The 57671-nt window shown below is 38.2% G+C and carries 46 protein-coding genes, 1 tRNA gene and 1 pseudogene (1 of these 48 running past the window's edge); 5 read left to right on the top strand and 43 right to left on the bottom strand.

Annotation, left to right across the window (positions count from 1 at the left end):
* On the bottom strand, positions 1-289 hold the beginning of the coding sequence (gene dnaJ, locus Q0X59_RS00240) for a molecular chaperone DnaJ (RefSeq protein WP_103043058.1). Its footprint begins 848 nt before the window's first position; the window shows 289 of its 1137 coding nt (coding positions 1-289); the start codon lies at positions 287-289; its stop codon lies off the left edge, out of view.
* Between the two features lie 345 nt (positions 290-634).
* Complete coding sequence (gene hrcA / locus Q0X59_RS00235; protein WP_366517004.1) at positions 635-1960, bottom strand: heat-inducible transcriptional repressor HrcA; 1326 nt, start codon at positions 1958-1960, stop codon at positions 635-637.
* 294 nt (positions 1961-2254) lie between these two features.
* Here hrcA and tkt point away from each other — a divergent pair, with 294 nt between their 5' ends.
* Complete coding sequence (gene tkt / locus Q0X59_RS00230) at positions 2255-4354, top strand: transketolase (protein WP_297642355.1); 2100 nt, start codon at positions 2255-2257, stop codon at positions 4352-4354.
* A 222-nt stretch (positions 4355-4576) separates the two neighbouring features.
* Entirely contained in the window at positions 4577-5680 is a 1104-nt protein-coding gene (gene tal / locus Q0X59_RS00225; RefSeq protein ID WP_075523330.1) for a transaldolase, read from the top strand.
* A 489-nt stretch (positions 5681-6169) separates the two neighbouring features.
* On the opposite strand, the gene Q0X59_RS00220 is transcribed toward tal, so the two are convergent.
* From Q0X59_RS00220 to Q0X59_RS00085, 28 genes and pseudogenes are all read right to left on the bottom strand, one after another.
* Positions 6170-7000, bottom strand: coding sequence for an HAD hydrolase family protein (locus tag Q0X59_RS00220; RefSeq protein WP_297642352.1), 831 nt, complete (start codon positions 6998-7000; stop codon positions 6170-6172).
* 57 nt (positions 7001-7057) lie between these two features.
* The gene (gene secG / locus Q0X59_RS00215; RefSeq protein WP_075523332.1) at positions 7058-7306 is read right to left on the bottom strand and encodes a preprotein translocase subunit SecG; all 249 of its coding nucleotides are present in this window, start codon (positions 7304-7306) and stop codon (positions 7058-7060) included.
* A 53-nt stretch (positions 7307-7359) separates the two neighbouring features.
* The gene (gene tpiA, locus Q0X59_RS00210) at positions 7360-8145 is read right to left on the bottom strand and encodes a triose-phosphate isomerase (RefSeq protein ID WP_297642350.1); all 786 of its coding nucleotides are present in this window, start codon (positions 8143-8145) and stop codon (positions 7360-7362) included.
* A 114-nt stretch (positions 8146-8259) separates the two neighbouring features.
* The gene (locus Q0X59_RS00205) at positions 8260-9465 is read right to left on the bottom strand and encodes a phosphoglycerate kinase (protein ID WP_297642348.1); all 1206 of its coding nucleotides are present in this window, start codon (positions 9463-9465) and stop codon (positions 8260-8262) included.
* A gap of 287 nt (positions 9466-9752) precedes the next feature.
* Positions 9753-10691 (bottom strand): DNA-binding protein WhiA, encoded by a 939-nt coding sequence (gene whiA / locus Q0X59_RS00200; protein WP_075523335.1) that lies wholly within the window; start codon positions 10689-10691, stop codon positions 9753-9755.
* Positions 10692-10868: 177 nt separating this feature from the next.
* Positions 10869-11726, bottom strand: a pseudogene (rapZ, locus tag Q0X59_RS00195) (RNase adapter RapZ); the annotation flags it as partial.
* Positions 11727-11884: 158 nt separating this feature from the next.
* On the bottom strand, positions 11885-13105 hold the full coding sequence (locus Q0X59_RS00190) for a shikimate dehydrogenase (RefSeq protein ID WP_297642345.1): 1221 nt from the start codon (positions 13103-13105) through the stop codon (positions 11885-11887).
* 11 nt (positions 13106-13116) lie between these two features.
* Positions 13117-15909 carry a primosomal protein N' gene (locus Q0X59_RS00185; protein ID WP_297642343.1) on the bottom strand — a complete coding sequence of 931 codons (2793 nt, stop codon included), beginning with the start codon at positions 15907-15909 and terminating at the stop codon, positions 13117-13119.
* Between the two features lie 31 nt (positions 15910-15940).
* Positions 15941-17173, bottom strand: a complete 1233-nt coding sequence (gene metK, locus Q0X59_RS00180) for a methionine adenosyltransferase (RefSeq protein ID WP_103043067.1) — start codon at positions 17171-17173, stop codon at positions 15941-15943.
* A 112-nt stretch (positions 17174-17285) separates the two neighbouring features.
* Positions 17286-17570: a DNA-directed RNA polymerase subunit omega gene (gene rpoZ / locus Q0X59_RS00175; protein ID WP_075523339.1), complete on the bottom strand. Its 285-nt coding sequence runs from the start codon at positions 17568-17570 to the stop codon at positions 17286-17288.
* Positions 17571-17725: 155 nt separating this feature from the next.
* Positions 17726-18334, bottom strand: a complete 609-nt coding sequence (gene gmk / locus Q0X59_RS00170; RefSeq protein WP_075523340.1) for a guanylate kinase — start codon at positions 18332-18334, stop codon at positions 17726-17728.
* 199 nt (positions 18335-18533) lie between these two features.
* Positions 18534-19430 carry an orotidine-5'-phosphate decarboxylase gene (pyrF, locus tag Q0X59_RS00165; RefSeq protein ID WP_075523341.1) on the bottom strand — a complete coding sequence of 299 codons (897 nt, stop codon included), beginning with the start codon at positions 19428-19430 and terminating at the stop codon, positions 18534-18536.
* A gap of 27 nt (positions 19431-19457) precedes the next feature.
* Entirely contained in the window at positions 19458-22844 is a 3387-nt protein-coding gene (carB, locus tag Q0X59_RS00160) for a carbamoyl-phosphate synthase large subunit (RefSeq protein ID WP_297642339.1), read from the bottom strand.
* A gap of 19 nt (positions 22845-22863) precedes the next feature.
* A complete protein-coding gene (gene carA / locus Q0X59_RS00155; RefSeq protein ID WP_297642336.1) occupies positions 22864-24087 on the bottom strand; it encodes a glutamine-hydrolyzing carbamoyl-phosphate synthase small subunit in 1224 nt (407 codons plus the stop codon).
* Between the two features lie 171 nt (positions 24088-24258).
* Positions 24259-24753: a transcription antitermination factor NusB gene (nusB, locus tag Q0X59_RS00150; RefSeq protein WP_075523344.1), complete on the bottom strand. Its 495-nt coding sequence runs from the start codon at positions 24751-24753 to the stop codon at positions 24259-24261.
* A gap of 237 nt (positions 24754-24990) precedes the next feature.
* Positions 24991-25554, bottom strand: coding sequence for an elongation factor P (gene efp / locus Q0X59_RS00145; protein WP_004130995.1), 564 nt, complete (start codon positions 25552-25554; stop codon positions 24991-24993).
* Between the two features lie 129 nt (positions 25555-25683).
* Complete coding sequence (locus tag Q0X59_RS00140; RefSeq protein WP_296156899.1) at positions 25684-26688, bottom strand: hypothetical protein; 1005 nt, start codon at positions 26686-26688, stop codon at positions 25684-25686.
* A 78-nt stretch (positions 26689-26766) separates the two neighbouring features.
* A complete protein-coding gene (gene pyrE / locus Q0X59_RS00135; protein ID WP_075523346.1) occupies positions 26767-27465 on the bottom strand; it encodes an orotate phosphoribosyltransferase in 699 nt (232 codons plus the stop codon).
* A 43-nt stretch (positions 27466-27508) separates the two neighbouring features.
* Positions 27509-28465 carry a dihydroorotate dehydrogenase gene (locus tag Q0X59_RS00130; RefSeq protein WP_297642332.1) on the bottom strand — a complete coding sequence of 319 codons (957 nt, stop codon included), beginning with the start codon at positions 28463-28465 and terminating at the stop codon, positions 27509-27511.
* 9 nt (positions 28466-28474) lie between these two features.
* Entirely contained in the window at positions 28475-29371 is an 897-nt protein-coding gene (locus Q0X59_RS00125; protein ID WP_103043073.1) for a dihydroorotate dehydrogenase electron transfer subunit, read from the bottom strand.
* A gap of 180 nt (positions 29372-29551) precedes the next feature.
* A complete protein-coding gene (gene pyrF, locus Q0X59_RS00120) occupies positions 29552-30586 on the bottom strand; it encodes an orotidine-5'-phosphate decarboxylase (protein ID WP_075523349.1) in 1035 nt (344 codons plus the stop codon).
* A 30-nt stretch (positions 30587-30616) separates the two neighbouring features.
* On the bottom strand, positions 30617-32029 hold the full coding sequence (locus Q0X59_RS00115; RefSeq protein ID WP_075523350.1) for a dihydroorotase: 1413 nt from the start codon (positions 32027-32029) through the stop codon (positions 30617-30619).
* A 60-nt stretch (positions 32030-32089) separates the two neighbouring features.
* Positions 32090-33277: an aspartate carbamoyltransferase gene (pyrB, locus tag Q0X59_RS00110; protein ID WP_075523457.1), complete on the bottom strand. Its 1188-nt coding sequence runs from the start codon at positions 33275-33277 to the stop codon at positions 32090-32092.
* Between the two features lie 172 nt (positions 33278-33449).
* Positions 33450-36596 carry a bifunctional [glutamine synthetase] adenylyltransferase/[glutamine synthetase]-adenylyl-L-tyrosine phosphorylase gene (locus tag Q0X59_RS00105; protein WP_297642498.1) on the bottom strand — a complete coding sequence of 1049 codons (3147 nt, stop codon included), beginning with the start codon at positions 36594-36596 and terminating at the stop codon, positions 33450-33452.
* 57 nt (positions 36597-36653) lie between these two features.
* Positions 36654-36971: a hypothetical protein gene (locus Q0X59_RS00100; RefSeq protein ID WP_103043076.1), complete on the bottom strand. Its 318-nt coding sequence runs from the start codon at positions 36969-36971 to the stop codon at positions 36654-36656.
* 61 nt (positions 36972-37032) lie between these two features.
* Positions 37033-37800, bottom strand: a complete 768-nt coding sequence (locus Q0X59_RS00095; RefSeq protein WP_103043077.1) for a TRIC cation channel family protein — start codon at positions 37798-37800, stop codon at positions 37033-37035.
* Positions 37801-37851: 51 nt separating this feature from the next.
* Complete coding sequence (locus Q0X59_RS00090; protein ID WP_196489632.1) at positions 37852-39015, bottom strand: branched-chain amino acid aminotransferase; 1164 nt, start codon at positions 39013-39015, stop codon at positions 37852-37854.
* Positions 39016-39179: 164 nt separating this feature from the next.
* Complete coding sequence (locus Q0X59_RS00085) at positions 39180-39797, bottom strand: 50S ribosomal protein L25/general stress protein Ctc (protein WP_103043078.1); 618 nt, start codon at positions 39795-39797, stop codon at positions 39180-39182.
* 326 nt (positions 39798-40123) lie between these two features.
* Here Q0X59_RS00085 and Q0X59_RS00080 point away from each other — a divergent pair, with 326 nt between their 5' ends.
* The gene (locus tag Q0X59_RS00080; protein ID WP_297642327.1) at positions 40124-42163 is read left to right on the top strand and encodes an AMP-dependent synthetase/ligase; all 2040 of its coding nucleotides are present in this window, start codon (positions 40124-40126) and stop codon (positions 42161-42163) included.
* A gap of 92 nt (positions 42164-42255) precedes the next feature.
* Here Q0X59_RS00080 and era read toward each other — a convergent pair whose 3' ends face one another.
* The 6 genes from era to Q0X59_RS00050 form a co-directional block, all read right to left on the bottom strand.
* A complete protein-coding gene (era, locus tag Q0X59_RS00075) occupies positions 42256-43251 on the bottom strand; it encodes a GTPase Era (protein WP_297642496.1) in 996 nt (331 codons plus the stop codon).
* Positions 43252-43544: 293 nt separating this feature from the next.
* The gene (locus tag Q0X59_RS00070) at positions 43545-44921 is read right to left on the bottom strand and encodes a hemolysin family protein (protein ID WP_297642495.1); all 1377 of its coding nucleotides are present in this window, start codon (positions 44919-44921) and stop codon (positions 43545-43547) included.
* Between the two features lie 233 nt (positions 44922-45154).
* A complete protein-coding gene (gene ybeY, locus Q0X59_RS00065; protein WP_075523355.1) occupies positions 45155-45694 on the bottom strand; it encodes an rRNA maturation RNase YbeY in 540 nt (179 codons plus the stop codon).
* Between the two features lie 86 nt (positions 45695-45780).
* The gene (locus Q0X59_RS00060) at positions 45781-46980 is read right to left on the bottom strand and encodes a PhoH family protein (RefSeq protein WP_297642324.1); all 1200 of its coding nucleotides are present in this window, start codon (positions 46978-46980) and stop codon (positions 45781-45783) included.
* A 3-nt stretch (positions 46981-46983) separates the two neighbouring features.
* Positions 46984-47346: a histidine triad nucleotide-binding protein gene (locus Q0X59_RS00055; protein WP_297642322.1), complete on the bottom strand. Its 363-nt coding sequence runs from the start codon at positions 47344-47346 to the stop codon at positions 46984-46986.
* A 91-nt stretch (positions 47347-47437) separates the two neighbouring features.
* Positions 47438-48235: a 16S rRNA (uracil(1498)-N(3))-methyltransferase gene (locus Q0X59_RS00050; protein ID WP_297642320.1), complete on the bottom strand. Its 798-nt coding sequence runs from the start codon at positions 48233-48235 to the stop codon at positions 47438-47440.
* A gap of 87 nt (positions 48236-48322) precedes the next feature.
* On the opposite strand from Q0X59_RS00050, the gene Q0X59_RS00045 reads away from it, so the two are divergent.
* Positions 48323-49387, top strand: a complete 1065-nt coding sequence (locus Q0X59_RS00045) for a 2Fe-2S iron-sulfur cluster-binding protein (RefSeq protein WP_297642318.1) — start codon at positions 48323-48325, stop codon at positions 49385-49387.
* A gap of 88 nt (positions 49388-49475) precedes the next feature.
* On the opposite strand, the gene Q0X59_RS00040 is transcribed toward Q0X59_RS00045, so the two are convergent.
* From Q0X59_RS00040 to Q0X59_RS00020, 5 genes are all read right to left on the bottom strand, one after another.
* Entirely contained in the window at positions 49476-50210 is a 735-nt protein-coding gene (locus Q0X59_RS00040) for a TIGR00730 family Rossman fold protein (RefSeq protein ID WP_297642493.1), read from the bottom strand.
* Positions 50211-50292: 82 nt separating this feature from the next.
* Positions 50293-51606: a Na+/H+ antiporter NhaA gene (locus Q0X59_RS00035; protein ID WP_297642316.1), complete on the bottom strand. Its 1314-nt coding sequence runs from the start codon at positions 51604-51606 to the stop codon at positions 50293-50295.
* 202 nt (positions 51607-51808) lie between these two features.
* Positions 51809-51882: transfer RNA gene (locus Q0X59_RS00030), tRNA-Arg, on the bottom strand.
* 145 nt (positions 51883-52027) lie between these two features.
* Positions 52028-52726: an ATP-dependent Clp protease proteolytic subunit gene (locus Q0X59_RS00025; RefSeq protein WP_075523362.1), complete on the bottom strand. Its 699-nt coding sequence runs from the start codon at positions 52724-52726 to the stop codon at positions 52028-52030.
* Positions 52727-52731: 5 nt separating this feature from the next.
* The gene (locus Q0X59_RS00020) at positions 52732-53343 is read right to left on the bottom strand and encodes an ATP-dependent Clp protease proteolytic subunit (RefSeq protein WP_103043086.1); all 612 of its coding nucleotides are present in this window, start codon (positions 53341-53343) and stop codon (positions 52732-52734) included.
* Positions 53344-53548: 205 nt separating this feature from the next.
* On the opposite strand from Q0X59_RS00020, the gene Q0X59_RS00015 reads away from it, so the two are divergent.
* The gene (locus tag Q0X59_RS00015) at positions 53549-54598 is read left to right on the top strand and encodes a hypothetical protein (protein ID WP_297642313.1); all 1050 of its coding nucleotides are present in this window, start codon (positions 53549-53551) and stop codon (positions 54596-54598) included.
* A 46-nt stretch (positions 54599-54644) separates the two neighbouring features.
* Here the strand turns inward: Q0X59_RS00015 and Q0X59_RS00010 are convergent, their stop codons facing one another.
* Positions 54645-56087: a chloride channel protein gene (locus Q0X59_RS00010; RefSeq protein WP_075523363.1), complete on the bottom strand. Its 1443-nt coding sequence runs from the start codon at positions 56085-56087 to the stop codon at positions 54645-54647.
* A 225-nt stretch (positions 56088-56312) separates the two neighbouring features.
* The coding region (gene tig, locus Q0X59_RS00005) for a trigger factor (protein ID WP_297642309.1) at positions 56313-57671 on the bottom strand (1359 nt) is incomplete at its 5' end.

Here is a 57671-nt window from a genome sequence, read left to right as displayed (position 1 = left end):
TAGTTCCACCAAAGAATTGCGAGAAAACGCTACCCATATCCATATCAAATGGATTACCAGCAGAAGAACCTGAAGATGGATTATTAGGATCAACACCCATATCGTACATTCGACGTTTTTCAGGATTTGACAAAACTTCGTAAGCGTTATTTACTTCCTTAAACTTATCTTCAAATTCTGCACCTGCAAGATCAGGATGATACTTACGACTCATCTTCCTATAAGCTTTACGAATATCATCATCACTTGCATTACGATCAACGCCTAAAATCTCGTAATAATCAGTCACTATAATCCCTCATTTATTTCATCGAAAACACGCAATGAAACTTATTCTAACTTCCAACGTCATCTTATTGTGGCATTAGGCAAAGTCAACATTAGCATAGAAATCTTTAACTGATGTAAATTCTTTCAGCAATATTTTAGTTTTTCTTGTAGTTTTATTGAAGTTTTCATCAGCTTTGCTTGAAGTTTCACCAGTTTTTACATCAATTTTATTAGTTTTAACATTATATTTTTATTAGTTTTAAGATTATATTTAATTATATTTGATTAGCGAATCCTACTACTTTATTTTATTATTTTTCAGTTTTAGTAACTCAAATGAAGTTCAAATATAGCATATTATTTTTCAGCTATTATGAGATATGAAAGTATTAAGATAACGCGCAACTGCTCTAACAGCAGACATTGTAACAGCATAATCCATGTGTTGCGGCCCAATTGATCCTATAAAAGCAACTGGAACATTCGTATGAGAAGTGTTATTAAGCGAATTATCACTAATATCTTTATTATTAGAAGATTTCTTATAATCATCTGAACTTTTTAATGTGCTAATACAAATATTATCAATGCAATTTTTTGTATTCTCTTTCTTAACTAAGTAATCACAGCTTAACACTTTAGATTCATTAGATTCATTAAATCTATTAGAAGTTTTAGACCTATAAGTTGATGATGAAGAAGTCACATCTTCATTACTACTATCTTTAATATTATCTTCGTTATATAAAGAAGATTCACTTTCATCGCACTCAATAGACGAATCATATCCATATCCGCTAGTTACAACAGAAGCGTTCAATAACTCAGGAGTATGAGTTTCAGATCCAATAGCAACACTTACTCCGTTTACGCAATCACTAGCTTCTTCGCTCAAAGAAGTCATCAAACGCATGATTACAGCTTGTTCTTCTAGAGCATCAAATAATTGTGCAAAATCATTAGCATGATGTTTATGTGCTAGTTGAGAAGCTCCAGCAACATACAAATCATGAGCATGCTCTCCAGCGTACATATCATCTATTGCTGCAGCCAAACTTGAAATAACAATTCGCATATTAGAATCGTCAATATGTAAAGACAAATCTCTTACATAGCGTGCAGCTAAATCAAAAGGAGCATTAACACACTTATTATTGATGACAGTTGTTAAAGATGAAAAATCGTCAACATGAATATTTCCAATAGGCAACATATGTTGTGCAACACTGCCGGTATCTGTGATAATAACAGCTAATAAAGTTGATTCCGAAACTTGCACTAATTCAATATGCCGAACTCGAGATTTAGATAAAGATGGAGATGCTACTAAAGCAATCTGACCAGTAATACTTGCTAGTAAACGAGCTGAACGATGTAAAGTATCTTGCAAGCTTACAGATCCACTTAAAAAGTTGCGAATACCTCTACGCTGAGCTTCAGAAAGAGGGATAATCGAAGCCAAACCGTCAACAAAATATCTATATCCTTTTTCAGTAGGAATTCTACCTGCAGATGTATGAGGCTGAACTAAATATCCTTCTTCCTCTAAAGCAGACATATCGTTGCGAATAGTTGCAGAACTAACACCTAAATGATGATTCTTAGTCAAAGATGCAGAACCAACAGGCTCTTGAGAACGAATATAATCTTCAACGACCGCTCGAAGTACCATCATGCGTCGTGATTGCATTGACTTTCCTCTCATATTCAATTAGGTAATATAACTTCGTTTTTATTATGTTAGCAAAAAATACTACTATTTACAGTCACTAACTGTAAGTTAATAGAGTAAATAAATTCCAATAGATTATAACCAAATTATAATCAGATTATAATCATTAAAAGCAATCGTAAGAAATATTTCTTGACACACTTTATAACCTTTAGTCTGATGCAAAAGATAGGATGAAATCGCAATGTGAGGGTAAAAAGCCAGCGTGAGCTGTGCTTAAAAACCCGAATTATTGGAAGGAAAGTAGATCACATGACCGATTTCAACTGGTCTGCATTAGACGAGCGCGCCGTAAAAATGGCGAAGGTTCTCTCGGCTGATGCTGTTGAGCGAGCAGGACATGGACATCCTGGCTCCCCTGTTTCATTAGCACCAATTGCGTACACCTTGTACCAGCATTTCATTAAGCATGATCCAGCTGACCCAAAGTGGGCCGGACGCGATCGTTTTATTCTTTCTGGTGGTCACGCTTCACTTACGCAATACGTGCAATTGTTCTTCTCTGGATACGGCTTAACTCTTGATGATCTCAAGTATTTCCGTGGCGGTGCAGACACACGTACTCCAGGTCACCCAGAATATGGTTTAACTCCAGGAATTGAAATGACTACTGGTCCTCTTGGACAAGGTCTTGCTTCTGCTGTTGGCTTTGCTTATGGTCAACGCTTTGAGCGCGGACTTCTTGATCCACAAGCTCCAGCAGGCACTTCCCCATTTGATCACAAAGTTTGGGTTATTTGCGGCGAAGGCGATGTTGAGGAAGGTGTTTCTTCTGAAGCTGCTTCCTTAGCTGGAAACCAAAAGCTCGGTAACTTAACTGTTATTTTCGATGCAAACCACATTCAGATTGAAGGAGATACAAAGCTCACCTTCTCTGAAGATATTCTTGCTCGTTACCGTGCATACGGTTGGTACACTGATGAAGTTAGCTTCATCCAGCCAGACGGCTCCTACAAGGAAGACGTTCAGGCTTTGGCTGCAGCTATTGAAAAGGCTCAGGAAGTTACCGATAAGCCTCACTTCATTAAGGTTAATACTTTGATTGCTTGGCCAACACCAGGCAAGACTAACAACGAAGCTTCACACGGATCCAAGCTTGGCGAAGAAGCTGTGAAAGGCTTGAAGGAACTTTGCGGTTTCGACCCAGAAGTTTCGTTCCCAATCGACGAAGAAGCTTTGGCTCACGCTCGCAAGGTTGCAGAGCGCGGCTTGGCTGCTCATAAGGCTTGGGATGAAGCTCTTGCAAAGTGGGCTGCTGCCAACCCAGATAAGGCTGCTCTTTACGAGCGCATTAAGGCTGGCAAGCTTCCTGAAGGCTTCGACAAGGCTATTGACGACTTGGTTGCTGGCTTCGAAGTTGGCTCTAAGGTTGCTACCCGTAAAGCTTCCGGCGCAGTTCTTAACGCAATTGCTGCTGTTATGCCAGAACTTTGGGGCGGTTCCGCTGATTTGGGCGGCTCCAACAACACCAACATTAAGGGCGCTGACTCCTTCGGTCCATCCGAAGACGCAACCCGCACTTGGCCAAACGTTTCCGAGCACGGCCGTCAGCTTCACTTCGGCGTGCGCGAGTTCGCAATGGGTGCTATTACCAATGGTATTTTGCTTGGTTCTGACACTCGCCCATTCAACGGCACCTTCTTCCAGTTCTCTGACTACGAGCGCCCAGCAGTTCGCTTGGCTGCTTTGATGGAGATTCCAAACCTCTACGTTTGGACTCACGATTCCGTAGCTTTGGGCGAAGATGGTCCAACTCACCAGCCAATCGAACACTTGGCTGCTTTCCGCGCTATTCCTCAGCTTGAGGTTGTGCGCCCTGCAGACGAGTACGAGACTGCTGAAGCTTATCGTTACTTCTTCGAGAAGAAGAACAGCTACCCAACCGCCATGATTTTGACCCGTCAGGGCGTTCCAACCCTCGCTGAGACTGCTGAGAAGGCTCGCGAAGGCGTGAAGCACGGCGCTTACGTTTTGGTTGATTGCGAAGGCACTCCAGACGTAATCATCATGGCAACCGGTTCTGAAGTTCAGTGGGCTGTTGCCGGCGCCAAGACTTTGGCAGCTGAAGGCATCAAGGCTCGCGTTCTTTCCATGCCATCTCTCGAATGGTTCGAAGAGCAGGACGAAGAGTACAAGGAAGCAATCCTTCCAAAGTCCGTCAAGGCTCGCGTTTCCATCGAAGCTGGCTTGGCATTGCCTTGGTACAAGTATCTTGGCGATTGCGGCAAGGCTGTTTCTATCGAACAGTACGGCTTGCAGGGTGACGGCGGTCAGAACATGATCGACTTGGGCATTACTGCTGAGCACGTAGTAGAAGCTGCTAAGGCTTCTATCGAAGAAGCTCGCGCTTAAGCACAAGAAATATAAAATAAAACTTGATTTATCTACTATTTTGCTAATGCATTGTATTGATAAATCACAAAACTCGAAGTGCTAATTTAGCAACTTCACAAGAAGCAGCAAAGGCGTGTTGATGCCGAGCTACCGTTGGTTTGACATCAACCGCTGTTTCTTGTAAAAACGCCAAAATACCGACGTGCCCCAATTGGTGGAGCACAGTGTTAAGGAGATAACATGACTGAAGCAACGCAGCGCACTAGCGATTCCGGCGTTTCTATTTGGTTGGACGATTTGTCCCGCACCCGCATTGAATCTGGTTCTTTGCAGGATCTTATTGCTCACAAGAATGTTGTTGGCGTTACCACCAACCCATCCATTTTCCAGAAGGCTTTAAGCCAGGTTGGCCCATACGATGCACAGCTTAAGGAACTCGGCAAGGTAGACGTAGAAACCGCTATCCGCGAGTTGACCACCACCGATGTTCGTAACGCAACCGATATCTTCCGCGAGATTGCTGAAAAGACTGACTTCGTTGACGGTCGCGTTTCTATCGAAGTTGATCCACGCTTGGCTCACGATACTGCTAACACAGAAAAGCAGGCTGAAGAGCTTTGGGCAAAGGTTGATCGTCCAAACGTTATGATTAAGATTCCAGCAACTTTGGAAGGTCTTCCAGCTATCACAGCTACCCTTGCTAAGGGCATTTCCGTGAACGTAACCTTGATCTTCTCACTCGAACGCTACGAGCAGGTTATCGATGCCTTCATCGAAGGTATTGCTCAGGCAGATGCTAACGGCCATGACTTGAAGCACATTGGTTCCGTAGCTTCCTTCTTCGTTTCCCGCGTTGATACTGCTGTTGATAAGCTCCTCGAAGCTAACGGAAGCGAAGAAGCTAAGGCTCTTGAAGGCAAGGCTGCTGTTGCTAACGCTCGCTTGGCTTACGAACTCTTCGAGAAGAAGTTCGCAGCTGACCCACGTTGGGCTGCTCTTGAAGCTAAGGGCGCAAAGAAGCAGCGTCCACTTTGGGCTTCTACTGGCACAAAGAACGCAGCTTACTCAGATTGCAAGTACGTTGACGAGTTGGTTGCTGAGCATGTTGTCAACACTATGCCAGAAAAGACTTTGAACGCTCTTGCTGATCACGGCAACGGCGCTCCTTCCGTTAAGGGCACTTACGAAGAGAGCCACGCTGTTATGAACAAGCTTGCTGAGCTTGGCATTAACATCAAGGACGTTACCGACAAGCTCGAAGCTGACGGTGTTGCAGCATTCATCAAGTCTTGGGATTCCGTTATTGCTGACGTGCAATCTGGAATTGATCGCGTGAATGCATGATTTGATTAAATCATTAAATAAATAACAGAAGCCGCACATGCATTTGGATTTAATTCCATCGCATATGCGGTTTTTTGTTTAGCATTTGCGTCCAAAAAACAAGAAAACGTCCGTATTTTGTAGAACGCGTCCGATTCACTGCTATTTGCGTCTGATTTTGCACGTTTTCAGACATTCACTCAATACGGTTTCTGCGCGCGTAATATATGACACAGTTTATTCATTGCTGGCACAGTTTGTCTTTTGTAGATGCGGAAGTATGAGAACGTGCCTAACGCAATTTCTTTGTCGCTTGCTTAAAACTGTCGAAAACACCAAATCATCTGATGAAATAAACAAAAAGCAAGCCTAAACTGTCGAAAACACCAAATCGACCGATGTTTTCGACATTTTCTATCAACGGAGTAAGCGCACACGACAACCTGCTTTCACCCAGTAACAGCGTGTGCAAAAGATTCGTACGATTTTGATAATTAGGATAAATAGCCTCTAGAGTAATTCGTTTTGAAGCCAGCTAGCAACACCATCGTTGTTATTGGAATCGCAAACTTCGTCTGCAATAGCAAGAAGCCGCGGATTACCATTCGACACCGCTACCCCATATCCTCCGGCACGGAACATGTCAATATCGATAATATCGTCACCAAAAACAACAGTCCGGCTAGGCTTTACGTTCAAACGCTCACAAATAACATTCAACGCGTGCCCCTTGTTTGCAAGAGGATTTGTAAGCATCCACAAAACATCTTCGCTAATATGCAATGAAAAATCCTCAGGAAGAGCACTTTCCAAACGCAATTTTTCACTATCTCGCGGAACAATAATTATTTTGTCTGCAATACCATCTGGAATATCGCGAAAATCAGTGCGAATAAAATTACTTGACTTCCACAACGTATGTAAATCGAAATTAGTGTATCGAATATCATTCATAACAATACCTATGCGTAACGTAGGTATTGCGCAAAGTAGACTCAAGCAAACTTCGCAAGCGCGCTTTGAAGAAAAACCAAATCGAACTACTGAATCAGACTGATTTTGAGAAGCCAAAACAGATTTGCTTGAATTGTTAGCATCAAAATCTATTAGCGCACCATTCAAATAAGCGCAAACGTCAGCATTAAGAGACTTTATTATGTTAAGAGCAGCACAAACTGGACGAGCAGTAATAATAGCAAAAGGAACTCGAGTTTTTCTTTTAACTTCAGAAACAGCATCAATAGTTTGCTGAGTTAAAAACCTATTCTCGAAAGCGTCTGCATCGTGCAGCATCGTGCCATCCAAATCCGCTACTATAAGAGACGGACCGAACATCAACATTAGCGCACCACTTTTTACAAAAAAGCGCGGCCGAAACCGCGCTATTAAAAAACAATCTTAAATCAACATGAATTTACTCATCAAATCCAGAGCCACAATAATTGCAACCCAGAACAAAGCGATAAACACAGTCCAACGGTTCAAATTCTTTTCAGCGACACCAGAACTACCAGCGTTCTTTGTTAAGCCGCCACCAAACATATCGGAAAGACCGCCGCCTTTACCCTTATGCATCAAAATTAACAGAGTGAGCAAAATGCTTGCGAGCACTAATAATACTTGCAAAACAATCTTGACAGCGTTCACAACTAACCTCCCGTTATAGAGTACTTTGATTGAGCATAATACTAACCATTGACCTATTTATTTACAATATTCACAATATCAGCAAGTTCCTGTGCATCTAAAGCAGCTCCTCCAATAAGAAAACCATCTACATCATCTTCTTGTATAAGAGTAGACGCATTTTGAGAAGTAACGGATCCACCGTATAGAATTCGCACATTATTTGCGACTGTTTGCGAAAAAGTATTTCTTAAATCTTCACGAATAGCATATGCAGCTTCTTGTGCAGATTGCGCGTTCGCAACCATGCCAGTTCCAATTGCCCATACAGGTTCATAAGCAATAATCAAACGTTCAGCCTGCTGAGAATCTAAATCACGAGTAACATCATGTACTTGTCCAACTGCAAAATCTAATTCAATACCTTGCTTACGCTCTTCAAAACTTTCACCAACACAAAGAATCGGCTGCATTCCAGCAGCTAGAACAGCTCTAACTTGATCAACAATATTTGCATCATCTTCAGGATGATATTTTCTACGCTCAGAATGCCCAACAATCACAAACGAACATCCAAGACTTGCAAGCATATCTGCTGAAACATCACCTGTGAAAGCACCTTGTGCTGTTACAGATACTGCTTGAGCACCATAAAGTATAGGAAGTTTATTTGATTCAACTAATACTTGCACGCTTCTAATAGATGTAAAAGATGGCATTATAGCTACATCACATTTGCGATAATCAAAATGAAAATCATGTAAAAGTAAAGCAAACTTGTGAACAAAATAAGTAGCTTCACGATGATTAAAATTCATCTTCCAATTACCTACAACAAGCGGCTTTCTTCGTTGAATCATATTCATCCTTAATAGCAATTCTCAAAAATGCTTAAATGATTAAAAATTAACAGTGTGCCGACCCTATATTTAAGAGTCGACACACTATCTACAAATAACTTTATTACAAGAATACTAGTCGAGCACGCTCAAGCCTGGAAGAGTCTTACCTTCCAAGAACTCGAGTGAAGCACCGCCACCAGTTGAGATGTGAGAGAAACCATCTTCTGCAAATCCAAGATTACGAACTGCAGAAGCAGAATCGCCGCCACCAACAATAGTGAAAGTACCATTCTTAGTAGCATCAACCAATCCTTGAGCTACAGCGCGAGTGCCATCTGCGAACTCTGGAACTTCAAACACTCCCATAGGACCGTTCCAAACAACTGTCTTAGAATCAACAATCTTGTCGTGGAAAAGCTTCTGTGAATCTGGACCAATATCTAAGCCCATCTTGTCTGAAGGAATAGAATCAGCTGGAACTACTTCTGGAGCAACTGGAGTATCGCCTGCTGGGAAACCTGCGTTCACAACAATATCAGTTGGAAGAACAAGCTCAACGCCATTTGCTTTAGCTGTTTCAATATATCCTTTAACTTTCTCAAGCTGATCCTCTTCAAGCAAAGAAGTACCAACTTCATAGCCTAAAGCCTTCAAGAATGTGAATACCATACCTCCGCCAATAACTAAACGATTAGCTTTAGAGAGCAAGTTCTCAATAACACCAAGCTTGTCGGAAACTTTAGAACCACCAAGAACAACAGTCAAAGGACGATCTGGATTTTCAGTTGCGCGAGAAAGTGCCTTAACTTCCTTTTCAACAAGCAATCCTGCAGCTGAAGGAAGATCTGCAGCAACATCGTAATTAGAGCCCTGAGCACGGTGAACAACACCAAAACCATCAGAAACAAATACTTCGCCAAGAGACGCAATCTTCTTAGCGTAAGCTGCACGCTCGGAAGCATCCTTGCTGGTTTCTTCTGCGTTAAAGCGCACGTTTTCAAGCAAAACAACGTCACCGTTGTTCATTGCGGCAACTTTAGCTTGAGCATCTTCACCATAAGTGTCTGCAGCCAAAGCAACTTTCACGCCAAGAAGCTCACCTAAACGAGCTGCAACTGGAGCTAAAGAAAGCTCAGGAACAACTTGTCCCTTTGGACGTCCAAGATGAGCCATCAAAATAACTTTTGCATTCTGCTTGCGCAAAGCATTGATTGTTGGCAAAGCTGCACGAATACGGCCGTCATCGGTGATAGTCGTACCCTTGAGAGGAACATTAAAATCAGCACGAACTAAGACGCGCTTACCGCTCAAATCTCCCAAATCCTTAAGTGTCTTCATTGGTATCCTTTCAAAACCATGATGCAAGTAATATAAATCGAAGCATGTTTAATTTGCCTCGAAAATCTACAAATGCCAAGTGCGATTATATCGCATAAACCCAACAAAAAAGCATTTTTATTTGTAATAAAAAACGAATACACATTGCAATTGCATCACAATAAAATATATAAAATTGGGGTTACAAGCATTTCGCTTATAACCCAATAATTTTTGTGTCTTTACGCTCGAACACAGAAATAATTTGTAAGATCATTTACAAATCACGTGCAAATTTAAGAACTATCTTAAGAACGAGATTTTTCAACTTTATCTGAAAGCTGCAAAAGTCTTCTAATACGTCCTGCAATAGCATCCTTAGTAATAGGAGGATTAGCTAAATGTCCAAGCTGTTCCAAAGTTGCATGAGCATGCTCTAAGCGCAAACGTCCAGCCATCAACAAATTATCTGGAATATCATCGCCTAAAATATCAAATGCATGACGCACTTTCTTACAAGCTTCAGTCGCAGCACGAGCACTTCTACGCATATTAGCATCATCAAAATTAGCTAAACGATTAGCTTTTCCGCGTGCTTCACCATCAGATCGCTTACCAGTCCATTCTCTAGCAGAATGTGGAGCTCCAATAAGATTCAACATACGCTCAATAGCATCTGAATCTCTTAAAGTAACTCTTTCAGAACTACGAACTTTACGAGCTTTGGCACTAATTCCTAAACGAGCTGCCATTGTTTGCAAAGCTGTAGCAGCTTCAGCTGTAGGGCAAACAATTTCTAAATAACTCGCTTTACCAGGATCTGAAATAGCACCGTGAGCCAAAAAAGCTCCTCGCCAAGCTGCTTTAACTTGAGCAATACTTCCACCAACAATCTCAGGAGCTAACCCAGCAACAATACGCATACGACGATCCAATAAACCAGATTGCAATGCTAATGCTGTAGCGCCATGTTCAACAAGAACGTCATAACGAATTACAGATCCGTTAGGTGTTTGACGAGTGACCTGAGAAACACTAGCATCACGCTTGCACTGTATTCGTAAAACATCGACAAGCCACTGAGCAGCGCTCAATGAGTCGAATTGGGCACGAATTACAGCCTTATTATTAACTGGTCGCAAACCGCCAGCAAAGCGCATCATCGCAGCCGCTTGAGCCATAATGACAGTCGGGAGCTCGTTGTCGTTCGATACGAGTTCATTTTTGACGTCGTCAAGAAGAGCCAAGAGACAACCTCCTACTTTTGTTCTTCTTCAAGTATGCGTTTTTTGATTCGTGCATGATGCGCAAAACATCGACATGCTCGGCTTTCTGTGATACCGAATGACTTGGACATTTTCGAACAAATCTCAATAATTTGCACATCAATAATTGCTATGCATCAAGATATTACAACACTATTGTTATATTCTACGTGCTAACTCGCGAGCAGAAACAGTAACTTGTAAACCATGAATACGCAATCTTCTTGCTAACTCAATGCTTACAGCTACAGAACGATGTTGACCACCAGTACATCCAACAGCAATCGTAACATAATGTTTATCTTCTTTTGCAAAACCATCAATTGCAGTACGCAATGCTTTTTCATAAGAATCCAAAAAAGAAACAGCTTGAGGATTAGATAACACGTAATCTTGCACAGCTTTATCTTTACCTGTTAAATCTCTTAATTCTGGAACCCAGAAAGGATTTGGCAAAAATCTCATATCAGCTACAAAATCAGCATCCATAGGCATTCCATATTTAAATCCAAAACTAAAAATATGAACCGATACAGTGGATAAGCCTTTTCCAAGAAGACTTTCATAAAGTTTTGTGGAAAGCTGATGAATGCTTAAAGTTGAAGTATCAATAATAATATTCGCACAATCTTTCAAATGACTTAAAAGCTCTCGTTCTTCACGAATACCATCAATAAGACGTCTACCACGTTGTAAAGGATGTGGTCTACGAACTGATTCATAGCGCTTAATAAGAACATCATCATGAGCATCTAAAAACAGTATTTGAGTCTTAACACCCAACTCATCAACATGAGCTAAGACAGCGAAAAGATCGTCAAAATATCCTCGAGATCTAACATCTATAACAGCAGCAAGTTTATGAACTTTAGAGCCAGAAGAAGTCATCATATCTACTAAAGGAATAAGCAGCTTAGGCGGTAAATTATCAATAACATACCATCCCATATCTTCTAAAGCATTTGCAGCATGAGATCTTCCAGCACCACTCATTCCAGTTATTAGCATTACTTCAAAATCAGCTAAAGAACTATTACGTGCATGATTATGCGGAGTAAAAGAATGATTTACAAAATCATCTTCATTATTTTTAATATTAGCTGGAAAATTTTCACTCTTAACACTATCGCTATGCATATCAACATCATGGCAATCATTAAGCAATGAATCATCATTCATAATGCTTCCTCCAACTCTTTACGCATATAACTGCTTAGCTTATCGTAATCTGTAGCCTTGTCAGAATCTTTTTTTGAAGCATTTGCAAAACAATTGTCGCCACAATTTGCAAAACGATTTGCAAAATTTTCTTTAGAATTCCGGTAAGCAGATGTCATAAGCTTTACTTGCTCTAACGCTTGGTATAAAAGCATTTCTTCGCCGCCAATTGCCAATCCGTATTGACTAAAAGCACTAAGAAGCATACTTGGGCGAGGATCATACACAACGTCAAGCAATACTCCCAGACTTTTTACGCACCTATTTTGGCAGTAAGCTTTTAGAGCTAGAGCTATTAAATCTGCAACGTGCGCTGGAACAGTGCTTATTACTATGTCTGCTTCTGATATTGCTCGAATTGCGTCTAGTGAACTTAAAGATTGCAAAATAAGAGATTCATCATATTCAGATAATTTTTCCGCGCACAATTTTTTCGTACTATAGTCAGCAAATTTCGCTGTAACATCTTCACTAAATATTGGGAATTCAATGCCTTGAACCGATTCGTAGTTTGCATTATTTTCGTTACGTTGAATTCCTCCAGGTTGAATCTCGTTACTCTTAAACTCGTTACTTTCTAAGCACGGCTCTATGTTTCTGCTATTTGGAAAATCAGCACAATAGGTACGCAAAATATTATTAAAACGTTCAACGCCTTTTACACTACCATTATTGTCAGTTCTAGCAACAACTTGCACTTTTTCAAGTTTTGAAGCTTGCGCGATTTCTATAAGTGCAGCCATTGCAGATGATGCAGTATTACCACTACCAATAATAACAGCCTTTTTTACTTGACTTATGCGCTCTCGCAAAGCTCGAATAAAAACTGTAATTATGCCATTTACATCAGTGTTGCACAGTTCAATTTGACAAGGAGATGCTGTTGCAGGATTTGTTGTAAAAATCGCTGTGTTTGCGACTCTAAGTGCGCTAGACCAATAATCGCAAGGAGTGCCGAGTTTCATTACGGCTTTTTTAAGCGGCATTGTAAGGCTTAAGCCTTTCCAAGAATCGTCAAGTTTTAAAATAAAATCAGCTAACTCTGTTTCACTCACTTTTTCTTTGCTATATTGCCAATTTGTTAGACCTAAAGCTTTATAAGCAGCGTTGTGCAATACAGGAGAAAGTGAGTGAGAAATAGGATCTCCTAATACTGCACAATGAAAAATCTCACACATATTCTCTCCTATCAATAAGCCAATAAATCCTTAGCGTCAAAACTAAAACGCAATTCTCCTTTATAATTAAATGCGCTATGTTCAGATAACTCTTTACGCAATCTTCTAACTAATTCCCCTCTAAATTCTAAAGGAACTCTTACTACTGCTTTAACACGATCATGCAATTCTTCGAAATGCAAATTGTGATCGCTAACAGGCGTATGCATAGGTACTATTCCAAGCAAAGGCGAAATGGCAACATTATCAACAAAAATATTAGGAAGATCATTATTTTTAATATCTTTATTAAATCCGCTAGAAATATAATGATCAGCATTGTTATCATTATTTTTTATTTTACTAGACTCAATTTCATCACAATAATTATGAATAGCACCAATATTTTTTAATGCTCTCATAACAGCTTGTCTACTACCCCAAACACATGCAGCACAAACTGTTGGAGGAAGAGCAGCTCGCTTTCGCTCAGAAAGCTCATAAGATGCCAAAATAGATGAATCCCACGATTCAAGTGACTTAGCAATTGCACTATGAGTTTCACCTAATATCATCACACATCCGCCACGAGATTTTGCAGCGCAAGCGCAAGAAGCACGCATCCATGATTCCAATACATCGTATGAACCATCTAAATTAGTCAAATATAAACTCGTCCACGCGTCAAGTAAAGCAACTACTTGATATTCTCCAGTAAATGTTTCATATGCAATAGAAGAAATATTAGAAATATTATTGTGATTTTTATCACTTTTTTGACTTCTATTTAGATATACAACATCTGACGCATTACTTTGAAGATTACTTTGAAGATTTTCGCCTATATTTTCTACATCACTTACGCCATTGATACTATTATCACGATCACTGCTATCAACAAAATCATCGCCTGCAGCACGCTTAAAATCAGGTTCTAAATCAATATCTTTTCTACTATTTTCAAAAGAATAATTGTTATTTAAACGTTTAACTCTAGGCTCTGCACCCGGAGTTGCAACTACAATTACAGCTTCCTCGTTAATCCAATGCACAATACCGTTTGAACAATGAGGTGATGAAACAATCAACTTAACACCAGGAAATAGCATTGAAAGCTGCTTAATCGTGCCAGATGCACCGACACGAATTGCGCGCAAAGACTTACCTGAGCAATAAGTACACGACCAATTCGCTAAACTATTACCACACCATGCGCACCTTGAATGAGCGCCATCTATACCAAAATCAATTGGACCTGTACAACGACGACATCTAGCTTGATGACGGCATTTAGTACAAATAACTGACTGAGTAACTCCATCTTGAGGAATCGACATTAGCACAGGCTTACCAATGCTTAATGCATCTTTTATAATCCTAACTGCTGTATCTGGAACTCTTAATCCTGCACTTTCATCGCCAATTTTTTCTAAAGTCTCACGATTAAGCCATCTTACCCAAGCTGAAGCTTCATATCTAACAGAATTAAAAGGAGTAATAATCTCACTTTTTCCAGAAACTAACGATGAATTTTGGTAATTATTTGAATTATTGGATTCATTTAATTTATTTGATTCGTTTGATTCATTTGATTTAAGAGAAGATCTTAAATAATCTTCGCTATCAATTTCATATTGGCTAACTAAACTCCTCGCAAAAGACATAGATATGAATACACCGCCATGACTTTTAGCGCGCAATCGCATAACACCTCTAGCTTGAGCATACGGTTGCATACCGTCAGCCTGCTGATAAGCACAATCTTCAACAATAACGAAAAGAGCAGCTCCTTCAACTGGCGCATACATTGCAGCCCTAGTTCCTAATACACACGGAACAATCCCCTTGGAAATTGCAATCCAAGACCTATATCTATCTGCTGGAGTGTCTGCAGCACAAAGTCGCACAACATCACCAGAAAATTCTCCATTTTTTAACTTCTTATATGGTTTGATTCCGCAAACCATAAGCGCTCGCATAACATCATTCACTTCTCGCAATGTAGGCAATACTACTGCGACTTGTCGCCCAGAGCCGATAGCTGTTGTAATAATCCATGCCAAATCTTGCGTCCAACGTCCAGAGCCCGGCAAAGCATCCAAAATAAAAGAAGAAGATTGACTAACGTTATTAACTTCATTAGAAAAATCACGAAGCTCATTGAGTTCATCACAAGAAATATAAGAATATGGATTATTAACATGACATAATGCTTTCTTCAAAGATAAAGCATTATTATAAGACGCTATCATCCTGTCATCGCTTGTACGAAATACACGCTCTGAGCCGTTATATTCAACTAAATTACTTGATAAGTCTTCGTGAAATTTAAGTGATGGAAGAATTTTTTCTCGAAGCGTTTTAATCCTAAGTTTTTGAGAGCGATTACAAAAATAAGCATCTTCTTCAACACTTGCTATTCTTTGAGGAACAGCCAACCTAATAATATTTGCAGGAGTTCCACCATAAGCATCAGCTATAGATAGAATATCTGCTCGCATTGAAGAAGATAATAAAACTCCACTTGACAAAACACGATCAATAAATCTCAAGGAATCTTTTGTAGTATGAGATTCATCTGACCTAGACCAAATAATTCCATTAACACGTCTTGCGCCAAAACGAACTCGAACTAATACTCCAGGGCGCGCAATATCATCATATTTTTCTGGAATAAGATAATCAAAAGTATGACCTAAATGCGCAGCTTGAACATCAAGCATAACATGAGCAACAGCATTAGAATGTGCAGGCACACTATAAGATGCGCTTTTTTTACGCTTCTTCTTGTGTGCTAAACCTTCTAATTCAGGTTGTTGCAGCATAAATCACACTTTCACTCTTATGCTAAATAGTCTAACAATTCTGCTGATGAATAGACGAAATAGCATGTTTCAAATCTTCAACACGATTCAAATTCTCCCAAGGGAATTGCACATCAGTTCTGCCAAAATGACCATAGGATGCAGTTTTAGCGTAAATTGGACGCAATAAATTAAGCTCGTCAATAATTGCTGCAGGGCGCAAATCAAATACCATACGAACAGCTTTAGATATATCGTCACAACTTATTCCAGAAGTTTCAGTACCGAAAGTTTCTATATTTACACTAACTGGCTCAGCAATACCAATGGCATAAGCTACTTGCACTTCTACTTTATGAGCTAAAGATGCCGCAACTATATTCTTTGCCACCCATCTAGCAGCATAAGCAGCAGAACGATCTACTTTACTTGGATCCTTTCCAGAAAAAGCACCGCCACCATGATGAGCAGCTCCACCATATGTATCGACAATAATTTTTCTGCCTGTCAAACCAGAATCTGCAGCAGGCCCTCCTAATACAAATGAGCCAGTAGGATTAACTAACATCCTATAATTTTCGTAACTAACTTTATCTTCAAGAGTTTCTTTAAAAACAGGATTAACAACATTTTCTACTAATTGCTTTTGAAGCCAATCATGCGAAACATTTGGATCGTGTTGAGTAGAAATAAGAACAGTATCAACACGCTTAGGACTACCATCTTCACCGTATTCAATAGTGACTTGAGTTTTACCATCAGGACGCAAATGCGGGATAATACCATCTTTACGAACTTTTGCTAATCTATACGCAAGCTTATGAGCTAAATAAATAGGCAAAGGCATATAAGAATCTGTTTCATCGCTAGCATAACCAAACATAACACCTTGATCACCAGCACCTTGAGAAGAATAACGATCTTGTAAAGAAACTGAATCATTCTTAGAATCTATACGCTGTACACCTTGATTTATTTCAGAACTTTGCTCAGTAAGCGATACCATAACACCGCATGAATCTGCATCAAGACCAATAGTAGAACTCGTATATCCAACGTTTCTAACAACTTTACGAACTATTCCAGGAATATCTGTATAAACTTCTCCACGAACTTCGCCAAAAACTACGAATTGACCTACGCAAGCACACACTTCTACAGCAACATGAGCACTAGGATCTTGGCTGAGCATATCGTCTAAAATCGAATCAGCAATTTGATCACATAACTTATCTGGATGCCCCTCTGTCACAGATTCTGCAGAAATTAACTTGCGTTCTTTCATGTACCCTCCATATTTTTAAGCAAAATCACGCATAAACTAACAAATCGCAGCCATATAATCACTCAAGGAGCTACCTTATATGACTGCGATCGTTCTAACAAAGAAATAAAACTTAATTGCCTTCACTCATATCATCGTCACCAAGAGTTTCCTCTAACAAGCCTTCGTTGATTTCACGGAAAGCAATAGAAAGAGGCTTTTCTTGATTTTGATACTCAACAAGCGGACCAACATTTTGCAATAAGCCCTCATTGAGTTGAGTGAAATAAGAATTAATCTGCCGTGCTCGTTTTGCGGCAAACAAGGCAAGCGCATACTTGGAGTCCGCATGTTCCATCAAATCGTCAATCGGCGGATTCGCAAGTCCCGTAGGTGTTGGCTGAGTGCCCAATGCCATAATGTTCTCCATATTCTATGGTGCCACAATAGTTCCAAGTTGCTTATTATATGCTACAGCTTGGATATTGCAAGCATCGATTTCCTTTTAAATAAAAAATTTTAAATGTTCTATACTATTATGCTCTAAGACTAAAGGAGAAAAACAGCTTTCGCTCACTTCAAATCATATTCTTGAGCAATTATATTCCATAACTCGTTAGCAGCACGATTTACATCATCATTAACAATAACTACGTCAAATTCGCTAGCAGCAGCTATCTCTACTTTCGCAGTTTCTAAACGCCGCTTTTGCTGCTCAGGAGTTTCAGTACCGCGACCAATCAATCTTCTTTTAAGTTCTTCAAAACTTGGCGGAGCTATAAAAACATAAACAACTTCTAATCCTAAACGAGAAGCTTCTTGCTTAACTCGCCTAGCACCTTGCAAATCAATCTCTAAAAGAGTAGGAATATTCTGCTCTAAATGATCTAAAACAGGCTGAAGAAGAGTTCCGTAATAAGCCATTCCATGAACTAGTGCAGTTTCTAAAAATTCTCCGTTACGCTGACGGCGCTTAAACTCATCTTCATCTAAAAACCAATAATGAATGCCATTAAACTCTCCTGGGCGAGGAGATCTAGTAGTTGCAGAAACAGAGAGCCAAATATTAGGGTGTTTTTCACGCAATACGCCTTCAACAGTACCTTTTCCAGCGGCAGTAGGACCAGTAAGAACAATAAGCCTACGCTTACGAACACCGTATGTATAAGTTGTATTGGCCATCGTAACATCGTGCTCCACTAAAATCATGTTTTGTTTACTATAGCTTACGTAAAAATACATTACATAAACATATAAACACGTTACCACTCTTACATGAATTATAACTTCGTTTTCTGTTAATGCCTTATTGCTGATTTTTATTTGCTCTTAAATCCAACAATTTAATTTAATATTTTCATAAGCTTAATGTTGAGAATCGTCAATCCATTAAAGCTTGACGAATATCCCAAGCAATACGCTCAGTAGCAGCTGAAAGAGAGCCGATATCTGGACCATGAGAAGCAATAGATCTAGAAACAGTAACTAAAACATTTCCGTGAGTTCCAGCAAATACAGTTTTCAAATCGTTTGCTTCAGCTCCTTGCCAACCATATCCAGGAGAAAGAATTGGACCTGTAAAACTAGTAAGATCAACATCTCCACCATTCATCCAATCTCCAATAGTAGCTCCAACAATTAAGCCAACCGAACCCATGCCTTTAGTGTGCTCATTAAAGCTTTGAGCAGTTTGAGCAATACCATGAGCAACAGTATGCCCGCGATAACTTCCACTTTGACGAATAGCTGTTTGAAGATTAGCTCCTTCACGATTAGATGTCAGGGAAGCCATGAAAACTCCACATCCATTATTCAAAGCTTCGTTTATAAGACTACTCATAGAGCGAGCGCCATAATATGGAAGAAGAGTTATAGCATCTGCTCTTAATGGTGCTCCAGGCTTAAAATATGCATCTGCTAAAGCTGAAATAGTTGTAGATAAACCACCGTGACCGCAATCAACAATAGTAATAACATCCATTTGACGAGCCGCATAAAGAACACGTTCAAGCGCTGCGAAACCTTTAGATCCGTAGCGCTCAAACATACTCGATTGGAATTTAACTGCAGCAGCACGACCGTTCATAGATTGAAGCATTCGCATAGAGAACAATTCAGCACCTTGAGCATCCATATTGTATCCCCAATTAAGCAACATTTTCCTATGAGGATCAATACCGACACATAGAGGTCCATATTTTGCCATTGCATTTTGTAAACGCAAACCAAAATCAGATCTTTGTGCTTGTAATTCTTGATCGCATATGCTTTCAGTCATATGATTTTACGCTCGACTTTCTTAAAGCTACTTCTGGTTTTCAGCACATTCTATTGCAAACAGTTGCTTAGCATGCTCCTGTATACTCATAACCTGATAATCATTGTTTTTAACAGCTTCAATAGCCATTAAAACAGGTGCGAACTCAGTAATTGTAGTGAATTGAGGAAGATCTGCAGCAACAGCAGCAGCACGAATTGCATATCCATCAGTGCGAGATCCTCTAGAATTCGGTGTGTTCAGCACCATATCAATCTTACCATTCTCAATAAGTTCTACTACGTTTTTGCCAATTCTTTCTTTAGAATATTCGCTATCACGCACATCTTTAGCGGTATCACCAATACTAGAAATTTTATCTACAATAACAGAATCAATACCGTATCTACGCAATACAGAAGCAGTACCTTCAGTAGCCCAAATAGTAAAACCAAGTTCCACTAAACGAACAGCTAATAATGGCAATTGTCTTTTATCTGCATCACTTACAGAAACAAATACATTTCCGCTTGTTGGCAATCCTCCCTTATATGCAGCAAGCTGGCTTTTAGCAAAAGCGTGTGGAAAATCTCTATCGAATCCCATAACTTCACCAGTTGAACGCATTTCAGGTCCAAGAAGAATATCAACAGTACGTCCAACAGGAGTGCGGAAACGCTTAAAAGGCAGCACGGAAGCTTTAATAGCAACTTGTTGACCTTGATGAATATCACCGCCGTCACCCTTAGGAAGAAGAAGACCACGTTTACGTTGCTGTTCGATTGTTTCACCAGCCATAATTCGTGCAGCAGCTTTAGCAAGCGCTACACCAGTTGCCTTAGATGCAAACGGAACTGTGCGCGATGCTCGAGGATTTGCCTCAATCACGTACAAAGTATTCGCCATAAAAGCGTACTGAACGTTAATAAGACCGCGAACTGAGCAGCCGCGAGCAATCGAAAGCGTGCCCTCACGAAGGCGGCGAATCTGATCGTCCGAAAGTGTGCTTGGAGGAAGAGTGCAAGCTGCGTCACCAGAGTGCACGCCAGCTTCCTCAACATGCTCCATAATTCCGCCAATATAAAGCTCGTTGCCGTCATAAAGCGCGTCAACATCAATTTCAATAGCGTCTTGCAGGAACTTATCAATCAAAAGAGGAGAAGGAAGCCTGCCAGAAACAACAGTGTCTGCACGAGCCTCATTCAATGCGCGCTCAACATATTTTGCAAGCTGAGAGTCATCGTACACGATTTCCATGCCACGCCCGCCAAGCACGTAGCTTGGTCGCACAAGAACCGGGTAACCGATTGCGTGAGCAGCATCCTTAGCTTCTTCCAAACTTAACGCTGTGCCGTATCGAGGAGCATTCATTCCTTCTTGACGAAGAACTTCACCGAAAAGTTCACGATTTTCAGCCAAATCAATAGCTTCAGGAGTTGTTCCCAAAATTGGAACTCCTGCAGCTTTCAGACGAGCAGCAAGCGAAAGCGGAGTTTGACCACCAAGCTGCACAATCACGCCTTTAACTGGTCCAAGTTTCTTTTCAGCTTCATAAATTTCAAGAACATCTTCGAAAGTAAGAGGCTCAAAGTAAAGACGATCAGACATATCATAATCTGTAGAAACAGTTTCAGGATTACAATTAACCATAATAGTGTCGTAATCCTTACCCAGTTCTTGAACAGCATGAACACAAGTGTAATCAAACTCAATTCCTTGTCCAATTCGATTCGGACCAGAGCCAAGAATAATTACTGCTTCACGATTGCGCTTCTTCAATTCACTTTCATCAGCATAGCAAGAATAGTAATAAGGAGTAATAGCATCAAACTCTGCAGCACATGTATCTACAGTTTTATAAACAGGATGCAATCCATAAGCCCAGCGAAGCTCGCGGACCATATTTTCACCCTCATCACCAAGAGAACGCAAATGTGCAATTTGAACGTCCGAAAGACCTGCAAGCTTAGCATTCTTCAAAACTTTAGGAGTTAAAGTTTCAGCATTTTTAACATATAAAGCTGTTTTATTGATTTGTGCAAGTTGATGAATAAACCATGGATCAATTTTAGTTGCATCGAAAATCTGTTCAGGAGTAGCTCCTCCCCACAAAGCACGCTGAATTTGCAAATATCTATGCTCTGTTGGAGTATGAATCTCATTTAGAAGATCCTCAACTTCTTCTTTACTTGGACACTCACCATCCCAGCTAAAGCATGCATGACGCTTGTCAATTGAGCGCATTGCTTTACCAAGAGATTCCTGGAAGTTTCCAGCTAACGCCATTGCTTCACCAACTGACTTCATAGAAGTAGTAAGAGTGGTATCTGCTCCTGGGAATTTTTCGAAAGCAAAACGCGGAATCTTAGTAACAACATAGTCAATCGTTGGCTCAAAACTTGCAGGAGTAGAACGAGTAATATCATTTTGAATCTCATCCAAAGTGTATCCAAGAGCAAGTTTCGTTGCAATTTTCGCAATCGGGAAGCCAGTAGCTTTAGATGCAAGAGCAGAAGAACGAGATACGCGAGGATTCATCTCGATTACAATTATGCGACCCGTTTGAGGATTGATTGCGAACTGAATATTGCATCCACCAGTATCTACACCAACACCGCGAATAATAGCAATACCAATATCACGCATCTTTTGATATTCGCGATCTGTAAGAGTAAAACATGGAGCTACAGTAATAGAATCACCTGTATGCACTCCTACTGGATCAACATTTTCAATAGGGCAAACAACTACAACATTATCCTTTGAATCTCGCATAAGCTCAAGTTCAAATTCTTTCCAACCTTCTATTCCTTCTTCAATAAGAACTTCATTAGTTGGAGAATAATGTATGCCTGCTCCTGCAATACGATGCAACTCTTCTTCATTATGAGCAATACCAGAGCCCAATCCACCCATTGTAAAGCTTGGACGTACTACTACTGGGTATCCTAAAGTTTCAACAATTTTGTCTACTTCTTCTATTGAATGAGCAATAAATGATTTTGCGCTTTCCGCTCCTGCTTTTTCAACGACTTTCTTGAAAAGCTCACGATCTTCTCCTCTATCGATTGCTTCCAAAGAAGCGCCAATCAGCTCAACGTTGTACTTCTCTAGAATTCCTGCACGACCTAAATCCATCGCTGCATTAAGCGCAGTTTGACCGCCTAGTGTTGGCAACAGCGCGTCTGGCTTCTCTTTTGCAATTATTCTCTCCAAAATTGACGTGTCAATCGGCTCAATATAAGTAGCATCAGCAAGCTCAGGATCAGTCATAATCGTAGCTGGATTAGAGTTGACTAAGATTACGCGAATACCCTCTTCATGCAAAACTCTACAAGCTTGAGTTCCTGAATAATCAAATTCTGCAGCCTGGCCAATAACAATAGGACCAGAACCAATTACCATAACAGACTTTATATCAGTACGTTTTGGCATAGTAAATTTCCCCTTATTATTACTTTTCTGATTTAACGCAATTGTTATTATGCAAGCGCATAAGCTCTACAAAACGATCAAACAAATAAGATGCATCATGAGGACCAGCAGCAGCTTCAGGATGATATTGCACAGAGAAAGCTGGAATATCTAAACATTGCAATCCTTCAACAACGTTATCGTTCAAATCAATATGAGAAACCAAAACTTTACCAAATTTACCATTCTCATAAGGAGATTGAACCGGCTGACCAATAGGAGCATCCACAGCAAAACCGTGATTATGCGCTGTAACTTCAACTTTTCCAGTGGTTAAATCTTTTACAGGCTGATTTACTCCGCGATGACCAAATTTTAACTTATAAGTATCGAATCCTAACGCTCTACCTAAAAGCTGATTCCCGAAGCAAATTCCAAAGAATGGATATTTTGCATCCAAAACTTTACGCAACAACTCAACTTCACGATTAGCTTGAGATGGATCCCCAGGACCATTAGAGAAAAATACTCCATCAACATTAAGATTTTGAAGATCTTCAAAAGAAATTCCTGAATTTACAACATATACTTTGCATCCGCGCTCAGCTAAACGATGCGGAGTCATTGCTTTAATTCCAAAATCAACAGCTGCAACACTGAATAACGGTTTCTTGCCCTCATACTCTCCAGATGGCTCAATAGTATAAGTAGTTTTAGTACTTACTTCATCAGTTAAACGCAAGCCTTGCATTTGAGGAGTTTTCTTAATTTCATTAACAAACGATGCAACTGTACGTATTGCTCCAGTTGTACTGTCAATAAGCGCATCACTAGAAAAAATGCCGGCACGCATAACGCCTACCGAGCGTAAATGACGTACCAGCTTTCTAGTATCAATACCACTGATTGAAACGATACCTTGTTTTTCTAAATCATCTTGCAAGCAACCAGTAGATCTCCAATTACTAACAACCGGGCTTGGAACTTTAACAACATATCCAGCAACCCAGATTTTTGAAGATTCTGGATCTTCAAGGTTAACACCTGTATTTCCTATGTGTGGGAACGTTTGAACGACGATTTGTTGATCATAACTTGGATCAGTTAGTGTTTCCTGATAGCCTGTCATACCTGTTGAGAACACAATCTCAGCGCATGTAGAACCTTTAGCACCAAAAGGTTTACCAACGTAAACCTGACCATCCTCTAATACCAATACTGCATCGTCACTGTCGAATCCAGCAAAGGTGTCATTGTAGTCCACCTTAACCCCCTTATGGCTTTAGGTTATTCGTGGCAAGTCTACTCAGATTGTAGGACCGCGACTCGCCGAAATTGTGGATATAAAAAATCCGCTTAAGCAAATACTTTAAGCGGATTAACAAAATTTCAATTATTCAACTACATTAAATCTAGAAAATAATTTACTATTCTTCTATTCTTGCAAAGATTCACTAGTTTCAGATTCACTAGCATCCGTTTCATCAGCGTCTTGTGAAACTACATCACCATTTAATCTAGCTAAACAATCATCTTTAGAAGAAACAATTGCACTCAACAATCCATGAATGAAAGCAATAGCATCATCATCACTATAAATCTTTGCAAGTGCAATAGCTTCATCAATAGCTACTTTATCTGGAACATCATCGTTCGCAAGAATTTCCCATGCTGCGATTCGTAAAATATTACGATCAATAACAGCCATTCTTCCAACTTTCCAGCCGGTTGAACAATAATTAAGCACTTTATCAATTCTATGGCGGCGTTCACCTACACCGCGCACAATCTCAACTGCATATTCTGGAAGAGGAGTTTGAGCGCCAGGCTCTTTTACGCGCTCATCAAGTAAAGAAAGAATATTCTGACTTTTTTCATCTGCTTCGTAAAGCGTATTCAAAGCCCTCTTACGAGCTGTAGAGCGTGCCATAGTAGAGTCCTTCGTTTTATATTGTATTTAACTAAATCTTTATTAAGTTTTACTTTAACATTAAACTTAATCGTTTATCCAATAAAGAATTTTACTAATTCGATTTTTTATTCTTAATAAAATTTTCAAACGCTAAATATTTAGAAAATAAAGAAAATCTATATTAAAAATCGAAAAGAACGACCCAGCAACGCGTAAAATATATCGTTACCAGGCCGCCCAATATTGAAAATTTAATTAGTTCTCACGACCAAGATAAGATCCATCACGAGTGTCGACCTTAACTTTTTCACCTTCACCTACGAAAAGCGGAACCTGAATCTCAGCTCCGGTTTCTACAGTTGCTGGTTTAGTTCCAGCATTAGAACGATTACCTTGCAAACCAGGCTCTGTATGAGTAATAGTCAAAATCACAGATGCTGGAAGCTCAACACTTAAAGGAGTGCCGTCATGGAAACTTACTATGCAATCAGTACCTTCAAGCAAATACTTGCTTTGATCTCCAACCAAGTCCTTAGGAATATAAACTTGATCGTAAGTTGTCATATCCATGAAGACAAAATTATCTCCATCTTCATAAGAATATTGCAAAGTACGATTGTCAACAGTTTCAAACTCCATCTTCATTCCGGCGTTAAAAGTCTTATCAACGATCTTGCCTGAGAGCACATTCTTAATAGTAGTGCGCACAAAAGCAGGACCTTTACCTGGCTTTACATGCTGGAACTTAACAACAGTCCAAAGCTGACCTTCAAGGTTTAAAACCGATCCATTCTTAATATCATTGGTAGTCTGTGCCACGAGTTACCTGTTTCTTTCGCTAATAAAGCTGCAAGCGCAGCTTAAGAAATAAACCTTGCTTATTATGCCACAAAGCGTCAACTAATTAAAATCCAAAAACAATACTAAAGACGAAATAGCATATTTTTCTTAATTTTGACCATCTTGACCACTTTGACTATCTTGACTATCTTGAGTGTCAATATAATCAGGATCAACAGAGTCTGAATTATCATCACGACCAGACGGGACGTATCCTCCATCATCATCTTTTTGATGTTGAGAAGAAAGCGGATATCCATTACCATCACGATTTAGAAAATTAGAACTCAAATTTTTAATTTTCTCAAGATATTGATCAAAAGCTTTCTTTAAATCGTCAATGCATTGCTTCATCTCTTTAATATTATTGTTATTGCTATTATTAAGAGCTTGATTAGCTAAATCAACGATTTTCTGTAATTCATCTTTAGCTTGAGATAAAACAGGAATATTTTTAGTTTTATTTATAAGATCTTTGCCTTTAGAAACCAATTTCACTAGCTTTGCTGAAATAACACTCTTGGCAGCTTTAACAGCGTTATAAGCAGATTTTTTCAGGGAATCATTATCTTGACGGAAATTTTCAATTTTCCCAGAAAACTTATCTTCCACAGAAGGAGAATTGCTAGAATCAGCACCAACTGGACAATTTTGAATCTTCTCATTTAAATCCGCTTTAACATAATTTAAAGAAGATTCGAAATCATCAAAAGCGCTCTTAGCTTCATCAGAATTCACTACGAAATCATATGTTTTAATTTCTGTAGCATTACTAACATCGTCACTAGAAAGAGTTGCCTCTAGATTTTTTTGCTCAGAAAGCAAATCTTTACGCAAGCGAACGCAATTCTTAGTAGGCTCACTAACATTATTATGTTTTATGCTATTAGAATTAGTAGTAAACAAGAAAAATACAATTGACGCAACAATAGCAATTGCAATAACGCAAACAGCAACTACAGCTGCAATTTCTCTTTTACCACCAAATAATGAATTATCAAAATCATCATTATAACTAGAACCGTTTTCGCTCGTGTCTTTATCATAATCAGCAGGTATAAATTCAGGAGGCATATCTTCCGGGTTATCGAAGTTGCTATTTTGATCATTCATAATCGGTCATTTCATAGTAAAATTCACACAACAATAACGTAAATAATATAACTATATAAAGAAATTTAATTTTTAATGCTATTCACGCGCTCCATACTCTTGCAAATACTTTTTTGCGCTTCTTACAAGATTTTCATCCATAACAGCACTTCCATCACTATTTGTAAGCTTTTGAGCTGCATTAAAAATTTCACTTACGTTAGCAATTGGCAAAACAGGGAAGCCAAATTCTTTCTCGACTGCTTTTACTGCAGAAAGATCGCTATCTTTTGTGCGCTCCATTCTATCAACTGCTAAAATCAAACCGACTACTTCAACTTTTGCTTCAGAATTTAATTTTGGTAAAGTTTCACGAACAGCTGTTCCTGCAGTCATAACATCGTCAACTAATAAAACTTTCATGCCATCTTTCAAAGGCTTTCCAACCATAACACCGCCATCGCCATGATCCTTTCTTTCTTTACGATCGAAAGTAAAACCAACCGGCATATTGTAATTATTAGTCAACGCAATAGAAGTAGAAACAGCCAAAGGAATTCCTTTATACGCTGGACCAAATACAGTATCAATATCTTTCGGGAGTTGACTGTTATTTATTGCTTGTACAACTCTTTTAGCGTAATAATCTCCAAGAGTTGCAATTTTCATTCCATCGTCAAATGCTCCAGCGTTTATGAAATAAGGCGATTTTCTACCAGATTTCAATGTGAAATCACCAAATTTAAGAGCTCCTGAATCAAGTAAAAACTTAGTAAAACGTTCGTCTAACTGTTCCATTATTAACTCACTTTCTTAATATTTTTATAAGTTTTGCAAAACCTTAGCGCCAAGTCTTACCTTCAGCAAGCAAAGATGCTAATTTCGGTCTAGAATCAAGCAAATCATCTAATTCTCTAGCAATACGGATTGGAGCTGTAGGATCAACTAAAGCAGCAGCACCAACTTCTATTGCATTAGCACCAGCATACAAGTATTCAAGTGCTTTTTCTCCAGAATCAATTCCGCCAATACCAATAATAGGAATATCTGGCATAGCTTGACGAACTCGCCAAACAAATCCTAAACCAATTGGGAAAACAGCAGGACCAGAAACACCACCAGTGCGATTCGCAATAATTGGTTCACCAGTTCGAATATCAATACGTAATCCAACTAAAGTGTTAATCATACTAAGAGCGTCAGCACCAGCATCAACTGCAGCTTTACAAATTGTCACAATATCTGTAACATTCGGAGTCATCTTCACAATCATCGTCTTATCTGTCATTGCACGAAGACGAGTAATTAAGCGGTGTAATGCCACTGGATCCGTGCCGACACTCATACCACCGTGAGTGACATTTGGACAACTAACGTTAATCTCCAACATATCTGCAGAAGAATCTGCAAGTTTAGCTACAACCTGAGCATAGTCATCGTCACTATGACCTGCAACATTAGTAATTACAAGCGCTCCCATCTTTTTAAGCTTAGGTAGCTCATCTACTAAATAATGGTCAACTCCAGGATTTTGTAAACCAACTGCATTTACCATTCCAGAAGGAGACTCTGCTGTTCTAGGAGCAGGATTTCCTTGCCAAGGCACAGGTGAAACACCTTTAGTACATATTGCACCAAGCTGACTAACATCATAAAAACGACGACATGCTGCAAGCTGAAAAGTTCCAGAAGCAGTTCCAACCATGTTTTTCCACTTAACACCTGCAACTTGAGTTGGATGTTTCCACACGTGGCTTGTGTCAAAACCTAAAGTTTCAGCGGAATTTGTAGCGTTCATATTTACTTCTTACTCCCAACCCAATCGCTTAGAATCAAAAACTGGACCTTCATTACAAACTTTCAATCGACCTTCTAGAGTATCTACTACACAAGCAACACAAGTGCCATAGCCACAACCCATACGAGCCTCTAAACTAAGTTGACATTCAATACTACGCTCATGCGCCCAATGAGAAACAGCTTTCATCATTGCAAGAGGACCACACGAAAGAATTACAATCGGCAAATTATCATTAAAATTAAAATGATTTTCTTCCTCTAATTTATTAAGAAGCGTAATAACAGTTCCTTCAGAATTAGTAATACTATGAACATCACTAATATATTCTTTCATTAAATCATCCGCAAAACGCTTATCTCTATATCCAAGAATCGCGCTTACAGTAGAATTCTCACACTTACTTAATGCTTGAGAAGCACATATCAAAGGAGGAACTCCTAATCCTCCACTTACAAGAATATAATGAGCAGATTTAGAAATATCATACCCTATTCCTAAAGGACCAAGCGCATCAACACTATCACCTGCACGAAGGCGAGAAAAAGCTTTCGTACCGACTCCTACAACAGCGAATATTAAAGTAAAAGTATCACCTTCAACACTTGCAACTCCAAAAGGTCTAGGAAGCATAGTTGTTGAATCAGGAGAATACAAATTTACAAATTGAGCAGGAAGCGCACATTCAGCTATAGCAGAATCTCGCAAAGTCAAACGATATACACCATCATCAAGTTTCTGATTGTCTATTACTTCTATAGCACGTCTTGCTAAAAGAGGTGAATATTTTGCGTCATCATTAGATTTTGAGGGACTACCACCTATATCATCAGCATTATTATTACGAAAAGTAAATATGGAGCTTTCCAAAGCTTTTCGCGTATGCATAAACATGCCATCACTCATGTGATACCCCTACTCTTGTAGTAATTGCTATTAATTTTTATTTTTAAATCTAAAAAGCTTAAATTTTAGTTATTATAAACAATTTATTAAGCTATCTTTTAAATTATTCTTAAGTTATATCAAATTACTATTATTTGCACTTAACAGTTTCACGAATATTCACCTTTTAATCAACATATTTTAGCGATACACAGCTTGACGCAAGTTATCGCGCATATCACATGCAGATTCATAAGCACAATCTCTAACAATTTCAAGAACACTATCTATAGATAGCGAACCCTTATTTTTTATATATGATTCTGATTTTTTCCACGATCCTATAATTCCACGAGAAGAATTAACTATAGCTCCAGAGGCAAATTCGTCAAACATGCCAGCAACATCTTGAGCTGTACCGCCTTGAGCACCATATCCTGGAACCAAAAAGAAAGTATGAGGCATAAGATTGCGTAAATGTTTACCTTCTTCAGGATGAGTAGCTCCAACTACAGCACCGACTCTAGAATAACCATGCTTTCCAATATTTGACTCACCCCATTGTTCAATAAGATCAGCCATATGCTCGTATACAGCTTTACCATCTTGTACAACAAGCTCTTGCAACTCTTTACTAGAAGGATTTGACGTTCTAAGAAGAACAAAAATGCTCTTATTATACTTAACAGCATTATTTATAAAAGGCTTCACGCCATCTGAACCCATATAAGGATTAACAGTTAATGAATCTTCATGCCAAACATCATTATTTTGTGATTTTTCTAAAATTTTTGTTAAAGAATCATTCAATAATTCATTTTTTGAAGTCAAATAAGATGTAATATCTGTAAAACCGCTTATATGAGCAGCATACTGAGCTGCAGTAGATCCAATATCTCCTCTTTTAGCATCCCCTATTACAACTAATCCTTTAGATTTTGCATATTCGCAAGTCATAGTGTATGTATCTATTCCAGCAGGACCAAGCGCTTCATACATAGCTATTTGAGGTTTTACTGCTGGAACAACATCTGCTATTGCATCAATAATCGAACGATTAAATTCGAAATACGCTGTAGCCATAAGAGTTGAAAGAGCCTCAGAATCATCAACTTCTTGTAAAACTTCATCAACAAGTCCGTTAATAATCTCAATAGGAACAATATCGGCTTTAGGATCTAACCCTACAACGCTAGGATTTTGTTTAGATTCGATTGCTTCTATAAGTTCGTCCATACAATTTCCCCTAAATTAGATAAATTAAATTCACATTCTTGAAAACGCAATTTCAGATCCAATAATTGTAGCTACTGGACGTCCTTTAACATCCCATCCATCGAATGGAGTGTTACGAGCTTTTGAATGGAAAGATTCAGCGTTCACAGTCCATCTTTCCTTTGTGTTAATCAAAACTAAATCAACATTTTCAGGATGCTCAGTTATGCTCAATCTCAAAGTACGCTTCGTGTCACATCTAGAAGATACGTTAAGCAATGCAGCAATATCAGTTGGCCTTCTACTCATCAATTGCATAGGATTGACTGACATCAACTCAATCAAATGTTTATCATCTGTGTATCCTGCATCTACTAACACTTTTCTGCAAACAGCATATGCACATTCAAGACCAATAATTCCGTTAGGAGATACAGCAAAATCACCAGACTTTTCTTTTTTAGTATGAGGAGCGTGATCTGTTGCAATCATATCAATTGTTCCATCTGCAATAGCAGCTAGTGTTGCTTGACGATCTGCTTTTGAACGAAGAGGAGGATTCATTTTTGCCATTGAACCGTAACGCAATACATCTTCATCACATAATGCAAGATAGTGAGGAGCTGTTTCACAAGTAATAGGCAAACCTTCTTTTTTAGCTTTACGTATAGCTTCAAAAGATGCAGCAGTACTTACATGCTGAAAATGAACATGCACACCAGTTTTACGAGCAGCGTCAATATCTCTTTGAACAATTGATAATTCTGTAGAAGATGCAATACCTTCAACACCAAGCATTTTCGCAACAGGACCATCATTCATACATCCACTTTCGTGATGTTCGCAATGTTCTACGAAAGGCAAACCAGTTTTCTTAGCCATATCAAGAACATCTAACAAGATAGATTCAGGTACAGCAGCACCATCATCACTTATTGCAGTAACAGGATGCTTACGCATTGGAGAAGTTTTTTCATCATCGCTTATTCCAAGAACATATTTTTCCCAATGCTCTATATTGCTAGGCTTTAATCCTTTACGACCAAGAGAAGCGCAAACAGTTACATCGTAGCGAACAGGTAATTTCACTCCATAGATACATCCGTATCGTTGCAAATAATCTATAACATTTTCAACATCAAATGGAGCATCAACCCATTTCTCACCATCAACTGCAGGAATCGTATTTGGCATGATTAAAACTTGCGTATAACCACCAGCAGATGCAGCTTCGCTTCCTGTTTGCATAGTTTCTTTGTCAGTTTGACCAGGATCTCTAAAATGCACATGCGGATCAGCAAAACCAGGAGCGACAATCATGTCACTTGCATCAATATCTCCACTTAATCGCGCATTAGGCTCTATCAAAGCATCTTGGCGAACACCATCAACTATAAGATCTATACGTTCACCAGTATCCCACACAGAGATATTGCGCAAATTTAAGGTACGTGCCTCGTCCATATAACTCCTAGTTTGCGTAAATTTTTATACTTAATATATTGTAATAGATTTTATTTTTCTTTATGCCTTATTATCACAATATAAGCAATGATATTCATGCATTCCAGATTCTGATTTGTAGAATTTTTTAACTAATGTCAATTCACTATTTGTAATACAGCGAGGATTTGAACAAGTCATATTTTTTGGAGCATTCATATCATTATTGTGGATTCTTGGAAGGCTCAGAGAAATTCCATTAGCATCTTTAGATTCATTCTCTTCTAAAGGTACTCTTACAAAATCTGTAGGCTCATAGCCATCAAGTTCATCTCCAAGAACAGAACTTTCCAACGCCATACGCATTAGCATTCCATTCTTTACTTGATCAAAGTATGCAGCTCTAGAATCGCAATCAACATCAACTGAAATCTCGTTAATTCGAGGAAGAGGATGCAAAACAGCAGTATTTGGCTTTGCTTTATTTAATTTTTCTTCAGTCAAAATATAAGTATCACGAAGTCGCAAGTATTGATCTCGATCAGTAAAACGCTCTTCTTGCACACGAGTCATATAAAGAACATCAAGTTCGCCGATTACTTTCATCAAGTCACGAGTTTCTTCATACGTGCAAGAAGGAGTATCTTTAATTCTGTCGATTACATATTGAGGAGTTTTAAGCTCATCTGGGCTAATAAGCACAAAATGAACGTTTCCAAAACGACAAAGAGTTTCAATAAGTGAGTGAACTGTGCGTCCATATGTTAAATCTCCACACAATCCAACTGTTAAATTATTTAATCTACCAAAACGCTCAAGAATCGTTGCTAAATCTGCAAGAGTTTGCGTAGGATGCATATGTCCGCCATCTCCTGCGTTAATAATAGGTGTATTAACAGCTTGCGTTGCAACGAAAGCTGCACCTTCTTTCGGGTGGCGCATTGCTACAACATCAACATAATTAGACACGACTTTCAAAGTGTCACTTACTGTTTCACCTTTACTAGCACTAGAAAGACCAGCACCAGCGAAGCCGATAACCTTACCCCCTAAACGCAACATTGCAGTTTCAAAACTCAAACGAGTTCGAGTACTAGGCTCATAAAAAAGAGTGGCTAACAATCTGCCATCGCAGGTGTGAGCCACTTCTTTACGGTGCGAATCAATGTATCGCGCTTTATCTAAAAGCATTCTAATTTGCGCAGTCGAAATATCATCCAACGTAACAACACTTTTACCACTTAAAGACTGAGAAATATTTGACTCAATTGGAAGAAAACAACCAGAATTTTCGGATTGGGCATCTGATGCAAGCAATTTAGCGGAAATTTTCACGGGCTTTCCTTTCTCTGTAGAAAGACGGCCACATATTGCGCGACCTTGTAGATTGTACAAGATTTACAAGACTACGACACAAAATACTTTCAATAAAGCGTTTAAACTAGCAACCATAAAATATTCTAGACATAGCTTCACGGCATTGACGCATTATTGCTAACAAATCATTTTCGAATACTCTACCTTGATTTGACTCATAACCAAGATAAGTTGCTATTCCACCAAGAGAATAAGAATCAGTTGGAATCACATCAGCTCTAGACATAGACCCAGACCATAAAAAGTTTGCATTGCGCACAGAAGAACACATATGCCAACAGCGACGAAAAATTTCAGCATCTTCTTTGCTTATTAAATTCTCATCTTCTAAAGCTTTCAAAGCTTTAATTGTTCCAACAACTCTTAAAGATTCAAATTTATGAGCATATTGCAATTGAAGTAGTTGAACAGTCCACTCAACATCACTTAATCCTCCACGACCAAGTTTAAGATGACGATCTCTACTAACACCTCTAGGTAAACGCTCAGCTTCCATACGTGCTTTAAGCCTACGAATTTCAGCTATTTGCGATTCATTAAGTGGATTCGTACAGTATCGCAAATCGTTTATTACTCCGTTAAGAAGTAAATCTGCTAAGTTTTTAGAACCTGCAGCAAAACGCGCTCGAAGTAGCGCTTGATTCTCCCAAATGCTAGCCCAATTACGATAATAATTTTCACAAGACTCTAAAGAGCGAACAATCGGCCCATCTTTTCCTTCAGGACGCAAGTCTAAATCAAGCATAATTTTTGGCTCAAGAGTAATAGAACCTTGCAAAATATTTCTTAAAATATCGACTGTAGTTTGAGCAAAGCTAAAAGCAAGATAGTCTGAATCAGAATCACCGTGAGCATAAGTTGGCTCATATACAACGATAATGTCTGCATCAGAACAGAAATTAACTTCTCTACCACCATAACGACCCATTGCAATAATAGCAATAGAAGATACAGGAGCATCTAATTTCATTTTTAAAGCTGCCTGATGCATAGACCATTTCAACGCTGCATCTAAAACAGCATCAAAAACATCACTCATAGCACTCATAGAAGTGTCATCATCAATTAAGCCACACATCCAAGAAATAGCCAAGCGCTCGATTTCTTGCCTACGCAAAGAGCGCAAAGATTGAGCAAAATCTTCAATATTTCCAGCGTATCTTGCAAGCATAGCGGCAGTTTGCATATCTAAACTAGCTCTATTTCTAGCAGACAACAAATCATCATCACCAAGCCACGTAATCGATTGCATTGATTGCATCATAGCGTCACCTAAATAACGAGAATCAGATAGAACATGACACAATCTTTTTGCAGCTGAAGGAGAATCACGCAAAAAGCCAAGATACATGTTTTTACCACCGAAACGCTCAGAAAGCCTTCTAAAAGCAAGTAATCCCATATCTGGATTCTGACCATCTCCAAGCCACTTCAAAACAGCAGGCAATAAAATCCTATGTATTTTAGCAGCTCTTGAAAGTCCTTCAGTAAGCGCTTTAACATGCAAACTAGCAGCTTTAGGATCCGCAAAACCAATTGAAGCAAATCTAGCTCTAGCAGCTTCAGCAGAAAGCACAATTGGATCAGAATCTGTTTGAGCGTTTATAGGCAACATTGGTCGATAATAAATATCTTTATGTAAATGACGAATTTCACGGCGTGCTTTATCGAAACGCTCAACTAACTCTTCAGGACGCAATCTCACAGCTCTGGAAAGCCTACGAATTTGCTCATTGCTATTTAACTTTTCAGTTGAAATATTTCGCGTGCGATCTAATCCACCATTGCCTTGAGGACCTAAATCTGGGAATAAATGAGTGCGATGCATACTCCACATTTGCTGCCGATGCTCAAGAACACGTTCAAAACGGTAATGTTCAGCTAAAGTTGAGGCTTGAGATCTTGAAACGTATCCTCCAATTGCTAACGCTTGCAAAGCAGAAAGAGTATCTCGAACACGCAATGACTTATCGTCACTTCCATGAACAAGCTGTAACATTTGCACAGTAAATTCAACATCTCTTAATCCACCTTTACCAAGCTTCATATCAAGATCGCGCTCCGATGCAGGAATAAGAGATTCTACGCGCTGACGCATATGTTGACAATCTGAAACAAAATGATCTCTACTAGAAGCATTCCAAATTAAAGGCTCAACCATATCACAATAAGATTTACCAAGCTCTAAATCGCCAGCAGACGGACGTGACTTCAGTAATGCTTGAAATTCCCAACTACTAGCCCACTTTTCATAATATTCTCTGTGAGATTCAAGAAGTCGCACAAGCGGACCATCTTTACCTTCAGGTCTAAGTGCTGTATCAATTTTCCACAAAGGCGGCTCACTAGATCCAAGAACTACAGACTGGCAGACTTTTTGCAGAACCATTGCGATTGAAGTACCAACACGAATAGCATAGTCTTTTTGATGATTTTCAACAGGAGCAACAACGTAAATTAAATCAATATCTGAAACATAGTTGATTTCTTGAGATCCAAGTTTTCCCATTGCAATAATCGCAAACTTGCAAGATGAAGATCCTTCTACTTGTCCTCTAGCAATAGCTAGCGCTGCTTCTAATACAGCATCAGCAGCATCAGAAAGTTTATGACTAATATCTGGCTGGACTTCTACACAATCAGCACTAGCTAAATCAGCAGACATGATTGCAGCTACATGTTCACGATATCTAGATCTTAAAGAAGAAACAGCTTGAGCAAATCCTAAAGAAGTCAATGGAATAGTTATCGAAGAATCATTATTTTCTGCTACTACTACAGTTGCACTATACGCTTGTATTGCGTTCAATAAATCTTTACAACGCTCTTGACGAGTCATATGAAGCAAGTGTTCAGGATCACTAGCAGCAGCTTTTATAAGATTAGGATGCGTTCTCATTAGCATCGCAAAAGCATTAGAAGCTCCAAGTACTTGTAATAGAGAAGTAAAATCATTAGATTGCAAATTGCGAGAAAATATGTCTTTTATAACATCTGGATAAATATTAGCTAGATCCCTCAAAGATAAAATCGCTGCATCCGGATCTTCAACTACGTTAAGACAATTAAATAATATTTCATAAGATATGCATTCGCATGATTTTAAAATTGATTCTATTGCATCTCTCGCTGAATCCGGTCGCAAAAATCCTGCTCTAATAAGACTTCTCGCGCTAATAAACGAATCCTGAGCAGAATCACTATTACCCATATAAGCAGAATCACTCAGAGAATCAGCAGATTTTCTTGCCACAATCTTCACAATCAACTAATTTTTACGTCTAGGATCATTATTGCTCAAAAACATATAAGGGAATTGACTTAGAAGCCAACTATGAATTGGAGGAATCTTTCCAACAAACATTCCAAAACACAACGCAAAAATCACGCATAATGTTGCAATTTTCATATTCAACATAAACAAAACTATTGCAAGCACAATGCAAACAACACTCAAAACTTGCTGAATAATATTTTGCATTTTAGTCATTTGTGACATTCTTAAAGGTATTCCAGCGAAATAAATTCCAATAACTAAAGATAATACAAAAACAATCACTGTTATAAGAATCTCTATTAGTGACATGACTGTTACCTTTCACGCACAGCAATAATATCTTTAGTTTAGCATTTAACTAGCATTACTATCATATGTTTTTAATATTGCTATTCTTTTTCTCATCTATTGATTCGCTATTCTTATGAAAACGAATCTTATGCGCATGCATCCTAATTTTGGGAGCGCTCACTTTAATAGCCTCAGTTCTTTTAACAGCGCCTAATAAAGTTAAATCAAATTTTACAGAAATAATTCGCATTAAAACAACAATAATCACAATAAAAGTATCTAAAATCATCTCTGTGGTAACATCAAACGCTCTAGAATGAGCAAACTTCCAAACAAAAACAGTTAATACACATCCAATTGCAGCAGGAAAAGCGTACCAATGTTTATCTCTTACAACAACAGGCACTTGATTAAGCATCATATCTCTGATTAAGCCTCCTGCTAATGCAGTAAACATGCCTAAAAATACAGATGCCATACCAGACATACCATAATCTAAAGCTTTAGCAGTACCATTAACAGCAAAAAGACCTAGAGCGAGCGCATCTAGAGTAAGCATAAACCATTTCCATTTTTCTATTTCAGGATGAGCAATTGCTACTATGACACCTGCTAATAGACCTGTTAAAACAAATCCGCGATCTGAAATACCAACTGGAGGAAGCGCGCCTAATAAAACATCGCGCACAATACCTCCGCCTAGAGCTGTAATCCAAGAAGTTGTAATAATGGCAAAAAGATCATATTTTTTGCGTATCGCCCACATTCCACCAACCATTCCGCAACATCCCATTGCCACATACTCAACAACAAGGAAAAAGATATTATCGCCTAATGCCCCTTCCACAAATTTCCTTTCGCAATAATTTTTTAGAAAACAAATATTATTAACTTAAATCTAATCGCAAACTTTCCACATCCAATTATGCTTATCTTCAACTTCTCCAAGTTGAATACCAAGTAATTCATCTCGCAATGATTTAGTTAATTCACCAATCTTTCCTCCAGAAACTTCAACTTCTCCATCTTCTGATTTAAATTTTCCGATTGGAGTTACAATAGCAGCAGTTCCGCAAGCAAATACTTCACTAACTTTTCCGCATCGAATATCATTTAGCAATCCATCTAAAGAAATCATGGTTTCAACTACTTCAAGACCACGATCTTTAGCAAGTTCAATAATTGAACGACGTGTCACTCCAGGCAAAATGTTTCCAGTTAAAGAAGGAGTTTTCAATATACCATCTTTATAAAGTACAAATACATTCATTCCGCCGAGTTCTTCCAAGTATGTTTTCGTAGCAGCATCAACGAAACATACCTGTTCACAACCATGCTCAATACCTTTATATTCTCCAAGCAATGATGCAGCATAATTACCACCACACTTAGCGAAACCTGTTCCTCCTGGACCGGTTCTAAACCATTGATTTTCAATCCAAATGCTTACAGGTTTCAAACCACCTTTGAAATATGGTCCAGATGGAGAAGCTATAACGCAATAATCAACTTCTTTAGCTTCTCTAACTCCTAAAAATGGTTCAGAAGCAAACATGAAAGGCCTTAGATAAAGCGTGTATTCCCTTCTTGAAGGAACCCAATTTCTATCTTTTCTAACTAAAGCTGCAACTGAACCAAGAAAATCGTCAATAGGAAGCCCTGGAAGATAAAGTCTGCGAGCTGAATTTTTGAATCTTTCAGCGTTTACATCAGGTCTAAACAGCCATATTGACCCATCTTTGCGCTTGTATGCTTTAAGACCTTCAAAACACTCTAATGCATAATGTAAAACAGCAGATCCTGGATCCATTTTCAAAGGAGCATATGGCTCAATTCGCCTGTCTGACCATCCTTCTCCTTTAGTCCAAGACATGTGAGCCATACTATCAGAAAAAACTTCTCCAAAAGAAGGCTTATCTATGAGTTCATTTCGCTTGGAATCGCTCACAAGATTATCATTATAAAGGACAGTAAATCTGCTTGCTAAATCGTCTAAATCACAAGCATTATAATGATTTTCTTGAGCCAATAATGAGTTTGCTTCTATCATTGAATCAGACATTTTCTCCTCTTTCGTTAAAGCTTTAAAGCACATGAATCCATTTCTAATAATTCTATAAATTATTGTGAAATTTACGAATACTCTTAACAATAAATTTAGACTTGCGTGAATTAATCATGCAAGCCTAAATTATTCTAAAAAGTATTTAGATTACTGTTATTAAATCACTTAGCGTCAGATGCTGTAGCATCAGATGCTGCAGGGGCAGAAGCCGGAGTTTCAGCTTCTTCACTTGTAGCAGCATCTTCAGGAACAGTAACGCTTACAACAGATTCTTCGCCGTCCATATCAAGCACAACGCCTTCAGGAAGCTTTACATCTTTAGCGAAAACTTTAGTTCCATCAGTTAATCCATCAACATTAACAACCAAGCGCTCTGGCAAATTAGCAACATCTGCGCGAACTTTAAGTTCCTGAACATCAACGAATGCAACAGCAGCACCCTTTGGAGTTCCTTCAACGAAGACTGGAACTTCAACATCAATCTTTTCTCCAGCTTTAACTTCATAGAAGTCAACGTGTTCAACGATGCGCTTTACAGGATTGCGCTGAACATCCTTAACAACAGCAATACGAGATTCATTGCCAAACTTAATTGTGAACAATGCATTTGCGTGACGCAAAGCTAAAGTTGTTTCCTTCATAGGAAGAGTAACATGTGTAGGTTCAGCTCCACCAGCATAGATACTAGCTGGAATCAGTTGAGCTACACGCAAACGGCGAGCAACACCCTTGCCGAATTCATTACGTACGCTGCCTTCAAGAGTAATTTTTGTAGCCATATCGGTCTCCTTATGGTCTGGTTATTATTCCAGCTTCAGGCGCACCGACGCGCCGAAAACCACCATAAGTTGGCTATCAGCCCAGTCGATAACGGAACTTGTTAAAACGCATACATTAAAAATACGCGCACTATTCCCTCGCCAAAGCAACTTTGTAAGTATAAACATAAGCTAAGACTAATTGTTTTATAAAATATAAAACAAAATATTGTAACAATTGACAATAGTACTTGAGCACTGGAGCTATTATCATAGTTATTAACAATACAAGCGCACAAAACAATGCGCTTACAGGGAGCCGTTTTCGGCATGATGAAGGAGCAGACGTGTCCGTCCTTAATAAACTCCAACAACAGGCATACGATCTAGCGAGAAAAGCACTCAGAATCGGAAGTAATTTTGCACATCCTGTCAGCGATGACCGTGCTGGAGGTCCAGACTATCCAGAATTACACAACACATCAGAATCTAATGGCAACCCACTTCTTCCACGCGTTGATGAATGGGGTCCAGATATGCCAACTACAACAATGTTAGATCCTGAAACAGGCTTATTAACTACATGCACTCAAGGAAATCCACCTCTTGACGAAGGCACAAGCATATATGATTTGTATGCAAATAGAGCTTCAAGAATGGGAGATGAACCACTTTACACTTATAAAAATTCAGATCAATGGGTTACTAAAACAGCGAATGAGTTTCTTTCAGAAGTAAGAAAAGCTGCTAAAGGTTTAATCCATTATGGATTACAAAAAGGTGATTCTGTTTCTCTAATGTGCAAAACATCATACGAGTGGGATGTTATTGACGCAGCTGTTATGGCATGTGGAGGTGTGTTAGCTACTATTTACGACACTGACTCTCCTGAACAAATTCGAAATATTGTAAACAACTCAGATTCCAGATTCCTTATTGTTGGAACTACGGAAATGAGAGATAAAGCAGATGGCGCTATTGAGGACTGCCCTACTCTTGAAAGAATTATTTGCGTTGAAACAGGAGGATTAGCAGAACTTCAAGCTTTTGATTATTCTGTTAGCGATGAAGAGCTTGACGAGCGCATAGATTCCGTAAAAAAGACTGACTTGTGCTCTATTGTTTACACTTCAGGATCTACTGCAGCTCCTAAAGGCGTGGAAATGACGCATGAAAACTATTGCACTACAGCATTGAATTTGCCAACATATTTACCTGAACTGTTAAGCGAACCAAACGGATCTGTGTTGTTGTTCTTACCACAAGCACACTCATTCGCTCGAGCAATCAATTACATAGTTGTTGCAAGTAATTTGCGAATCTATATTGCTCAAGGTATTTCAACTCTTATATCTGATTTACAAATTGCAAAACCAACTGTAATGATTGTAGTTCCTAGAGTTCTAGAAAAAGTTTATAACGCTGCATCTCAAAAAGCTGGTCATGGCGTAAAAGGACTTGCATTCCAAGGAGCTGTTGTTACAGCTCAACAATATATGAAAGAAGTTGCGAAGTACGGTAGTGCTAAAGCTCTTACTAAAGCAAGACGCGCAGCATATGATCCTATGGTCTACTACCCTCTTCGTCAAGCTTTAGGCGGGCGCGCTCGCTGGATTGTTGCAGGCGGAGCACCACTAGATCCAGAACTTCTTTCATTCTTTAGAGGAGCAGGAGTACCTGTATATGAAGGATATGGATTAACAGAAACAACAGCTCCATGCGCATTTAGCCCTCTAGGAGTGCCTTTTAGAGAAGGCTCAGTCGGAATCGCATTCCCTGGATTTACTTTGAGAATCGCAAATGATGGAGAAATTCAGATTAAAGGCGCATGCGTATTTAAGTGCTACCACAAGAACGCTGAAGCAACTGAAACATCTTTCACGCAAGACGGATGGTATGCTACAGGCGATCTCGGAAGAATTGATAATGAAGGTTTCCTTTACATTACAGGGCGAAAAAAGGATTTGATTATTACAGCAGGCGGAAAGAATGTTGCTCCAAGTCCTATTGAAGAAATAATTAAGCGTTGCGAAATCGTTTCTCAAGCTTTAGTACTTGGAGATAAACGTCCATTTATTTCAGCATTAGTTACTTTAGATGAAGAAACATTGCGTAGATGGCTTAAAAATAAGGGTCTTGATGCAACTATGAGCATGGAAGACGCGTCAAATAACGCTGTTGTAAGAGCTGAAGTACAAAAGTTTATAGATCTAGCTAATGAAGGTGTTTCTAGAGCTGAATCTGTGCGTAAATTCATTATTTTGCCAGAAGAATTCACTCAAGAAAATGGTTTATTAACAGCATCTATGAAAATAATTCGCCCTCGTGTTATTAAAAGATATTCAACTCTTCTTAACACAAAGATGTATACTTCTCGTAAAAAATAAATATTAACATTTTCTAATACAAAATAGAGGAGCAAATAAGTTATTTATCTGCTCCTCTATTTATTTGCAAAACACTTTATTTTGCAAAACACTTAGAATCCGAGTCGCTCAAGTTTCTTCGGATCGCTCTGCCAACCTTTAGCAACTTTAACATGCAACTCAAGAACAGCTTTAAAACCTGTAATACGATTAACAGCTGTACGTAAACGCTTCTTAACGCGCACTAAATGCTCAGCACGATGACCTATAATAATCGGTTTTTGTGAATCACGTTCAACATATACAGATACGAGTATGTGAGCTTTAGAATCATTGTATTTAGTTTCTAAATCTTCTCCTGGATACACAATATCGTCAACAACTACAGCCAACGAATGAGGCAACTCGTCATCTAACTCTTCAAGAAAAGCTCCACGAATCAATTCTGAAATCATCTCTGAAGGACTTTCTTCGCTAAGCTGATCTTCAGGATACATTTGTGGACCTTCTGGAAGATTATCAATCAAAACTTTTTTAACTTCATCTACATTGTCATTTTCAATAGCGCTCACAGGAACAATATCTGTAAAATCAGCAAATTCTTGAACTTTTATTAGATGAGAAACGAGCTTACTACGATCCAAAGTATCAATTTTCGTAACTATACCTATAACAGGGATTTTCCACGACCATTTAAGAGAATCATCTTTTTTCGCAAAATCAGCACGTAGACGACTTAAAATTCTTCTATCTCCAGGTCCAATCTCTTGATCTGCAGGAAGTAAAAATGCAATAACATCAACATCTGAAAGTGATTCATCTACAATATCATTCAAACGCTGACCTAAAAGCGTGCGAGGTCTATGAATACCAGGGGTATCAACTATTACCATTTGAGCATTTTGTGTAGTTACAATTCCGCGAATTGCTTTACGAGTAGTTTCAGGTCTAGATGAAGAAATTGCAATATGAGTACCAATTAAAGCGTTCATAAGAGTAGATTTACCAACGTTTGGGCGCCCAACTACTGCCACAAATCCTGAACGATATCCATGAAAATCATTATTAGAAATAGTTACATGAGTAGAAGAATCAAGATTAGAGAACATATCATCGTCATCAATAATACTATTATCAGATTCATCTAAATCATCACTAATAAAATCATTTGAATCATTTGAATCAAATGAAGTTAAATCAGTTGTTTCATTAGACTTTTTATCGTCTAAATAATTTTCATTATTCATATAATCATCTTTCACACTATACATCTAATACACCTTACATAAATACTTAACTTAAGTTAATAGACACATTACTTAAATACATTACTTAAACACTTAACTTATACACAAACTATTACTTATTTACAGTTTTATCAAAACTATTACTTATTTACAGTTTATATCGTTTTATCTTCACTATTATCTTGTTCTTCGTTAGTTTCTTGCAAACCTTGAACATCGCGTTCAACTAGGATAGTAGACACTTTTTTACGCCTGCCTGCAGAATCAACAGCAGTTAATTTAAGACCCCTAGTTACTGCGCTTGAGCCAACAATAGGCACATTCCCAAGCAATTTAGTAAGCAATCCAAAAACTGTATCAACATCATCTTCATCAATATGAACTTCAAACAAATCTTCTAAATCTGCAATAGGAGTACGAGCAGGCATACGCCACACACCATCGCTTACTTCAACAGGATCAGCTTTTTGAGTGCGATCATGCTCATCTTCTAACTCACCAACAATTTGTTCAATAGCGTCTTCAATTGTAACTAAACCAGCGATACCGCCATACTCATCTACTACGACAGCTACGTGTTGACGGATACGTTGCATCTCATGGAACAAATCATCAACAGGCTTAGATTCAGGAACAAACATTGGTTCACGAATAATAGTAGAAACAGGTCTTAATGAAGCAGCGTGATTAAATACTGTAGCACGCACAGCATCTTTCAAATATGCAATCCCTACTAAATCATCCACAGAATCGCCGATAACAGGAACTCTAGAAAATCCTGAGCGAGAACATAATTTAAGGAAGTTTTCCAAAGTTTCATCACTTTTTACACAAATCATATCCGTACGAGGAACCATGATTTCGCGAGTTAAAGTATCTGAAAGAGTCAGAACATTCCTCATCATTTCTGAAACTTCTGGATCAAAATCATTTGCTTCAACTAGCCGATCGATACTTGCTTTAGCTTGATCTCTCTGTATGTCTTCTAATGCTTCATCTTCTGAAAGATCCGTATGTTTTTTTCGCGAAATATCTACATCATTGGTAATTCGAACAAATGGATTTAATGCAATCGCAATAGAAACAATACGAGATAATCGTATAAGCTTTGCAACAGGCTGAGCTGCTCCAACAGTTCTAGGACTTACAAATAAAGATACGATAGCAACTAATATTGATGCAATAACACCTAGCAGAACAGTAAGCCATAATGGAGAATCAAAAACACTAGCAAGGGACGCAATCAATACTCCATCTAAAACATTACAAAAAATTCTTACAAAAACACATGCACTAGATGCAGCATAGCGATCTGAAATTAAACGCTTTACTCTGTGTATTCTCGCAATTTTACGCATACGAACAATAGCACTAATTTCATCTTCATTAGTTTGAATTTCAATCACCATATTGTTCAAACTTGCACGAGTTACTCGCGGTATTGCACCCTCTGCAGCAGCCATTGAAAGTGAAAGCCACACTAATAAAACAGCTATTACAACACAAGTAAAAACTATTATCCACATATTCATAGATAGCGTAGGAAAAGCATGGAATGTAAGATTTTTCAATATGCTCATAACTGTTATCATCGCCTAGATTAAGTAAATTATTTTATTATTATATTTTATTTTAAGCTTTAAGTATTTTATTGATTTATTTAAATCCTAGTAAATCGGACGAAAAACAAAAAATTCGAAAAATCAAAAAATCAAAAAGCGCTTATTATATCTTATTATCTTTTACTATCCCTTATTATTGCTTATTATCTCTTACTATCTTTTGCATGCTCAAGCTCGTATCGTTCTAACTCATTTACAACGCCATCTGGAAGAGTAGCATCATAAAGTTCTCCAGAACGAGCAGCAAAAAAAGTCAGCAATAATTGACGTTGCAATCCAAACATTTGCTTTTCTTCATCAGGCGTAGTGTGATCATATCCAAGTAGATGAAGTATTCCATGAATAGTTAATAGCAACATTTCTTCCATAGTGCTATGACTTGAAGCTAAAGCTTGTTGCTGTGCAACCCAAGGGCATATCACTAAATCACCAAGCATCCCTTCAGATACTTTATCATCACTTCCAGGAGTCAACTCGTCCATAGGAAAACTCATAACATCTGTTGGACCTTCTAAGTTCATCCATCTTTCATGCAAACTTGCAATAGGCTCAGGATCTACGAAAGTAATTGACAAATCAGATTGAGTACTTACTTTCATTTTTTGTAAAACCCACATGCCTAAATCTGAGAAAATCTTAGAATCAATATTCCATACAGTTTCATTCATTACATCAACGCTCATAATAATTTACTATCCTCTCAAAAGTAGCAAAATATATCTTTGCAACAAACGACTCATTAGATTCCTAAAAATAATTTTAGATTCTTTTAGATCCCTTTAGATTCTTGTAATTCGCTTGATTCTTTAACTTCTTTAAGTTCTTGAGATTTCTGACGTAGCTCAATCTTCTTACGCTCTAAAATAGAATCATAACGATCATAAGCTTCCACAATTCTTCCAACTAAAGCATTACGAACAACATCTTCTGAACGTAAATGTACAAAAGAAATATCTTTCACACTATTCAAAATTCGTTCAATTGAAAGCAAACCAGACTTAGGCACAGCTAAATCAACTTGCGTAATATCTCCAGTAATTACCATCGTAGTATTAAAACCAAGACGAGTAAGAAACATTTTCAACTGTTGAACAGTGGCATTTTGTGCTTCATCTAAAATCACAAAAGCATCGTTTAACGTACGCCCACGCATATAAGCAAGAGGAGCAACTTCTACAACATTCTCATCAAGATAACGCTTCAATTGAGTAGCACCTAACATATCCGAAAGAGCATCATAAAGAGGTCTTAAATATGGATCAACTTTATCGTTAAGAGTACCAGGCAAAAACCCTAAACTCTCACCTGCTTCTACAGCAGGCCTAGTGAGAACAATTCTACGAACACGCCCATCTTCTAATGCTCTAACAGCTTTAGCTACAGCCAAATACGTTTTACCAGTTCCAGCAGGGCCAATACCAAAAGTTACAATACTAGAATCCATTGCTTGAATATAAGCCATTTGACCTTGAGTTTTAGCTCGCACAGGATAGCCGCTTGCAAAAGTGATTACACCTTTAGACATTCTAGCTTTGCGATTCAAAGATTTCCTAGTTGAGTCACGATCAGAATCAAATAAATCACTTTTTATGTAAGAAAACTCGTTTCTTAAAGATGGCACAAAAGAATTATCTAAAACACCACCATTATGACCAATATGAGCCAAACCAACATTATGCTCAGAATTTTTAAGTATATCTCTCTCAAGCATACGCTTAACAGAATAAGCATCCATTGGACGCTCATACGCAGCATCAATCATTCGCTGTATAGCATACTCAGCTTTTGAAGCATCTTCTTCAAAAGCTGCTTGGCGAGAAACAATTTTCACACTTTTACCATGTACACTAATATCTAATTTAGCAAAAGCATGTTCAACTTCTCTTAAACCAGCGTCAGCAACACCAAGAACAGCAACAGAACTTAATTCATCAGGAATTTGCACTATTCGCGTTGTAGTATGTACCACGATTTACAAACTACCTTCTACAAGTTTTTCACCAGTCAACACATGTGCATGAACATGGAAAACAGTCTGACCAGCAGCTAGACCAGTGTTAAACACAAGACGATACTGTCCATTAAAAGCATCGTTTGCAATATTTTGAGCTACTTCAACAATATGCGCCAAAGTTGAAGAATCATTATTTGCAAGCTGAAAAACATTCTCATAATGTTTGCGAGGAACAATCAAAACATGCACTTTAGCTTGAGGATTTATATCTTTAAAAGCCACAACACAATCATCCTCATACACTCTAGTACTTGGAATTTCTCCAGAAATAATCTTACAAAAAATGCAATCATTGTCATTATTGCATACCGAATCGCTCATAACTCTCCCCTATAGATTATTTTCATATAACAAATACTTAATAATTATGCTATTAGCACACTTCTTACTATTTTACACAAAAACATGCCATTTACTCATATCTTCCTAATGCATAAGAAAGCAGAGATAAAGCTACTGGACCAGCAGTAGATGCGCGCAAAATATTAGATCCCAATACGCAAGTTTTAGCACCAGCGTCAACAAAACTATTCACTTCATCATCACTTATTCCGCCTTCAGGACCAACCAGCACATAAACTGAGCGCTCGCGACCATCACAAAGACAACGTTCTGTAAGAGAATTAACATATGACTCTATTTTATTCCATGAGCAAGTTGCATCTTGATGTAAAACAACAACTAAATTACCGTAAACGCAAGCTCTTCTACATATTGACAAAATATTCTTACTAGAAACACAATCTTTAAGTTCAGGGATCCAAGCTCTTCTAGATTGTTCGCTAGCAGATTGTAGTACTTTACTCCAACGCTTGCCACTTCGACCTTGCTTCCACTTTGCAATAGATCTATCTGCACACCATGGAATTATTTCATCAACACCAATTTGAGTAGCCATATCTATTGCTTGCTCATCAGATCCGCTTTTAGCTAGTGCTTGTACAAGAACTAAACGAGTACTTGTACGAGGCTGGCGCAAAAAAGAATTAACACGAACTAAACCATTTTCTTCATCCGTAACAGTAGCACGAATTCGCAAGCCTTTACCATCTGAAAGTTGCAAATCATCACCAACACTCAATCTCATAGCGCTAATAGCATGACGTTTTATGCGATCAGGCAACTTCAAAGTCCAACCTTCTTCAATGCCATTTGCAAGCATAGGTGCATCATCGTGATCAATATCTAATAAAAATAAAGCGTCAGTCATAGTTCAAGCCTAACCTGAGGAGCAGCCAAGGATTTATTCTGTGCAACGATTGTGGCAAACTAGAAATAGAATAAGGAAGGATATTAGATGTGCAAAGAGTACAATCGCAAAACTATTCAAAGCGAAGATAATAATGCTTTGGTACTTACTTTGCGCGTATCTCGTTTTACACCTATAACATCTAATTTCGAAAATCAAGAACATGTAAAACAAGAGTTTTCAAATACACAATCCACAAATAAAGTACATAAACGAAAACATAAGGAAAACCCATTCGCAAAAACAAAGCACAATAATCCTTTTTCAAAATTAGATGAGTCTGAAAATAAGAAGCTTCAAGGAAAACATTGGATTCAAGACTACACTATTTGTGCTCATGAAAATGATACGATTTTAGATTGTCTTCTTGAAATTAAACGTACTTTAGATCCAACTCTAGCTTTCAGATACTCATGCGGTCATGGAGTATGCGGTTCAGATGCTGCAAACGTAAACGGAATGCCAACGTTATTATGCACTGCAACAATTAGAGAACATGCTAGAAACACAATTGAAAGCTCAACAATTAAATCTCATGGATTTAGAAAAACAGGATCTAAAACTAATAACTCAACTAATGACTTAGATAACACTAACTCAACCACTAACTCAACTACTAACAAAAATACTTATTTCAAGGATGCACATAATAATTTTGGAATTATTGAACTTTCACCACTTTCTGGATTTACAGTTCAAAGAGATTTAATATGCGATATCACACCAATGATCTCTCAAATAAAACGCTTAGAACCTTACTTACAAGCAAATAATATAGGAAATCTTAACATTCTTGAGTTTTTGCAAAATCCTCAAGAACTTCAAAAATTTGAGCTTTTAAGTAATTGCATTTTATGTGGAGCATGCGAAGGAGTTTGCCCTATATATGCAAGCGGAGAAGCATTCATTGGACCAGCTGCTTTAGTTAACGCTGCACGATTTATTTACGATTCGAGAGATAATGCTGGAAAACATCGATTGGATTTAATAAATAGCGCAGACGGAATAAGTGCATGCCAATCAGTAAGAGCATGCTCAAAACAATGCCCTAGAGGAATCGATATAGGCGAAGAAATTTGGCAATTAACTACACTCGCAAACGAAAAATCTTAAAAATCAAATATCAACTAACATTCTCGCATCTGTAATAGTTATAAGCGATAACAAAAGGCTCAAAGTTAAATACTCAACTTAAAATAATCTAAGCTCTACATGCTATACGTACTGCTTGTAAAGGATCATCTGTAATAGCAAAAAGATTAGGATCAATAGAAGAAATCAAACCTCTTTGCATAACATTATTTTGTAACCAATCTGTAAGTCCCTTCCAATATGAACTACCAAACAACACTACTGGAACACTAGCTACTTTGTGAGTTTGAACAAGAGTTAAAGCTTCAAACATCTCATCCATAGTTCCAAATCCGCCAGGGCAAACAATAATCCCAGAAGAATACTTCATAAACATTGTTTTACGCACAAAGAAATAACGAAATTGCATACCAAGATTTACCCACTTGTTAAGACCTTGCTCATGAGGAAGTTCAATACCAAGCCCAACTGAAGTTCCACCAGCCTCGTTAGCTCCACGATTCGCTGCTTCCATAATTCCAGGTCCACCACCTGTAATAACAGCAAAGCCACGCTTTACAATTTCTTCGCCCATAATACGTGCAGCATTATATTCCGGCTCATCTTCCTTAATACGAGCAGAACCAAATACGCTTACAGCAGAACCTAACTTAGAAAGCGCGTCAAAACCATCAACAAATTCTGCTTGTATACGCAGAACTCGCCAAGGGTCTTCGCAACGCAAACAAGATTCGTCATTAGCTTGAAAATTCGAATCGTGCTTTAACAATGTTTCAGTACTACTTTCACTAGGAATCATTGGACCTTTTAACACAGATGCACCTCTATAATACGCTTTATCCATTTGCTCAACATCATGAGATTTTTTAGCTATCAAAAAATTCACTCCTTAAAACAACAAGCTAAAACATTACTTTTTAACTTCATTACTTCGCAACTTCATTATTTCTCGAAACTTCATTTTTAGCGCCAGAATTATTATCTTTTGAATTTTTTAAGCTCCTCTTATGCATTGCCTTTGATTGCGCAGAAAGTAAGTATCCAGAAACTCCAGCAGCAATAAGAGAAGCAACCAATACTCCAAATCTCGCTTCTCCAGAAAGGTCAGCATCACTATAAGCTAAGGATGCTATTAACAAAGATACAGTAAATCCAATTCCACATGCACAAGCAGTAGGCAATAAATCGAATACTCGTAACTTATCTGGAACTTTCAATCCAATAAAGCTTTTAGCAACCCAAGCTGTAAGCATAATGCCAAGAGGCTTACCAATAACTAAAGCAATCGTGATTGCAATAACAATAGGAGAAATAAACAATTCTAATGTAAAAGTTTCAAAATGAACGCCAGTTGCAAAAAGCGCAAACACAGGCAAAGCAAATAATGAAGAAAGAGGCTGAATTTTCTCACGATATCTTTCAGCGCGCAAAGTTTTTTCACCATGTACTAGATGAGCAGGAGTAAACAATCCAACCATAACACCAGCTAGAGTTGGATGAACTCCAGCTTGATACATCATAATCCATGCAAAAATACCAACTATCGCAACAAGCGGCCAAGGTACTCTTTTCAATCGAACTAGCATTGTCCAAAGCAATCCGCAAACAAGCACGCCAACAAACCAATACCAATCATTCAATGAAGAGAAGAAAAGCGCAATTAAAGCAATACCAAGCAAATCATCAACTGTAGCTAGAGTCATTAAAAACGCTCTTAAGGATTTAGGCAAATATGCAGCAAATAACGCTAATACAGCTAAAGAAAATGCTATATCGGTTGCTGTAGGAATAGCCCATCCATCGCGCACCATTTCCAGAGAAGGCAACGCTCCGGAAGTCAAGCGCATAATTTCTTGACCTGCATGAAATTCAGAAAAAAGTGTAACTGTTCCTACAAATAATATTGGAGGCATAATCATACCACCAACTGCACAAATCATAGGCATAGCTGCAGCTCTAGGATCTGAAAGAGAGCCAGCTACTAATTCATGCTTTAAATCAAGTCCTACAGTAAGAAAGAAAATAGTAAGAACACCATCTTGCACCCAATGGCCAATAGACATGGAAATATTAGTGTAAGGTATGCCAATTTGAGTATGAGAAACAGATTCAAATATAGTTGACGTAAAAGGCAAATTAGCAAGCAATAATCCAGCTAAAGCAAAACCAAGCATAATCAAGCCAGATATTCGCTCATTATTAGCTATATTGCGAGCTTTTAGCAAACTGCGCCGTATCATATCGTAAATATTTCCTCCACAAAACCATTATGCAAAAAGCAATATGGGAAACACTTTAATTTTGCATTATTTAGTATAACTTAGAGGGATAAACAGAGCGAGTTGAAATAAAGGTTATTCGGGCTATTCCCCAAAATGAGAATTGAAATAAGAATTGAAATAAGAATAAAAAAAGACGCAGTCAAAATCTACGTCTAACGCGTGCGCCAGACAGGATTCGAACCTGCAACCTTCTGATCCGTAGTCAGATGCTCTAATCCGTTGGGCTACTGGCGCATATTACCGAACTCAAACACATTGTTCTCGTTTCCGGCAACTTAACTAATATACAACTTATAAGATAAAAACACAAACTTCGGCGTGTCGGCAAAGCTTGTGTTTTTATATGTATATTTTCTAGATTTCTTCTACTTATATTATTTTACAAATTCTGCTGCGTATAAGTTTTATCTCTATGCTTCAGAACTTGGTCAACAATTCCATATTCCTTTGCTTGAGGTGCAGTCAAAATAGTATCTACCTCAATATCTTTGCGAATACGCTCAACATCTTGACCAGTATGTTTAGCAAGAGTATTTTCCAACCATTCACGCAATCTAAGCATTTCTTTAGCTTGAAGCTCAATTTCAGTTGCTTTACCAAAATCTTGTCCCATAGCTGGTTGATGAATCAAAACTCTAGCATTAGGTAAAATCATGCGCTTGCCTGCAGTACCTGCAGCGAGCAAGATTGCAGCAGCAGAAGCAGCCTGGCCTAAGCACACAGTTTGAACATCAGGATTTATATATTGCATAGTGTCGTAAATAGCAGTCATAGCAGTCATAGATCCACCAGGAGAATTTATGTACATCATAATGTCACGATTAGGATCCATGCTTTCTAGCACAAGCAATTGAGCCATGATATCATCGGCAGACGTATCGTCAACCTGAACACCCATGAAAATTATTCGATCATCAAAAAGCTTAGTATACGGATCTTGCGTTTTCATTCCATAAGGAGTTTGCTCACCAAATTGAGGCAAAACATAACGGTTATTAAAACGCTGAGCAGAAGAAATACCCTCATAACCAGCTAAACGCTGAGCGCGATACACAAACTTTGCTTCTTCACTTGCCATAATATTTACTCCTCACCTCGCATTGAAGCTGGTGTGGTTACAATCTTATCTACGAAACCATATTCCAAAGCTTGTTGTGCATTAAACCAATGATCATATTCATTGTCACGGTAAATTTCCTCTACAGTATGACCAGTTTGCTTAGCTGTGAGTTCAGAAAGTGTTTTCTTCATATCCATAATCAATTCAGCATTGATTCTAACATCAGTAGCAGTTCCACCAACTCCACCAGAAGGCTGATGCATAAGAACACGAGCATGCGATGTAATAAAACGTTTACCAGGCGTTCCAGAACTTAACAAGAACTGTCCCATAGAAGCAGCCATGCCAACAGCAATAGTTGCAACATCTGGCTCAATAAGCTGCATTGTGTCGTAAATAGCCATACCAGCAGTGATAGAACCACCTGGAGAATTTATGTAAAGCCAAATATCTTTCTTAGGATCTTGCGCAGCAAGCATAAGCATTTGAGCGCATATGATATTAGCATTCTCATCTTTAACTTCAGAGCCAAGCCAAATAATGCGATCCTTTAACAATCGATTAAAAATCGAATCTGTTTGGGCTGGCGCTTCATCCTGTTGCATAACAGTAGAAGACGTAAACAGATTATTCACTTTATCTCCTTACATTTGTCAATTGTTTCTACATTATCGTGTGCGCGTGACTGTATAGAAAATATTGCGGATATGAAATCAGCGAAATATTCCACACTGAATTTCTACATACAATACAAATAATTATTTAACTATTATATAGATTTAGCATGAAATATTTAGTATATTTTTTTATGACTGTAAATTCACTCATAGAGGAGAAGTCATGGATTCTAGCAACTTGCAAAACAACAATTATCCTCAATATGCAGAACAAAATAACAGCGATAATAGCAATATCTACACTAATAGTTCAAGCAATACAAGCAACGCTAACAATACCGACAACGCAAGCAACACTGACAATACTGACAATACAAACAACACTAACACTTACAACGCAAGCAACTTGAATCCAACAAACACTTATCAGAGCAATACTTACCAAAATAACGCTTACCAAAATAGTGGATATCAAAACAGCGGATACACGAATAACACTTATACGAATAACAGTTATCAAAACAATAACTATATGAATAACGGATATCAAAACAACGGATATCAAAACAATAACTATATGAATAATAGTTATCAAAACAACAGATATCCAAACAGCACGAATCCAACAAACACTTACCAAAACGGCGCTTATACGAATAACACTTATCAAAACAACACTTATGCAAACAATAGTTACCAAAACAATAACTATATGAATAACGGATATCAAAACAACGGATATCAAAACAATAATAATCCAATAAGCACTTATATAAACCGAGATAATCTAATAAGAACATATAAAAACGTTATTCAACGAACAACAAGTTTAGTAAATGCGATACTAATAGATAAACATAAAAAAATGATTGCTTTAATTGTCGCTTCTGTTTTAGCTCTAACGCTTATTGGAAGCGCAATCGCAAAAACTTTTAAGCCACATTACAATTGCTCTGCAGAAAAAAGCGCAAATATTGAAGAATATTTTCATTGTCACCCATCAAGCTTTGAAAAGAGGGGTGACGATGACGTATCCGCAACATTTGACGCTAAAGGAGATGACCTAAATATAACTATTAAATTCACAGAGCGTGTACCTGACTATGGAATTTCAAAGACTCAAGCTGAGTTTTCTGACAGACTATTACTAACAAATATGTTTCCAGAAGTTGAAGAAGCTAAAAATAAAGTCATTTCCCCAATACATTTACACTATACTTTCTTAAATAATGATGACAGTGTTATTTTTAAAGATGACTTTATCGATAACTAAATAATAAGCAAATATGCGCTTTTGCTACTCGTTGAATAAACAAATATCAAAGGCGCATATTTTTATTTTCGAAGAGTTTTGCGAACAGAAACGTTATACTTCTAGAAACAGCACAAGCTACAGCCATAGGAACAATCACAATAAGCGAAACGTTTACTAATTGAGCTACAAGCAAAAGCGCAAACCATAATGACTTTCTACTAGCAGTCAATAAGCTTGCAGCACCAAAAATAGCAGCCAAAATCAATGCATTAGGCTGACTTAATACTAAGCTAGAAATAAATGGAAGTTTCATGCTTACAATGCCTACAATCAGCCCAATACAAGCTCCAGTTGAAATACTCGGCTGCAGAATGCCTCCAGAAGCACCGGCTCGCAAAACAAGCAAAGTAGCAGCCATTTTCATTATTGCAAGAATCAGCAAAATAATCATAATATTCGAGAAAGCTAAAAAATGCGGAGAACTAGACACAGAAAATGCAAGTTGGCAAAGTGATCTACCATTTCCCATGATATGTGGAAACCAGCAAGCTGCAATACCAATAGTTAAGCCGGCTATTGGCATAAAACACAACATTTTTATGCCACGCAAAGCATGAGTACGACACCAAATAATACACAAGCGAAAAACGTAACCAACTAAACCGCACACTAAACCTACAACAGCAGCCAAAACGCAAATTTGCCAAGAAATATCGCACGAAAATTGAGAAATATTGTAGTATCTAGAATGATGCATTAAAAATTCAGCAACAAAAGCAGCAACGTAATTCATAGAAAGCGCAAAAGGCAAGCAATACAAACGATCAGAGCGCAAAATATGCTTAATTACATTAGCTACTACAGAACCATTTTCACGATTTAGCCATGCGTAAAAACCAAAACCTTGAGTTTTACTAAGTAATCCTAAAGCAAGCACGCTTCCAGCTAAAGGAGCGTGATACACTGCAGCCAAACCAGCGCCAGCAGCAGATGCAATAAGTACGCGCTGAGTTTTAGAAGATATATGAAAAACACTGCTGTAACGCTGAGCAATAAGCGCAGCTAATTCTCTAGGAGCTACTTCCCTGCCTATTGAAATTCCAGAACCAACAATTCCGATTTGCAACAAAACATGCGCAATAGTAGAAAAAATTGGCATAACACTTCCGAAAACAGCTTGAGGGATTGTGACAATACGAGGAGGATTTTCTCTTTTGCGAAGAAAATACCAAGATACGCCAGCAATAGTCATCGAAATTGTGCAAGATAGCACGTAACGATACCAAGGAAGAGATGAAAATACAGTATTTTTAGCAGATTCGATTGATCCAAAAGCAATGTATTGTACTGCATAAAGAATGAATGTAAGAAGAGTCGCACCTAAACCAGTGAGAATGCCAATAAAAATAACAGATAAAGCTAAGAAAGCAAAATTTAAAAACTTAAAAAGCACTGTTCTACTATTGCAACTGCGATTCTTCACATTAGTTTTGATAGTACTTTTCATTATTTATACTTTCACTAAATTATATGAGATCAAATTGAAGATCATATTTACATGAGATTACATTACAAATATACGAAAACGAATATATAAATAAATAAATAAAGATAAGAGTTATAGGCAAAACAAAAATAAAATAAATAAAAATAAATAGACCCAGCAGAAAATAATTCCGCTAGGTCTTACTTAAAAACAGTTACTTTTAAGTAACGTAGAACTTAGTTACTTCTACTTAGAAAGCTCATCAGCTACTTCAGCTGCAGCAGAAGCAGCTTTAACACTCTCTTCTTCAGAAGTACCATCATCTTCAGTAAGGAAAGCACTCAAATCGATCGTTTCACCATTAGAAACGAACTTTACTGCACGCATACCAGCGATTAACGCCTTAGAGCGAGCAACTTCTTGAACAGCTGAACCGAGCTGACCATTGCGCACAATCGCGCTAATGAACTGACTTGGATCCATACCATACTGCTGTGCAACTGAAATAAGGAAATTAGTGACATCAGCTTGCGAAACTGATACATCTAGTTTCTCAGCTAAAGCATCTAACACCATCTGATCACGAAGTTCTTTTTCGGCAGCCTTTTCAGCTTCTTCTTTCTGATCCTTAGTAGCTTTCTCAGGATCTGGAGTCATACCCTTAAGATGCTCAGCAACAGCCTTTTCTTTTACGCCCTTTGGTACAGGAATTTCAACTTCTTCCTGAATCTTAGCAATAAAAGCATCACGAGCAATAGTTGCTTGACGACCTTCATTAGACTGTTCGCAAGCCTTACGTACATCTTCTTTAAGCTCATCTAAAGTATCAAACTCAGAAGCTTCTTTAGCGAAATCATCGTCAAGTTCTGGCAATTCCTGTGTCTTTACAGAATTAACTTTAACCTTAACTTGAGCTTTTTCGCCTTCATGCTTGCTGTTCTTGTACTGATCGGTTTCAAAAATAGCTTCTTCGCCAGCAGAAAGACCTTCCAAAGCTTCATCCATTTCATTAAGAATACGATGAGTTCCAACCTCAATGCTTTCACCTTCACTACTCGCTACTACTTCATCTCCGAATGAAGAAGTGTAGTCAATATTGGCAAAATCACCCTTCTTAATTGGACGATCGACACCAACAAGAGTTGCGAAACGATGACGCAATGCTTCAAGACGAGCATTTACATCTTCATCAGTTACTTCAGGCTTTTCTACTTCGATATCTACACCATCAAACTTATTAAGTTTGAACTCTGGGCGACGCTCAACAGTAGCAACGAACTTTAACTTTTCTTCGCCAGTAGCTGATTCAGGCACTTCTTGCACTTCAAACTCTGGCTGATCCATAGGACTGATCTTCTTTTCTTCCAAAGCTTGAGAATAAAGCTCTGGAACAGCAGAATTCACAGCTTCACCGGCAACAGCTGCGAAGCCTACGCGCTGATCTACAATCTTTCCAGGTACATGACCTTTACGGAAACCAGGCACGTTGATTTGCTTGGCGATTTCCTTACGGGCCTTATCTAAGTAAGGCTTGAATTCTTCGAGTTCTACGGTAATGGTGAGCTTAACTTTAGTTGGCTCAAGATTCCTGACGCTGATTTTCAC

It is taken from the genome of uncultured Gardnerella sp. (assembly GCF_947280595.1).
In the GTDB taxonomy this organism is placed as follows: domain Bacteria; phylum Actinomycetota; class Actinomycetes; order Actinomycetales; family Bifidobacteriaceae; genus Bifidobacterium; species Bifidobacterium vaginale_A.
This window is presented reverse-complemented; position numbering and strand designations above follow the sequence as displayed.

Excerpts from the sequence above, each read along its gene's own strand:
- Q0X59_RS00055 (WP_297642322.1), bottom strand. The coding sequence starts at position 47,346 with ATGAGCGATTCGGTATGCAATAATGACAATGATTGCATTTTTTGTAAG.
- Q0X59_RS00045 (WP_297642318.1), top strand. The coding sequence starts at position 48,323 with ATGTGCAAAGAGTACAATCGCAAAACTATTCAAAGCGAAGATAATAAT.
- Q0X59_RS00070 (WP_297642495.1), bottom strand. The coding sequence starts at position 44,921 with ATGAATATGTGGATAATAGTTTTTACTTGTGTTGTAATAGCTGTTTTA.
- Q0X59_RS00085 (WP_103043078.1), bottom strand. The coding sequence starts at position 39,797 with ATGGCTACAAAAATTACTCTTGAAGGCAGCGTACGTAATGAATTCGGC.
- tpiA (WP_297642350.1), bottom strand. The coding sequence starts at position 8,145 with ATGATTCAACGAAGAAAGCCGCTTGTTGTAGGTAATTGGAAGATGAAT.
- tkt (WP_297642355.1), top strand. The coding sequence starts at position 2,255 with ATGACCGATTTCAACTGGTCTGCATTAGACGAGCGCGCCGTAAAAATG.
- metK (WP_103043067.1), bottom strand. The coding sequence starts at position 17,173 with ATGAAAGAACGCAAGTTAATTTCTGCAGAATCTGTGACAGAGGGGCAT.
- Q0X59_RS00105 (WP_297642498.1), bottom strand. The coding sequence starts at position 36,596 with ATGGGTAATAGTGATTCTGCTCAGGATTCGTTTATTAGCGCGAGAAGT.
- hrcA (WP_366517004.1), bottom strand. The coding sequence starts at position 1,960 with ATGCAATCACGACGCATGATGGTACTTCGAGCGGTCGTTGAAGATTAT.
- nusB (WP_075523344.1), bottom strand. The coding sequence starts at position 24,753 with ATGGCACGCTCTACAGCTCGTAAGAGGGCTTTGAATACGCTTTACGAA.
- Q0X59_RS00125 (WP_103043073.1), bottom strand. The coding sequence starts at position 29,371 with ATGAGTGATGGCATGTTTATGCATACGCGAAAAGCTTTGGAAAGCTCC.
- Q0X59_RS00090 (WP_196489632.1), bottom strand. The coding sequence starts at position 39,015 with ATGTCTGATTCAATGATAGAAGCAAACTCATTATTGGCTCAAGAAAAT.
- Q0X59_RS00220 (WP_297642352.1), bottom strand. The coding sequence starts at position 7,000 with ATGTTGATGTTCGGTCCGTCTCTTATAGTAGCGGATTTGGATGGCACG.
- Q0X59_RS00185 (WP_297642343.1), bottom strand. The coding sequence starts at position 15,909 with ATGCTGCAACAACCTGAATTAGAAGGTTTAGCACACAAGAAGAAGCGT.
- Q0X59_RS00050 (WP_297642320.1), bottom strand. The coding sequence starts at position 48,235 with ATGACTGACGCTTTATTTTTATTAGATATTGATCACGATGATGCACCT.
- Q0X59_RS00025 (WP_075523362.1), bottom strand. The coding sequence starts at position 52,726 with ATGGCAAGTGAAGAAGCAAAGTTTGTGTATCGCGCTCAGCGTTTAGCT.
- Q0X59_RS00115 (WP_075523350.1), bottom strand. The coding sequence starts at position 32,029 with ATGGACGAGGCACGTACCTTAAATTTGCGCAATATCTCTGTGTGGGAT.
- Q0X59_RS00015 (WP_297642313.1), top strand. The coding sequence starts at position 53,549 with ATGGATTCTAGCAACTTGCAAAACAACAATTATCCTCAATATGCAGAA.
- Q0X59_RS00040 (WP_297642493.1), bottom strand. The coding sequence starts at position 50,210 with ATGGATAAAGCGTATTATAGAGGTGCATCTGTGTTAAAAGGTCCAATG.
- era (WP_297642496.1), bottom strand. The coding sequence starts at position 43,251 with ATGTTCTCTAATCTTGATTCTTCTACTCATGTAACTATTTCTAATAAT.
- pyrF (WP_075523349.1), bottom strand. The coding sequence starts at position 30,586 with ATGGACGAACTTATAGAAGCAATCGAATCTAAACAAAATCCTAGCGTT.
- Q0X59_RS00010 (WP_075523363.1), bottom strand. The coding sequence starts at position 56,087 with ATGAAAAGTACTATCAAAACTAATGTGAAGAATCGCAGTTGCAATAGT.
- Q0X59_RS00205 (WP_297642348.1), bottom strand. The coding sequence starts at position 9,465 with ATGAAGACACTTAAGGATTTGGGAGATTTGAGCGGTAAGCGCGTCTTA.
- pyrF (WP_075523341.1), bottom strand. The coding sequence starts at position 19,430 with ATGACTGAAAGCATATGCGATCAAGAATTACAAGCACAAAGATCTGAT.
- Q0X59_RS00140 (WP_296156899.1), bottom strand. The coding sequence starts at position 26,688 with ATGAATGATCAAAATAGCAACTTCGATAACCCGGAAGATATGCCTCCT.
- rpoZ (WP_075523339.1), bottom strand. The coding sequence starts at position 17,570 with ATGGCATTGGGCACTCAGCCAACACCTACGGGACTTGCGAATCCGCCG.
- carB (WP_297642339.1), bottom strand. The coding sequence starts at position 22,844 with ATGCCAAAACGTACTGATATAAAGTCTGTTATGGTAATTGGTTCTGGT.
- Q0X59_RS00130 (WP_297642332.1), bottom strand. The coding sequence starts at position 28,465 with ATGAACGCTACAAATTCCGCTGAAACTTTAGGTTTTGACACAAGCCAC.
- Q0X59_RS00190 (WP_297642345.1), bottom strand. The coding sequence starts at position 13,105 with ATGTGTGAGATTTTTCATTGTGCAGTATTAGGAGATCCTATTTCTCAC.
- gmk (WP_075523340.1), bottom strand. The coding sequence starts at position 18,334 with ATGGCCAATACAACTTATACATACGGTGTTCGTAAGCGTAGGCTTATT.
- pyrE (WP_075523346.1), bottom strand. The coding sequence starts at position 27,465 with ATGGAACAGTTAGACGAACGTTTTACTAAGTTTTTACTTGATTCAGGA.
- ybeY (WP_075523355.1), bottom strand. The coding sequence starts at position 45,694 with ATGAGCGTTGATGTAATGAATGAAACTGTATGGAATATTGATTCTAAG.
- Q0X59_RS00100 (WP_103043076.1), bottom strand. The coding sequence starts at position 36,971 with ATGTCACTAATAGAGATTCTTATAACAGTGATTGTTTTTGTATTATCT.
- tal (WP_075523330.1), top strand. The coding sequence starts at position 4,577 with ATGACTGAAGCAACGCAGCGCACTAGCGATTCCGGCGTTTCTATTTGG.
- Q0X59_RS00035 (WP_297642316.1), bottom strand. The coding sequence starts at position 51,606 with ATGATACGGCGCAGTTTGCTAAAAGCTCGCAATATAGCTAATAATGAG.